Consider the following 55,652-nt stretch of genomic DNA (forward strand, 5'->3'; position numbering starts at 1 on the left):
TCCCGGTCGGCCGGGTCAGCCCGGCCAGCACCGCCAGCCCGGCCGCCCACATCCAGCGGCCGCGCAGCAGCGCGTACAGCGACCAGGCGGCGAAGGCCGTGAGCAGGGCCTCCGTGTAGCCGATGCCGAGGACCACCGCGTGCGGCAGCACCGCCCACAGCACCACCAGCAGCAGCCCGGTCCGGGCCCCGGCCACCAGCGCCCCGACCCGGTACACCCCGGCGGCCGCGGCCACGGCGGCCGTCCAGGCCACCAGCAGCCCGGCCCCGGCCGCACCGACCGGCAGCAGCTCCATCAGCAGCCGCATCAGCCCGGGGTGCAGCGGGAAGAACGCGAGATCGCTCTGCACCGAGTCGATCTCCACCCACACCTGGGTGCGGCCGTAGCCGTGCTCGGCGATGCCGATGTACCAGACCGAGTCCCAGGAGGCCCCGAGCACGGCCACCGGGTCCTTGCCGGACCACCAGGCGCCGACGGCCACGACCAGCGCCCCCAGCAGCCGCACGGCCGCGAACACCCCGACGGCCACCACCCCCGCCGGCAGCCCCAACAGCCTGCCGCCGCCGCCCGCCGGGGTACCGCCCCTCGTGCCGTCGGCCTCCGGCACCGTCCGGCCGTGCGCCACCCGCGCCGCGACCGGCGCCTCCCCCGTAGTCACTCCCCGTACCCCCCCTCAGCCCTTCGGCCGTCGGGGCCATTCAAGTCGATCGCGCTCCCGAAACGTGCGGAACCCCGCCGCCCGGACATCCGGATGGCGGGGTTCGTACGGTGTTCAGCGCCCGGTCACACCCCGGCGGCCCGGGCGTACCCGACCAGCCCGGCCCAGACCCCCGGCGCGAGCATGAGCACCGGACCGGACGGGTCCTTGCTGTCCCGGACCGGCACCACACCGTGCGCCCGGGCGTGGGAGGGGTTCCACTGGACGCACTGGCCTCCCTCCGGGCCGCTGTAGGACGAGGAGATCCATCCGGTGTCCGTCACATCGGGCAGTGCGTTCATGCTGCGAACTCCTTGTGTATGTCCTTCATATGGGCAACGGTCTCGTCGTGGGACAGCGCCAGCATCCGCAGCCGATGGTAGACCTGGGTGGCGTTCGCCACGGTCCTGGTTTCCTCGTAGGGACGGCCCCCCTGCGGGCCGTCGGAATGCAGCACGGAGGGGCCCTCGTCGAAGAGCAGCAGCGTGAACGGAGTGGCCGTTGCCGGGGCGCCCTTGGAGAAGGGGAGCAGCTGGAGGGTGATGTGCGGGCTGTCGGCCGCCTCGATCAGGTGCTCGATCTGGCGCCGCATGACCCCGGGGTCCCCGACCACGGTCCGTAAGCAGGTCTCGTGGATGACCACCCACAGATCGGGCGGGTTCGCGCCGCCCATGACCTCCTGGCGCCGTATCCGGGTGTGCGCCCGGTCCTCGATGGCCTCCGAGTGGTAGCGCGGGTTGCCCGCCCGCAGGGTGGCCCGGGCGTACTCCAGGGTCTGTAGCAGCCCCATGAAGAACATGGTGCTGTAGTCCCAGATCTCCGCCGCGCGCTTCTCCATCTCGATGTAGGGGATGAACCAGCTGGGGTGGTCCCCCTCCTTGTTCTGCCGCCATTTCCGCAGGAAGAGGGTCCCGGTTCCGAACGCGTGGTCGCATCCGCGGGCGAACTTCTCGCTGGGGACCATGGTCCCCTTCTCCACCTTGGACACATAGCCCTCGGAATATCCGGTGGCCAGTCCCAGGCCTTTCATGGTCATTTTCCGGGTCTGGCGCATCTGTTTGACGTCCAGGGCGTAGTTCAGTACCGGATTCAAGTTCTGTGGCGCTTCGCCTTCGGCCATCCTGCCTGACCTCCCACTTCGTGCGACGCGGCAACGGCCGCGACTCGGCAGGCACTTGCCGGTTTCCCCGCAAGCATCCCCAGCCTAGGCGGCGGCGTGGTCGTCTGGTGACGGAAAGTGAAATCACCTCCGGTGGAAAGGGATGCCGTGCAGCCCATGAACTCCTGGTCCCGGCAATTCAGTCCGAGCACGCGGGGAGCGCGTCTGGCCCGTCATCTGGCCGTCCTGGAATTGGCCGGCTGGGGATTTCCGCCGGGCGGGGACGAGTCAGAGGACGTGGCCCTGGTCGTCGCCGAACTCGCCTCCAACGCGGTCCGGCACGGGCGGGTGGCCGGCCGGCGTTTCGAACTGCGGCTGGTGGACGCCGGGCCGGTGCTGCGGGTGGAGGTCTCGGACGCCCGCAGGTCCCGGCGCCCCGCCGTGGTCCCGGCGGCCACCGCGCCGGGCGAGGGCGGCTACGGAATGCGCCTGGTCGACGCCCTCGCCACGGCCTGGGGCGTCCGCGACCGCGTCGTGGGCAAGACGGTCTGGGCCGACCTCCCCAAGCGGGCCCCGGCATCTGACCCGGCCTGATCCCCGTCGTATGGGGCGAAGCTGGCACTCAGATTGCAATCAGAGTACAGTCTGAGTATGAGCCTCGCATACCTGGGAGCCGAGCCCGAGTCGGTCACGTTCACGGACCTGTCGAGAAACCCGAAGGCCGTCGCCGTCAGGGCGGCTGCCCTGGGGGCCCTTCGTGTCACGCATCGGGACGCGCCCGACATGGTGCTGACGACTGCCGTGCACGCCGAGCGGACCGAGGAGAACCTCACGACGGCGTCCCGGCTCTTCCTGGCGCTCATGAAGCAGGACGACGGAGCCCGGTCGCTGCTGCTGGCGCTGCCGGAGGTCTTCCCGTGGGTGCGGCATCTGGACGCCGAAGAGGTGCGCGCGTTCACCGTGGAGCTTCTGGAGGCGCTTTCGGATGCGGCGGAGCTGGGTGCCCGGGAGGCCGTGCATCGTGCGCTCGTCTCCTGGAAGGCGACGGCTCGTATCAACGCCGATCCCGAGCAACTCGGCGAGGCTCTGCGTCCGCTTGACGGGGATGACCTGGGGCCGGTCGAGGTGGGTGGGTGAGCCCGAAGAAGGGTGGTGGAAGGGCTCGGCGCTGGAGCAACGGGAGTTCGAGGTGACCAGCGGCGGCCGCGTGCGCTACCTGGTCAGCCCCGAGACGTCGACCGTCGTCTTGGTCTACGCATCCACGCGGCACCCCAAGGACACCGAGTAGCTCGTGATTCCCGTGCGGCACGGGCTCCGGCCGAAAGGCCGGGCCCGGTACCCGCACGGCCGTCCGGCGCGGGTCAGGCGGTCAGCCGGGCCAGGCGGGAGACGGCTTCCTCCAGGACGTCCGTCCGCTTGCAGAAGGCCCAGCGGACCTGGGTGCGGCCCGCCTGCTGGTCGTCGTAGAAGACCGAGTTGGGGATGGCGACCACGCCGGCGCGTTCGGGGAGGGCGCGGCAGAAGGCGAGGGCGTCCTTCTCGCCGAGCGGGGAGATGTCGGTGGTGATGAAGTAGGTGCCCTGCGGGCGGTAGACCTCGAAGCCGGCCGCGCGCAGGCCGGCCGTGAGCAGGTCCCGCTTGGCGGCCAGGTCGGCGCGGAACTCCTCGTAGTAGGAGTCCGGGAGGGCCAGTGCCTCGGCGACGGCGTACTGGAAGGGGCCCGAGGAGACGTACGTCAGGAACTGTTTGGCCGAGCGGACCGCCGAGACCAGTTCCGGGGTGCCGGTCAGCCAGCCGACCTTCCAGCCGGTGAAGGAGAAGCTCTTGCCGGCGGAGGAGATGGTGACGGTCCGTTCGCGCATCCCGGGGAACCCGGCCAGTGGGGTGTGGGAGCCCTCGAAGACCAGGTGCTCGTACACCTCGTCGGTGACCACCAGCAGGTCGCGCTCCACGGCCAGGGCGGCGATGGCGGCGAGCTCCCCGGCGGAGAGCACCGTGCCGGTGGGGTTGTGCGGGGTGTTGAGCAGCAGCAGCCGGGTGCGGCCGGTGACCGCGGCGCGGAGCTCGTCCAGGTCGAGGGCGAACAGCCCGTCGGCGGAGGGGCGCAGGGTGACCGGGACCCGGGTGGCGCCGGCCATCGCGATGCAGGCCGCGTAGGAGTCGTAGAACGGTTCGAGGGCGATGACCTCGTCGCCGGGTTCCAGCAGGGCGAGCAGGGAGGCGGCGATGGCCTCGGTGGCCCCGGCGGTGACCAGCACCTCGGTGTCCGGGTCGTGGGACAGGCCGTAGAACCGCTGCTGGTGGGCGGCGATCGCGGTACGGAGCTCGGGGACCCCGGGGCCGGGCGGGTACTGGTTGCCGAGGCCGGAGCGGATGGCGCGGACGGCGGCCTCGGCGATCTCGGCGGGGCCGTCGGTGTCGGGGAAGCCCTGTCCCAGGTTGATCGAACCGGTCCGGTTCGCCAGCGCGGACATCTCCGCGAAGATCGTGGTGCCGAAGGCGGCCAGGCGGCGGTTGAGGAGGGGGCGGCTGCCGCCCGGAGAGGTGCTCATGCCCGCCATCCTGAGGTCAACCTCTGGACTTGCTCAAGTGTGCTTTGGGCCGGTGGGCGTGCGGGAATCCCCGATGCACGCGGGACAAGGGGATTCCCGCACCCCCGGGGGACCGGGGTGGGACGAGGGGGGCGATGACCATGGTCTCGGCTCTGGTGGTGATCGGATTCATCCTGTTGGTGATCGGCGCGATCGCGCTGGCCGTCGTCGCGAGTCTGCGGCGGTCGCGTCCCTGGGTGCGCCGGGGAACGGCCGGCAGCAGCGGCACCGCCAGCACGGGCTGGTGGCTGGGCGGCGGAGATTCGGGCTCGGGCGGCGGCTGCGGTTCCTCTTCCTCCTCGTGCGGGGGCGGTTCGTCCTCCTGCGGGGGCGGGGGAGGGGGCGGGGGAGGCTGCGGGGGCGGGAGCTGACGGACGCCCCGATCGGTGACCGGTGGGGCATATGACGCCTGGTGGGGGGCAACTTCCGGCAGGCGTCGTTTTGTTGGACCTTTTTGTTGAACACGTGAACTGGGTAGCCCCCGGAGGGATGTAAACCCCGTCAAGTTGGGTAAAAACGCTGTGAGTGCCGTGCCCTTCATGATTCCCTCGGTTGAGTAGACCAGTCCCCGGGCCTCCCGGGACTTCCTGTGGACCCGAGCCGTCGACCCGCACCCCCCACCCACGTGTTTCCGGCCGGGGCGGGCGCCGGCCCCTCTCCCTCGCGCGTTTGCGGAGCCGACTCATGCTCACGACCCTCCAGACCACCTACACCGACACGCGTGCCGCCGATCTCGCCTGGGCGCTGGGCCGTGAACCGCTGCCCGCCCTGGCCGTACTCAATCTCGAACTGGCGGGTGCAAAAGTGGAGTTGCGCCTGCTCGGGGCCTCCCACCAGGTCCTGTTGGAGGAGGGGGAGGTGTTCTGCTCCGAGACGGTCGCCTGTATCCCGGGCAGCAGCACCCCGCTGCCGCTCGGCGTCGCCAAGCGGCTCGGCGACTGGGAGTACGAGTTCGCCGCCCGGGTCGAGAACCTGTCCCGGGGCTCCTTCGCCGGACGGGCCCAGGAACTGCTCGCGCTGGTGGCCGATCACCCGAACGGGTTGGCGGGCACCTTTCCCGGCAGCCCGCACGCCTTCACCGCGATGCTCGCCCAGCGCCACGAGGGCCAGGTCCGCTGGCGGACCTGGCACGCCTATCCGCAGGAGGGGCAGCTGGTGGCCACCCGGACCCGGGTGGGCGTGCGGATGACGGCCGCCGCGGGCCACTGACCCCGGGTGCGCCCGGGGTGCGCCGGGGGTGCTCCCGGATGCCCGGGGGCACTCGGTGGTGCGGGGCGGACCCATGCGCTCCGGTTAGCGCGATCGTTTCTGCAGCATTACGCCAACTGCCCCAACGGGTGCCCCAGTTGCACCCATGTGGGTGACCGGATGGAGCCGGGCAGTGACGTACGGTTCGCTTCATGATCGACCGATCCGCCCCCGGCGGGGTGCTCCCGGCGGCACCGGAGCCGCAGGCGGCCCAGCCGGCCCAGCCGGACCCGGCGGACCGGACGGACCCGACGGACCCGTCCGAGCCGCCCGCCCTGCCCGTGCGGCCCCGGACCGGCCGACTGCTCGTGCTGGCCACCGTGTTCGTCTGCGCCGCCTGCGGCCTCGTATACGAGCTGGAGCTCCTCGCCCTCGCCTCGTACCTGATCGGTGACTCGGTCACCCAGGCCTCCGTGGTGCTCTCCGTCATGGTGTTCGCCATGGGGGTCGGCTCGCTGCTCGCCAAACGGCTGCGCGGCGCACCCGCGGCCGGATTCGGCGCCGTCGAGGCCGCCCTGGCGCTGGTCGGCGGGCTCTCCGCCACCGCCCTCTACGCCGGATTCGCCTGGCTGGGCGAGTCCCGGCCCGCCCTGGTGGCGTTCTCGCTGGTCATCGGCATCCTCATCGGCGCCGAGATCCCCCTGCTGATGACCCTCATCCAGCGGATCCGCAGACAGGACGCCGGCGGGGCCGTCGCCGACCTCTTCGCCGCCGACTACGTCGGCGCGCTGGTCGGCGGACTCGCCTTCCCCTTCCTGCTGCTGCCGCTGCTCGGCCAGCTCACCGGAGCCATGCTCACCGGCATGGTCAACACGGTGGCCGGCGGGGCCCTGGTGCTCGGCCTGTTCCGCTGCGACCTCACCCGGCGGGCCCGCTGGACCCTGCTGGCCGCCAACCTCACCGTGCTGGCCGTGCTGGCCGGCGCCGCCCTCCTCGCCGAGGACTTCGAACGCCTCGCCCGGAACGCCGTGTACGGCGGGGAGGTCCGGGTCGCGGTGCAGACCGGGGTGCAGGAACTGGTGGTCACCGGGCCGGCCGCCGGCTCCCCCCGCTCCCTCGACCTCTACCTCGACGGACGGCTGCGGGTCAGCGGCTACGACGAGTACCGCTACCACGAGGCCCTGGTGCAGCCTGCGATGTCCGGCCCGCACGCGCGGGTCCTGGTCCTCGGCGGCGGGGACGGGCTGGCCGCCCGGGAGGTGCTGCGCCATCCGGACGTGCAGTCGGTGACCGTGGTCGAACTCGACCCCGGGGTCGTCGAACTGGCCCGCACCGACCCCATGCTGTCCGCCCTCAACCAGCACGCCCTGGCCGACCCCAGGGTCACCGTGGTCACTGCCGACGCCTTCGACTGGCTCCGCGAACCGGCCGGCGCCCGGCGCTTCGACGTGATCGTCTCGGACCTCCCTGACCCCGGCATCACCCCCAGCACCAAGCTGTACTCCCAGGAGTTCTACGGACTGGCCGCGCGGGCCCTGCGGCCCGGCGGCCGGATCGCCGTGCACGCGGGAGCCCTCTCCACCCGGGCCCGCACCTACTGGACCGTGGAGTCCACCCTGCGCGCCGCGGGCCTGCGCACCGCCCCCTACGCGGCCGGCGGCCGGCTCTCCGGGTTCGCGGCCGGGCCGGACCGCACCCCCGGCAGCGTCCGCGGGACGGCCGCCTCCCCCTACGACTGGGGGTTCGTCCTGGCCGCCGCCGGAGCGGTCCCGGAGCTGCGGGTCGTACCGGAATCCGGGTCCCGGCACCTCGACACCAGCGGGCTGAGGGCCGCCGCCCGCGCCACCGAACGGCTGCGGATCCCCGGCCTGCCGCCCTCCACCCTCCCGCACCCCCGCTACGGTTCCGCCTCCTGACCCGACGGGACGGCCCACCGGGACGGGCCACCGGGCCGGCCCACCGGGACGGGCCGGGCGGACGGGCCCGGGCGGCCGGGCCGCGCGGACGGGGTACAAGCGGGCCGCGCCCCGCTAGGCTCGGCCCCATGGAGCATCAGGTGTTCGTTCCGGTACCGGCAGACGACCTCCGCAGCGTGCTGCGCGACCCCGCGCGGGTCGCCCGCTGCGTACCCGGACTCCAGCAGGACGCCGACGAGGCGTCCGGGCCGCTCGCCGGGCGGCTCAAACTGCGGGTCGGCGGCCACACCGTGACCTACCGGGGCGCGCTGGTCGTCAGCGAGGCCGGCCCCGACTCCTTCGGGGTGGCCGGCGAGGGCACCGAGGTCCGCGGCAGCGGCACGGTGAAGTTCACCCTCGCCCTCCGGCTGGAACCGGCCGAGGGCGGCACCCTGATCGGGTTCACCGCCGGGGCCACCGCCGACGGCCGGGCCGCCGGCTTCGCCCCGGAGGCCACCGCCACCGCCGTCCGCCGTCTGCTGGACCGGACCGCCGCCCAGCTCACCGGCGCCGCCGCCACCCCGGGCGAACCGGCGTCCGGGACCTTGCCCCCGCACATCGAGGACGGGCCGGAGGCCGCCGGGACGGTGTTCGGCGCCGAGGTGCCGCCGCCCTCCCTGGACCCCTCCCTGGACCCCTTCCTGGAGGACGAGTTCAGCAGCGAGTTCGGCGAGCCGGCCCGGCCGCCCGCCGAGGCCGCGCACGCCCGCCGCACGATGATCGGGCGCAGCGCCGAGGAGGTGGACCACGCGCCCCCGCGCGGCCGCTACGCTCCGGTGCCCGCCCCGGAGGCCGGCGGCGCCGGCGCCGGGCTGCGCTGGCTGGCCCCGGCGGCCGCACTGGCCGTGGCCGGGGCCGTGGTCGTCGGCCGCGCGCTCCGCCGCCGCCGATAGCGGGCGGGTAGCGGGCGGGAAACCCCTACCCTCGGATCATGACTACGCAACTGAGCGCCGGCGGCGCCGAGGTGACCGTCGACCGGGAGAACGGCTGCCGGATCGACAGCCTGCGCGTCGACGGCACGGAGCTGCTGCGCCAGGGCGAGCACTACGGCTGCTTCCCGATGGTCCCCTGGTGCGGCCGGATCGAGCTGGGGCAGTTCCGCAACGGCGGGATCCGGCACCAGATGCCGGTCAACTCCCCGCCGCACGCCATCCACGGCTTCGGCCGCGAGGCGGTCTGGAAGACCGCCCGCAGCACCGGGGACACGGCCTCCTTCGTCTACGACCTGGCCGAGCCGTGGCCCTACTCCGGCCGGGTCACCCAGACCGTGGAGCTCACCGCCGACGCGCTCACCCTGGGCCTGGGCATCGAGACGTACGGGGACTCCTTCCCGGCCCAGGCCGGCTGGCACCCCTGGTTCCGCCGCAACCTCGGGCACGGCGAGGATGTCCAGGTGTCCTTCGAGCCGGCCTGGCAGGAGGAGCGCGGGGCGGACCACCTGCCGACCGGCCGCCGGATCGACCCGCTGCCCGGCCCCTGGGACGACTGCTTCGGCATGCCCTACGGGGTGGACGTCACCCTCACCTGGCCCGGGGCCCTGGAGCTGAGGATCACCAGCCGCTCCGAATGGGTGGTGGTCTACGACGAGCAGGCCGAGGCGGTGTGTGTGGAACCCCAGACCGGCCCGCCGAACGGACTGAACACCCTGCCCCGGCTGGTCACCCCGGTCGACCCGCTGGAGACCGCGACCACCTGGACCTGGCGCCGCCTCTGAGCGCGGGGACACCCCCTAAGCTGGCGGTATGAGTGACGTGCGTGGTGAGCTGCTGCAGCAGATCAAGGACAAGGCCGTGGTCCACGGCAAGGTGATTCTCTCGTCGGGTCGTGAGGCCGACTACTACATCGACCTCCGCCGGATCACCCTCGACGGTGAGGCCGCCCCGCTGGTCGGCCAGGTCATGCTGGACCTGACCCGGGACCTGGACTTCGACTGCGTCGGCGGTCTGACCCTGGGCGCCGACCCGGTGGCGACCTCCATGCTGCACGCCTCCGCCGCCCGCGGCTCCCGGCTGGACGCCTTCGTGGTCCGCAAGGCGCAGAAGGCGCACGGGATGCAGCGCCGGATCGAGGGCACCGACGTGAAGGGCCGCCGCTGCCTGGTGGTGGAGGACACCTCCACCACCGGCGGATCCCCGCTGACCGCCGTCGAGGCGGTCCGCGAGGCCGGCGGCGAGGTCGTGGCCGTGGCCACCATCGTGGACCGGGGTGCGGCCGGTGCCATCGCCGAGGCGGGACTGGAGTACCTCACCGGTTACCGGCTGGAAGACCTCGGTCTGTCCTGACCTCGCTGGGCCCCCGGGGTGCCGGAGAACTGGTGACTTAGGTCCCCGGCATCCCCGGAACCTGCCGTGACCTGGTGTTTTGTCAGGGGGTGGCGAGTTTCCGGAGCGTTTCACGTGAAACGCTCCGTCGCCGTGGGGTGGAGTGTGCGCCGGAGTCTGGAAAGATGGGCCCGACGATGACGTCGCCCCCAGGTCAGGGCCAGTAATCAGCACACTCCCCGCACATCCAAGGAGCGGACAGATGCCCATCGCAACCCCCGAGGTCTACAACGAGATGCTCGACCGGGCGAAGGCAGGCAAGTTCGCCTACCCGGCCATCAATGTGACCTCGACCCAGACCCTGCACGCTGCACTGCGCGGCTTCGCGGAGGCCGAGAGCGACGGCATCATCCAGATCTCCACCGGTGGTGCGGAGTTCCTGGGTGGCCAGTACAACAAGGACATGGTCACCGGCGCGGTCGCCCTGGCGGAGTTCGCGCACATCGTGGCCGCCAAGTACGACATCACCGTCGCGCTGCACACGGACCACTGCCCGAAGGACAAGCTGGACGGCTACGTCCGTCCGCTGCTGGAGGTCTCCGCCGAGCGCGTGGCCCGTGGTCTGAACCCGCTGTTCCAGTCCCACATGTGGGACGGTTCCGCCGAGACCCTCGCGGACAACCTGGCCATCGGCCAGGAGCTGCTCGCCAAGGCCGCCGCCGCCAAGATCATCCTTGAGGTCGAGATCACCCCGACCGGTGGCGAGGAGGACGGCGTCACCCACGAGATCAACGACGAGCTGTACACCACCGTGGACGACGCGATCCGCACCGCCGAGGCCCTGGGCCTGGGCGAGAAGGGCCGCTACCTGCTCGCCGCCTCCTTCGGCAACGTGCACGGCGTCTACAAGCCCGGCAACGTGGTGCTCCGTCCCGAGCTGCTGAAGGACCTCCAGCAGGGCGTGGGCGAGAAGTACGGCAAGTCCTCCCCGTTCGACTTCGTCTTCCACGGCGGTTCCGGCTCCACCGAGCAGGAGATCGCCACCGCGCTGGAGAACGGCGTCGTGAAGATGAACCTCGACACCGACACCCAGTACGCCTTCACCCGGCCGGTCGCGGACCACATGTTCCGCAACTACGACGGTGTCCTGAAGGTCGACGGCGAGGTCGGCAAGAAGTCCACCTACGACCCGCGCACCTGGGGCAAGCTGGCCGAGGCGGGCATGGCCCACCGGGTCACCGAGGCCTGCGCCAACCTGCGTTCCACCGGCACCAAGCTGAAGTAGTCCCGCTCCGGCCGGACTTCGGCCGGCTGCCGCGGTCATGAGAGAGGGCCCTGGCCCGCCTGTCCCCCGACGGGCGGGGCAGGGCCCTTTCCGTAGTGAAACATACTTGCGGGTCCGGAACCACGCGGATCCGGGCCGCCCGCCGCCGCCCGGGGCCGGAACCCGCCCTGCGCGCAGCCGTTTTGGGCCCGGTTGCCCCGGGCCGACCCCCAGGATCGCGCCGTACCCGCTCGGCGACGACTGCCACGGCGTACCCGTGGGTACGTTTCCCGTCCGGGTGTGACCGGGCCACCCACCCCCGAGTGCGCGGGGTTCCGACGAGCGGCCCCGGGTCCGGCGCCGCCGCGCGGGTGTGAAATCGTACCCGCGGGTATGCGACCGGGGCTTCGAGAGGGACTTGGCGGCAGATGACGACAACGGAACGACCACAGGCCAAGCAGGACCGTGCCGTACGCACCCGGCAGGCGATCCTGGAGGCGGCGGCGGTGGTCTTCGAGGACTACGGCTACGAGGCGGCGAAGCTCTCGGACATCGTCCGGCTGGCGAAGGTCACCAAGGGCGCGCTGTACTTCCACTTCGACTCCAAGGAGGACCTGGCGCAGGCCGTGATCGAGGCGCAGGTGACCATGGCGCCCGTCTACCTGCCCCAGGAGTTCCGGGTCCAGGAGTTCGTGGACATCGGCATGATCTTCGCGCACCGGCTCCGGCACGACGTCCTGATCCGCGGCAGCGCCCGGCTCACCCTGGAGCACACCGGCCGCGGCCCGGACCGGGCGGCGCCGTACCAGGGCTGGATCGACCTGCACGCCGGACTGATGGCGGAGGCCAGGATCCGCGGGGAGCTGCTCGCGCATGTGGACCCGGCGGCCCCGGCCCGGCTGATCGTCGGCGCCTTCGCCGGACTCAACGCCATGTCGCAGGTGCTCGGGCTCGACCTCGACCGGGAGGTGTCGGCGCTCTACACGGGTCTGCTGCCCAGCCTGGTGGTGCCTGCCGTGGCGATCCGGCTGGACACCGAGCCGGGCCGGGGGGCCCGCGCCCTGCACGGCCGGGAGCGGAGCGGTCCCTGTGCCTGTGCCCGCCGGGGTCTGGGCGGGCCCGTCCCCCCGGTGTGAGACCGCCGTGTGACGGCTGTGACTTGGGGGTCCTTGGGTATGTTCCTTGAAAAAAGATAGCGGTATTATTTTTTGGGCAGGGGGGCGTGGCGCTCCGGCCGTGGTGTTCCGTCATGTTCCGGGGAGGGTCGAGGACGTGGATGAGCTCGGGGGGATCCATGCCGCGGCCCGGCGCCTGCGAGGCGCGCCGAGGCCGTGGAGGGGGCCGGCCTTCGACGGGCATCCGGCCGGCCCCCGGCCCGTCCGCCGGACCGCGGACGGGAGGGCCGGGGCGGCCTGACCCGCGGCCCCGGCCCGACGGAGGTGTCCGTCACAACAGTCCTGGCGGACAAGCCAGTTCGGCGGATACTTTTCTAGGCGAGATGAGGGGCGTGCGGTATGGCAAGCGTCGCGGGCGACTCGGGGTGGGGGGTCCATGGCCCCGTCCGCCGGGGCGAGGGATGGGACGAATGGCTAGAAAGACGCCTCTGATCGCGGTGGTGCACCGGGGCCCCCAGGGCCAGGCCTCCCCGCAGGCCTTCGCGGTCCGCGACGGCGTGGCCGAAACCGGTGTGCGCAGTGTGCTGATCGGCGCCGAGAACCCCGGCGAGATCCAGTGGGCCCTGCTGGCCACCGCCGGCGGCTACGTATGGGGGGCGCCGCTGCCCGAGGAGTCCGCCGGCCCGCGCGGCTGCTGGGCCGGGAAACCGGCCGGGGTGTTCGAGGACCGGCCGGCGCGGGCCGCGCTGATGACCTGCCCCGCCGAGGACCCGTACGACCGGCAGCGCCGGCTGGAGTCCTTCGTCCGCAGGCTGGGGATGCGCCGGATGGCGCCCGAGGTGCTGCCCCGCTGGTATTCGGTCTGCGACACCCAGTCCGCGCTGGACGCGGTGCGCCAGCTCGGTGCCCAGGTGGCCCGCGCCGTCTGGGCCGAAGCCGCCGAACCGGCCGGCTGCTGACGGGTGTCCGGGGGGCCCGCGGGCGGGCCGGAAGATCGCTTGACCGGGGCAGGACAGGACCCTAGGTTCGCACCGGGGGGAGCCGGGACCATGGAACGGGCGGGGTGCGGGAGCGCATGAGTACGTCGAGGGGGCCGGGGGGCCTCCCCTTACCGCCCGGACCCGATCTGTCCCGGGTGCTGCTCGCCGAGCGCGAGGCCACCCTGGCCGCGCTGGTCGACACCGTCCACGACCTGGTCACCCCCTGGGAGCCCGAACCGGACCGGCTGCTCCGGGGAACCGCCCGCCGGATCCGCCGACTGCTCGGCCTGGACCTGGTGCTGGTGGTCTGCGACCGCCCCGACGGCGGCGGCTGGATCCGCGCCGCCGACGGCGAGGCCGTCCCGCACCACCTCGGCCTGGAGCTCGGCCCCGCCCCGGCGGGCGGGCTCGGCGCCCTGGCACACCGGCGCGGCGGGCCCGTCTGGACCGCCGACCACACGGCGGAACCCTGCACCGCGCCACCGCGCACGCCCTCGGCCGCCGTCCCGCCGGGCGCCCGACCGGCCGCGCGGCCGGCCGCCCGGATCGACCAGGTGCTCCGGGCCGAGGCCGCGCACGCCGTGGTCGCCGCCCCGCTGCGCCACGGGGACACCGCCCTCGGCACCCTCTACGGAGCCGTCCGCACCGCCCGCCGCTTCAGCCCCGACGACCTCGCCGCGCTGCTGCCGCTCGCCGAGCTGACCGCCGTCGCCGTGGACCGCACCGACCGGCTGCGGCGCGGCCGGGAGGAGGCCGCCGAGCTGGCCCGCCTCGGGTCCGCCACCGCCGGGGCCCTCACCCGGGTCCGCGACCTGTGGGACTGCCACGCCCGGATGGCCCGGCTGGTCCTCGACGGAGCCGGGCTCGCGGCCGTCGCCCGCGCCGCCGGGGAGGCCCTGGACGGGATCGTGCAGGTCAGGGACCCGGGCGGCCGGCCGCTCACCGAACCCGACGGGCTGCCCGGGCTCGACGAGCAGGCGGTCGCCGCCGCCGCGCTCCGCGCGCACACCGGCGCCCGGCCGGTGGAACTGCCCGGGAACGTCTGGGTGGCGGCGCTGACGGCCGGCGCCGAGAACCTCGGGGTGCTGGTGCTGCGGGCCGCCGCACCGCTCACCGGGGAGGAGCTGCGGCTGCTGCGGATGGCCGCCGTGTCCCTGGCCTCGCTGACCCTGGTCCAGCGCGGCACGGCCGCGGCCGAGGGCGGCCCGGTCCGCGAGGAACTCCTCCAGGAACTCCTGGCGCCCTCCCCCTACGGCGGGCCCGCCGACCCGCGCATGCTGGACCGGATCCGCCGGCTCGGCGTCGACCCGGCCGCCCCGCACCTGGTCGTGGTGGCCCGCCCGGAAGGCGGCGAACTGGGCAAGGCGGCGGCCTGGGCCGCCTCCTACGCCTACCGCACCGGCGGCCTCCAGGCCGTCCGGCAGGGCCGGATCGTCCTGCTGCTGCCCGGCACGGACGCCTCGGCGGCCGCCCACGAGGTCTCCGAGGAACTGTCCCCGCTGCTCGGCCACCCGGTCTCCGCCGGAGCCGCCGGCCCGGCCCGCGGGGTCGCCGAGGTGGCCCGGGTGTACGAGGAGGCCGGACGCTGCCTGGACGCCGTGACCGCACTGGACGGGACGGGCGGCGCGGCCGCCCTCAGCGACCTCGGGTTCCTCGGGCTGCTGCTCTCCGCCGACCACGACGTGGACGCCTTCATCCGCTCGGCCATCGGGGCCGTACTGGACTACGACGAGACCCGGGCGACCGAGCTGGCCCGGACCCTGGAGGCCTACTTCCAGGCCGGCGGCAGCCCCATGCACTCCGCCGAGGCGCTGCACGTCCACGCCAACACGGTGTCCCGGCGACTGGAACGGATCACCGACCTGCTCGGCGACGGCTGGCAGAAGCCCGGCCGCGCCCTGGAGATCCGGATGGCCCTGCGGCTCCACCGCACCCGCGAGGTGCTCCGGCAGAGCCGCGGGGACCGGCCGGTCCGCTGAACGGGGGTCAGGCGCGCGACCGGGCGCAGGAGGACCCTGCCGGGGTCAGTGGAACGCGACCGGGGTCAGTGGAACTCGGCCAGGGTCAGTGCGGCGTGCGCCACCGAGGCCATCGTCACGTGCCGGTGCCAGCCGGGCAGCGAGCGGCCGGAGAAGTCCCGCAGCCCGACCTCCTGCACGGAGTGCCGGGAGGCCGCCGAGACCCGCCGGGCCTGCTTGGTCATCCGCAGCAGCACGGCCGGCGCGGGCCGCAGCAGATCGGTGATCCACAGCTCGGTGGGCGGGTGGTTCGGGTCGGTCCACTCGCCCACCAGCCGCAGGTGCCGCCGCCGCTCCGGCGAGGGGTCCGGCATCATCACCCGCACCGAGGACACCCAGGAGGTCCGCCGCACCCCCGGCCGGAGCGGGTCGGTCCACTCCACCGGGCTGCGCAGCGCCCGGACGTGCCGCAGCACGTCCTGCGCGGCCACCGTCACCGCACCCTGGCTGGGCAGCGCGGGATCGGTCACCAGCAGCCGGGTCGCGGGCGAGATCCGGGCCAGCACCGGCAGACCGACCTGGGCGAACCGGTGCATGGCGGGCCGGCTGGCGATCCCGCGGATGTCGAGCAGCACCGGGCGGGGCGACAGCCCCGTCTGGAGCACGTTCTCCAGCGCGGCCGTCACCGCGCACTCCTCGTAACTGCGGTCCGCGGCCAGCGGGTCGGGGCAACCGGGGGTCCCGGGCCGGCCGCCGCCCTCCCGCGGCAGGTACAGCCGCCAGGCCACCGGGGTGGCCAGCTCCACCGAGGAGAACCACACCCCGAAGGCCTGCTGGCCCCGGAACATCCGCCCGTGGTGCGGATCGAACCGGTGGCCCGCCCCCACCGACTGCTCCCCGCCCCGGGGGATGGACATCGGCTGCGCCACCCAGGTGGTGGCCGGGGAGAGCTGGTCGAGGTGGTGGGCCAGGGCGCTGCGGATCGGCTGCCACTCCCAGGTGGAGTCCGAGATGAAGTGGTGCAGGCTCTGCTCCGCGCCCACCCCGCCGGTCTGCGCCGCAATGTTGCGGATCGACTTCCGGCCGGGCGCGGCGAGCAGCCCGAACACGTACTGGCGGCCCTTCTCGCGCTGGTCGCGCCGTCTCAGTGAGCCGAAGACCGCGGAGCACAGCTCCTCGGCCACCTCGTGCACGGGATCTCGGCGCCCGGCCCGCGGCCGGTGTACCAGGACGTTCTCGGCGGTCAGCGTGCTCACGTGTCTCCCCCTTGTTCGACTGCCCTTCCACCGTGGTGGGGAGGGGTGGGGGGAGGGGAGGTGTGCCAGGCACACACCTGGCGGCCCCGGTGGTGGGGAACCCACACCTGGGATTGCCCGCCGATTCCGGCGGTACCGCCGTGACCAGCGGGTTTCCGGCCACCGGGGCGGGAACCGGAGGGGTGGGCGGACCCTGCCCGGCGGTGCTCCGACCGGTGGCCGGCCAACCGCCGGGCATGTCGCGGGCTCCGGCCGCCCCGTGGCGGGGCGGCGGCCCGGGGGCTCAGACGAGGGCCGCGTACGCCTCTTCGCTGCTGTCCTTGAGGAACTGGCCGCAGCGCTCGGCCTCCTCGGTCTCGCCGATCGCACCGGCCGCCCGGGCCAGCGCCGCCAGGCAGCGCAGGAAGCCGCGGTTCGCCTGGTGCTCCCACGGGATCGGGCCGTGGCCCTTCCAGCCGGCCCGGCGCAGGGCGTCCAGGCCGCGGTGGTAGCCGGTACGGGCGTAGGCGTAGGACTCCACGACGCGGCCGCCCTCGAAGGCCTCGTCGGCCAGCAGGGCCCAGGCGAGGGAGAAGGTGGGGAACGCGGCCGCGACCTCGGCCGGGCTCTTGGACTCCGTGTCGAGCAGCCGGACGGCGTCCTCGTTCTCCTGCAGATAGGTGGGGTTCGGACCGCCGAGAAGGTTCTGGTGAATGCTCATGCGCGAAGTCTGCCAGCAGTGCGCGGGCGGGGGCCGGGGCCGGGCCCGGCGGCGGTGGCGGTGCCGGCAGTGGCGGTGCTCACACCACCCGTGCTCCGGTGGCCGGGCTTATGATGCGGGCAGGGGACCGGGGCTCCACTTTTCCCAGCAGGAAGGAGCGGACCGCTACCCGGAAGTTCGTGTCGAGGAGACAGCGATGTCGCACACCCTTGATGCCTCCGGAGCGAGCGGTTCGGACACCCCGAACCTCGACTTCGCGGGCACCACCCCCTACGAGGACTATGTCCAGGCGGACGTCCTCACCCATCTCCAGCAGCTCCGGTCGGACGACCCGGGCGAGATGGTCTTCCTGGTCACGACCCAGGTCATGGAGCTGTGGTTCACCGTGATCGTCCACGAGTGGGAGACCGCGGCCCGCGCCCTGGGCGAGGACCGGATCGAGGTCGCGCTGGACGCGCTGAAACGATCCACCTATGAGCTGGAGTCGCTGAACGCCTCCTGGCGCCCGCTGGCCCAGCTCACCCCCGGACAGTTCAACGCCTACCGCGCCGCCCTGGGCGAGGGTTCCGGATTCCAGTCCGCGATGTACCGCCGCATGGAGTTCCTGCTCGGCGAGAAGTCCGCGTCCATGCTGGTGCCGCACCGCGGCGCCCCCCGGGTCCACGCGGAGCTGGAGAAGGCCCTCCAGGAACCCAGCCTCTACGACGAGGTGCTGCGCCTGCTGGCCCGCCGCGGCCACGCCGTCCCCGAGACGGTCCTGCACCGCGACCTGTCCCAGCGGTACGAGCCCTCGCCCGAGGTGGAGGCCGTCTGGACCGCCCTCTACGCGACCGACGACCGGCACGGCGACGAACTGGTCCGGCTCGGCGAGGCCCTCACCGACGTGGCCGAACTGGTCTGGCGCTGGCGCAACGACCACCTGGTCGCCACCCGCCGCGCGATGGGCGCCAAGACCGGCACCGGCGGCTCCGCCGGGGTGGCCTGGCTGGAGAAGCGCGCCACCAAGAACGTCTTCCCCGAGCTGTGGACGGCGCGCAGCCATGTCTGAGACCCCGCTGACGGCCGAGTCCGGGACCCCTCTGCCCGAGACCCCGCTCTCCATACGCGCCGCGTCCCTGGACGCCGAAGACGAACTGGCCAAGCACCGCGACCGGTTCACCCTCCCGCCCGGCCTGGTCTATCTGGACGGCAACTCCCTCGGCGCCCTCCCGGCGGCCGTCCCCGGCCGGGTCGCGGACGTGATCGCGCACGAATGGGGCGAGCTGCTGATCCGCTCCTGGGACGAGAGCGGCTGGTGGACCGCCCCCGAGCGGATCGGCGACCGGATCGCCCCGCTGGTCGGTGCCGCGCCGGGCCGGATCGTGGTCGGCGACTCGACCAGCGTCAACCTCTTCAAGGCGGTGGTGGCGGCCGCCCGGCTGACCGCCGGATCCACCACCGGCCGGGACGAACTCCTGGTCGACTCCACCACCTTCCCCTCCGACGGCTACATCGCCGCCTCGGCGGCGCGGATGACCGGGCTGAAGCTCGTCCCGGTGGAACCGGCGGCCGTGCCCGACGCGCTGAGCCCGCGCACCGCCGCCGTCCTCCTCAACCACGTGGACTACCGCACCGGCCGGCTGCACGACCTGCCCGGACTCACCTCGGCGATCCGCTCGGCGGGCGCGCTGTCCATCTGGGACCTCTGCCACAGCGCGGGCGCGCTGCCGGTGGACCTGGAGGCGAACGCGGTGGACCTGGCGGTCGGCTGCACCTACAAGTACCTGAACGGCGGCCCCGGTTCGCCCGCCTACCTGTACGTGGCCGAACGCCACCAGGCGGGCTTCGACTCCCCGCTGCCCGGCTGGACCTCGCACGCCGACCCGTTCGGCATGACCCCCGAGTACACCCCCGGGGACGGCCCCCGCCGGGGCCGGGTCGGCACCCCGGACATCCTGTCGATGCTGGCCCTGGAAGCCGCCCTGGACGTCTGGGCGGACGTCTCGGTGGAAGCGGTCCGGCGCAAGTCCCTGGCCCTGACCGACTTCTTCCTGGAGTGCGTCGCGGAGTACGTGCCGGCCGGCCGGGTCGAGTCCGCCACCCCGGCCGCCCACGCCGAGCGCGGCAGCCAGGTCTCGCTGCGCACCGAGAACGCGTCCGGGATCATGCGCGAACTGATCGCGCGCGGGGTGGTGGGGGACTTCCGGGCGCCGGACGTGCTCCGTTTCGGGTTCACCCCGCTCTACGTCGGATTCGCCGACGCGGAACGCGCGGCCCGCACCCTGGGTCACATCTACGGGTGATGATCGCGCCCGGCCCGGTCCGGGCCAGGCGGAACGTCACACCAAGGGCGCGGGAGGAGCTCCGGCTCCCCCGCGCCCGCGGCCTTCCGGCCCGCCCGGTGCCCGCGCCGCCCCGGCCGGAGCCGAAGGCCGGGCCGCGGACTGGTACCGTCCCGCTGCCCGGAACACCTGTCCCGGCGGTCCCGCCCGCCCCTGCTGTCCCCGCATACCGAGAGGTGTCGAGAGCCGATGACGGACCCCGCCCCGGAACGGGACGCCGCCGAGGAAGCTTCGGCCTTCTCCCACCCGGCGGTGGCCCCCGACGCGACCGCCCGCTACGGCGAACACCCCGACCAGATCGTCGACTTCTACGCCCCGCGCACCGGCACCGGCCCCGCGCCCCTGGTGGTCGCCCTGCACGGCGGGGCCTGGCGCGCCCCCTACGACCGCCGCCACCTCACCCCGTTCGCCGACTTCCTGGCCCGGCGGGGTTTCGCGGTGGCCAACGTGGAGTACCGGCGCGGTGCCGCCCTCCCGCACCAGGGCGGGTCCGGTCCGGTCGCCGGCCGCTGGCCGGACACCTTCGACGACGTGGCCGCCGCCCTCGACGCCCTGCCCCGGCTGGCGGCCGGGGCCTGCCCGCGGGCCGACCTGCGCCGCACGGTGTTGACCGGCCACTCGGCCGGCGGTCAGCTGGCCCTCTGGGCCGCCGCCCGGCACGTCCTGCCCGCGGACTCCCCGTGGCGGCTGCCCGCCCCGCCCGCGTTGCGCGGGGTGGTCGCCCTGGCCCCCATCGCGGACTTCGCGGCGGCCGAGCGGCTGGAGGTCTGCGGCGGCGCCTGCGGCCAGCTGCTCGGCGGCCCCGAGCACTTCGCGGACCGTCTGCCGCACGCCGACCCGGCGGCCCTGCTGCCCACCGGCATCGCCACGGCCGTGGTCCACGGCCGGGCCGACCTCGTCGTCCCGGCGGCCGTCGCCGAGGCCTATGTGGAGGCCGCCGCCGGGGCGGGCGAGACGGTCGGCCTCACCCTGCTGTCCGAGGTCGGCCACTTCCCGCTGATCGACCCGGCGGCGGACGCCTGCGCGGTGGTCGCCGAGGAGATCGCCCAGCTGGCCTGGTAGCGGCACGGCGGAGGGGCGGACCCGGCAACCGCGCCGGGCCCGCCCCTCCGAGCCGTACGTCCTACAGGAACGAGTTGATCTCGATGGTCTCGGTGCGGCCGGGGCCCACGCCGATGGCGGAGATCGGGGCGCCGGACATCTCCTCCAGCGCCTTCACGTACGCCTGCGCGTTCTTCGGCAGCTCCGCGAAGGTCTTGGCCTTGGTGATGTCCTCGGACCAGCCCGGCAGCATTTCGTAGATCGGCTTCGCGTGGTGGAAGTCGGACTGCGAGTAGGGCAGCTCCTCGACCCGCTTGCCGTCGATCTCGTACGCCACGCACACCGGGATCTGCTCCCAGCCGGTCAGCACGTCCAGCTTGGTGAGGAAGAAGTCGGTGAGGCCGTTGACGCGGGTGGCGTAGCGCGCGATCGGCGCGTCGAACCAGCCGCAGCGGCGGTCGCGGCCGGTGGTGACACCGCGCTCGCCGCCGATGCGGCGCAGGTCCTCGCCGTCCTTGTCGAACAGCTCGGTCGGGAACGGTCCCGCGCCCACCCGGGTGGTGTAGGCCTTCAGGATGCCGATCACCCGGCTGATCTTGGTCGGGCCGACGCCGGTACCGGTGCAGGCACCGCCCGCGGTCGGGTTCGACGAGGTCACGAAGGGGTACGTGCCGTGGTCCACGTCGAGCAGGGTGCCCTGGCCGCCCTCGAAGAGCACGACCTTGTCCTCGTCCAGCGCGTTGTTGAGGATCAGGGTGGTGTCCGCCACGTACGGCTTGATCTGCTCCGCGTACTGGAGCATCTCCTCCACGATCGCCGCCGACTCGATGGCGCGGCGGTTGTAGAGCTTGGCGAGCAGCTGGTTCTTGCCCTCCAGGGCCGCCTCGACCTTCTGGGTGAGGATCGACTCGTCGTAGAGGTCCTGGACCCGGATGCCCACGCGGTTGATCTTGTCCGCGTAGGTCGGGCCGATGCCGCGGCCGGTGGTGCCGATCTTCCGCTTGCCGAGGAAGCGCTCGCCGACCTTGTCCAGGGTGACGTTGTACGGCGTGATCAGGTGCGCGTTACCGCTGATGAGCAGCTTGGAGGTGTCGATCCCGCGCTCGTTGAGGCCGCGCAGCTCCGAGAGCAGGACGGCCGGGTCGACCACGACACCGTTGCCGATGACCGGGGTGCATCCGGGGGAGAGGATGCCGGAAGGGAGGAGGTGCAGTGCGTACTTCTGGTCGCCGACGACGACCGTGTGGCCGGCGTTGTTGCCACCCTGGTAGCGCACTACATAATCAACGGATCCACCGAGCAGGTCGGTGGCCTTTCCCTTGCCCTCGTCACCCCACTGAGCTCCGAGCAGCACAAGAGCGGGCACAGGCGTACACCTCTTCCGGATGGGGCATGTCCAAGGTCAGGGGGCGTACGACGATGTACACCGCAGGCTGAGCCGTCGGACCGGGTGCCCCGGAATAGACGAAGGCCCTGGCGCAATAGCGCAAGGGCCTCTTGCACAAAGATGCTACCCGAGGAAGGACCGAGGTGTCGGCTCCAGAGCCCACCATCAGCGAGACGGGCGCGCCGGCAGGCGCCCTGCTCGTGCTCGTAGACCCGGTCGCCCGCCGCCTCGACGGCGAGTCCGTGCGGATCGCGAAGGACGTGCTGAGCGCGGGAGCGGCGGCCAAGATCTGCCTTCCCGAGAGTTTCGAGGAGTTCGCCCGGGCCCTGGCCCGGCGCGGCCACCGGCGGCCGGTGGTCGTCGGGGACGACCGGGCGCTGGTCCGGACGGTGGCCCTGCTGCACCGGGAGCGGGCCCTCGCGGCGGCCGGGGCGCTGTCCCTGGTGCCGGTGGGTCCGGCGGCGGCCCATCCGCTGGCGCACGCGCTGGGCGTCCCCACGGACACGGTGGCCGCCGCGCGGGTGGCGTTGGACGGCGCGGTGCGCACGTACGACCTGCTGGTGGACGACAGCGACGGGGTGGTGCTGGGCGGGCTGCGGATCCCGCCGGTGCGGCCGGTGGCCGCCCGCTCGGTGTGGAGCGCCTGCCGGTCCCTGGTGCGCACGCTGGGCCGGCCGGGGGCCGAGACCGGCCCGGCCGCCGGGTCCGGGCCGGGGACCGGTCCGCTGGTGGTGGCCGGGGTGCCCTACCGGCTGCGGGTGGAGGCGGACGGAGAGCTGCTGACGGACGTGGACCGGCCGGTGCGGGACCTGAGCCTGGCCGCGGTGAGGGGTCCCGCCGTGGACGGTCCGGACGGGACGGTGGAGGTCAGCGTGCTGCTGGACGACGAGGAGGGGCCGGTGACCGCGTTCGCCCGCTCGGTGACGGTCTCGGGGGCGGACTTCCGCTACCGGGCCGACCACGCGGTGACCGGGCCGGTGCGCCGCCGGACCTGGACCGTGCGGCCGGCGGCCTGGGGACTGACGGTGCCCCGAGACCCCTCCTGACCCCGGCCTCCTGCCCGACCGCGCCCGACCGACCGCGCCCGACCGACCCCGCCCGACCGACCCCGCCCGGTCAGCAGGCGACCCGCAGCTCCCGCAGGCCCCGGATCACGTACCCGTCCTGCCAGCGCGGCTCTTCCAGCAGCCGCAGCGGCGGGGTGCCCGGGTCGAGGAAGGCCCCGAAGGAGGCCGTCAGCTCCAGCCGGGCCAGCGGGGCGCCCAGGCAGTAGTGGATGCCGGCGCCGAAGGACAGGTGCGGGTTGTCCCGCCGGGAGAGGTCCAGGGCGTCGGGGTCCTCGAAGCGGGCCGGGTCCCGGTTGGCGGACCCGAAGAGCAGGGCCACCTCGGCGCCGCGCGGGATGACGGTGTCACCGACGGTGACCTCGTCGAGCACCCAGCGTTCGAACATCTGGAGCGGAGTGTCGTAGCGCATCAGTTCGTCCACAGCTGTGGACAGCGTCCCGGCCGGCCGCTCCCGCAGGGCCCGCAGCTGCTCCGGGTTCCGGAACAGCGCCCACCAGCCGTTCACCGTGGTGTTCACGGTGGCCTCGTGTCCGGCGTTCAGCAGCAGCACGCAGGTGGACACCATCTCCTGCTCGCTGAGCCGGCCCTCCTCGTCATGGGCGGCGATCAGCGCCGACACCAGGTCCTCGCCGGGCCGCCCCCGCCGTTCGGCGATCAGCGCGCGCAGATAGCCGCCGAACTCCTCGCAGGCGGTGACCGCCCGCCGGGCCGTCTCCTCGTCCGGCCGCAGCTCGAACATCCCGCAGATCGCCGCCGACCAGGGCCTCAGCAGACCCCGGTCCGCCTCCGGCACCCCGAGCAGCTCGGCGATCACCGCCACCGGCAGCGGTTCGGCGACCTCCGTCAGCAGGTCCCCGCCGCCGGCCGCGGTGAAGGCGGAGACCAGCTCGCGGGCCAGCCGGTGCACGGTGGGGGCCAGCCGCTCCACCGTCCTCGGGGTGAACGCCTTGGACACCAGCCGCCTGACCCGCGCGTGCGCGGGGTCCTCCAGGTCCAGCAGCCCGTTCCCGTTCATCACGTGGAAGGGCTCGTGCCCGGCCGGCGGCGGGGTCCGCCCGAACTCCTCGTGGGTGAAGCGGTGCAGATAGGTCCGGCCGAGCCGGCGGTCCCGCAGCAGCGCGCTCACATCGGCGTGGTGCGGCACCAGCCACTGCCCGGTCGGCTCCCACCACAGGGCCCTGCCGCGGGTCCGCAGCTCCCGGTAGGCCGGATACGGATCGGCGACGAAGCCGGGGTCCCACGGATCGAAGTCCATCCCCGCAGGGTAGGGGGTCGCCGTTGCCCGCCGGGGGCGGCTCAGGCGGGGGTGACCAGCCGTGCCTCGTACGCGAACACGGCGGCCTGGGTGCGGTCCCGCAGGCCCAGCTTCACCAGGACCCTGCTGACGTGCGTCTTGATGGTGGACTCGGCGACCACCAGCCGGTCGGCGATCTCCGCGTTCGACAGGCCCTGCGCGATCAGCACCAGCACCTCCGTCTCCCGCTCGGTCAGCTCGCCGACCAGGGCCCCGGTCGGCCGCCCGGGGAGCCGGGGCGCCTCCGAGAGCCGGGAGAACTCCGACAGCAGCCGCCGGGTCACCGAGGGCGCCAGCAGGGCCTCGCCGGCCGCGACCACCCGCACCCCGTCGGCGAGCTGCCGGGCCGAGGCGTCCTTCAGCAGGAACCCGGAGGCCCCGGCCCGCAGCGCCTGGTACACGTACTCGTCGAGGTCGAAGGTGGTCAGCACCAGCACCTTCGCGCCGGCGTCCGCCGCCACGATCTCCCGGGTGGCTTCCAGCCCGTTCATCACCGGCATCCGGATGTCCATCAGGACCACGTCCGGGCGGAGCTCCGCCACCTTGGCGACGGCCTCCCGCCCGTCGACGGCCTCACCGGCCACCTCGATGCCGTCCATGGCGTTCAGCAGGACCGAGAAGCCCTCCCGCACCATCATCTGGTCGTCCACGATCAGCACCCTGATGGTCATGCCGCCGCCTCCGCGGCCGGAAGCCGCACCGGGACGAAGGCGGCCACCTCGTACCCGCCGTCGGCGGTCCGGCCGGCGGTCATCTCCCCCTCCAGCATGGCCACCCGCTCCCGCATCCCGGTGATCCCGTGCCCGGCGCCCGGCGAGGGCCGCACGGCCGACGGATCGGACCCGGGACCGTTGACCACCCGCAGACCGAGTCCGCCCAGCACATAGCTGACCTCCACCGAGGCCCGCGCGCCCGGCGCGTGCCGCAGGGTGTTGCTCAGGGCCTCCTGGATGATCCGGTAGGCCGACAGCTCCACGCCCTGCGGCAGCTCCCGCACCGATCCGGTGATCGTCTTCTCGACCTCCAGCCCGGCGGCCCGCACGTTGTCCAGCAGCCCGTCGAGGACGGCCAGGGTGGGCTGCGGGGCGTCCGGGGCCTCGTAGTCCGCGGACCGTACGACACCGAGCACCCGGCGCAGCTCGGTCAGCGCCGCCACCGCGTTCTCCCGGATGGTGGCGAACGCGGCCTCCAGCTCCGGCGGCGGGTTCTTCACCCGGTACGGAGCCGCCTCGGCCTGGATGGCGACCACCGACATGTGGTGGGCGACCACGTCGTGGAGCTCCCGGGCGATGGTGGTGCGCTCTTCGAGCAGGGTCCGCCGGTCCCGCTCCACCGCGGTGACCTCCTGCTGCGCGGTGACCTGCTCCACGGCGGACACCCGGACGTGCCGGACGGCGACGACCAGCAGGGCCAGCGCCGAGGTGAAGGCCATCGGCCCGAGGTTCAGGGGCTGACCGGAGCCGAACAGGCCGATCATCGAGAAGCCCAGGAACACCGTCACCAGCCACATCCAGGCGGCGACCCGGGGGCCGGTCCGGGCGGCCACCACCACCAGCACCGCCAGATAGGCGGCGAAGGAGCTCGGCGACCAGGGCCAGGTCATCCCCCAGGGGTCCAGCACGGCCAGCACACCGGTGGTCAGCACCGCGGTCCAGAACGCCCCGACCGGCCGCACCAGGGTCATCAGCACCGGGGCGGCCGCGATCAGGCCGATGATCAGGGACTTGTTGAGGGGGCCGTAGCTCCGGTTGGTGCCCAGTGCGAGCAGCAGCACGAACGCGGCCGTCCCCACCACCAGCGCGTGCGGGGCGTAGGCCAACCGGCCCCGGAACCGCTCGGGCAGTCGGCCCAGCAGCGGTCCCCGAGCCTGTATGGGGGGCAGCGGGCGGTAGTCGAAGGCGCCGGTGAACAGGTCACGGCGGAGTTGCCGGAACAGGCCGGTGGCCAGGTCGAACTCGGGGGTCCGGGGCTTCTCCCCGGTCGCGGTCTCGGTCACGTCCCCGACGGTATGCGGTGCGCGGGGTGCCGTGCGTCGCCGCTGATGGGGATCTTTCCGGGTCCGTCTCAAGGAGGACGGGCACCCCGGAACGGGGACCCGGCGGAGTCGGCGGCGGTGCGTCGGCGGTGGTGGGTCAGCGGTGGTAGGTGAGCGGTGCCGTCTGGCCGCCGACGAGTTCGCGGACCAGGGTGCCGTCCCCGGGGACGGTGATCCGGCTCCACCGGCCGGCGTCGCAGGAGGCGGTGGGACCGTACGAGACGGTGGACGGGCTGAGTTCCAGCGGCGGGCCGGCCGACTGGAGGGTGGCGGTCCAGCCGCACTCGTAGGCGGGGGCGCGGACGGTCAGGGTCATCACCGGGTCGCCGACACCGCCCTGGGCGAGGGTGAGCCGCCAGGTCTGGTCCCCGGAGCGGGCGGTCCAGACGCCGAGGTGGTCGGCGGGGACCGCGTCGGCGCCGGTGGTTCCGGTGGTTCCGGTTGTCGTTCCGGTGCCGCCGTTCGCCCCGTCGTCGGGGGTCCTGGAGGCGGGCGCGGAGAGGCTGGTGGAGGGGGACGGGGAGGCGCCGGAGCGGCCGTCCTCGCCGCTGCTCATCACGGCGTAGACGGTGGCGCCCGCGGAGACGGCCACGACGGTGGCCACCGCGACCAGGAACACGGTGGAGGCGGTGCGCGGCCGCCGCGGGGGCTCCGGCGCGGGCGGCGGCGGGGCGTGGTACGGGGGCGCCGGCGGGGCGTAGCCGGGGGCCGGGCCGTAGACCGGGGCCGGTACCGGGGCATGGGCCGGGGGCGGGACGTGGCCCGCGGGCGGTCCGTACGCGGGGTGCGCCGGGTAGCCGGGGTGCGCGGGGGGCAGGTGCGGTGGCGGGGCGACGACGGTGGGGGCGGCCAGGGTCCGGGGGTCCCGATCCGGCCGGACCTGACCGTCCGTCCGGAGCGGGTGGTCCGCCCCGTCCGTCCGGTCCGTCTGCTCCGGGGCGTGGTCGTCCTCGCGGTCCAGCAGCTGGACGGCGTGCCGGCCCAGCTGGGCGACCAGCGCGGCGGGCAGCCACGGCTCCAGGGCCCGGCCGTCGGCCACGGTGTCCTCGGCGCCCACCTCGACCAGCAGTTCGGCGGGGGTGGGCCGGGCGGCGGGGTCCTTGTCGAGGCAGCCGGCGATCAGCGGGCGCAGTTCGGCGGGGACGGCCGAGAGGTCCGGTTCGGACCCGGTGATCCGCAGCAGCAGCGGGGCCAGCCCGCCGGCGGACTCCGGGTCCCCGAAGGGCAGGGCGCCGGTGGCGGCGTACATCAGGACCGCGCCGAGACAGAACACGTCGCAGGGCGGTCCGACCTGCTCGCCGCGGACCTGCTCGGGGGCCATGAAGCCGGGGGAGCCGACGAGCTCCCCGGTCCGGGTGAGGGCCGGGGCCTCGGTCTCGCTCTGGTCCAGGGCGCGGGCGATGCCGAAGTCGATGACCCGGGGGCCGTCGATGGTCAGCAGCACGTTCGACGGCTTCAGATCGCGGTGGATCAGTCCGGCCCGGTGGATGTCCCGGAGGGCGTGGGCCAGGCCTGCGGCGAGGATCCGTACCGAACGGGTGGGCAGCGGGCCGAAGTCGCGGGCCACCACCTGGCGGAGGCTGGGGCCCGCCACATAGCCGGTGGCCAGCCAGGGGGTCTCCGCCTCGGTGTCGGCGTCGAGGACCGGGGCGGTCCATTCGCCGCCGACCCGGCGGGCGGCGGACACCTCGTGGCGGAACCGGGTGCGGAACTCCTCGCGGCGGGCCAGCTCGTGGTGGACCAGCTTCACCGCCACGGTCCGGCCGCGGTCGGACCGGGCCAGGTACACCCGGCCCATGCCGCCGGACCCGAGCCGGGACAGCAGCCGGTAGGGGCCGATGCGCTGCGGATCCCCCGGACGCAGTTGTTCCATGGCCATGTGGTCCCTCCCCCTGGGCCGTTCGACTGGCCGAGGATAGTCGGCGCTCCGGGCGCCCGCAGGGTGGGGGACGATGACGATCCTGTTCCGGTTGCCCGCGGCCCTCGTCCGAACGCGGATGCGGGCGCCGGGCCGTCGGCTGCCGGGTCAGCGGCTGCCGGGGGAGGCGGCGGGTTCCGGGGTCAGCGGCTGCCGGGGGAGGCGGCCGGGGCGCCGAGCGAGTCCATGGCGGCGGACAGGAGTTCCAGGGCGCGGACGGTCTCCTCGAAGGCGGCCGGGCCGAGTTCCCGGGCGAGCCGGTCGGCCAGCTCGGCGTGGCCCGGTCCGATCCGGTCGATGGCGGCCCGCCCGTCCGCCGTGGGGCGGAGCAGCTTCGCCCGGCGGTGCGCGGGGTTGGGGAGGTACTCGGCGAGACCGCCGTCGACCAGCAGGTCGGCCACCCGCTGCACGCTCTGCCGGGTGATGCCCATGGCGCGGGCGATCCCGGCCACCGGCAGCGGCTCGCCGAGGACCGCGCCGAGCACCTGCCAGTGCGCGGCGCTCAGCCCGGCGGGCCGGGCCAGTTCCTCGGACACCGCGAGGAACTGGCCGTTCAGCCGGAACACCCCGAGCGCCGTCCGGCTCAGCAGCTCTCCGGCGGGGCTAGGCATCGCCGGTTTCCGAGGCGGCCATCAGCACCGGGTAGGCGCTCGGGTCGGAGTCGTGGAAGAGGCGGTACCAGGCGTCCAGGACCTCCGGGCCGTAGACCCCGAGCCGGGCGAAGACCTCGCGGGCGAAGGCGACGGGCTCGGTGGGGCCCGCGGTGATCAGGTCGCCGTCGGTGACGGCGTCGGCCTCCACGTACCGGTCGGCGCCGGCGTAGCCCGTGCCGGCCAGGTAGAAGGAGATCGCGCTGGTGTGGGCGCGGGTGTCCAGCAGTCCTTCGCGGGCCAGTCCGGCGGTGGCCCCGCAGATGGCGGCGACCGGGACGCCGGCTTCGAGGAACGCGCGGGCCTTGGCGGCGAACGGGGCCAGCGAGTCGCCGGTGTCCCACAGGCTCGCGCCGGTGAGGATCAGCAGCGAGGAGTCGGCCGGGTCCAGGTCCGCCAGCTCGCCGTCGGGCTGGACGCGGATTCCGCCCATGGTGGTGACCGGCTTGTCGGCGGCCAGTGCGACCGTGCGGATCTGGTAGCCGCGCTGGGCGAGGTGGGCGGTGGTGTGCCCGGTCTCCCAGTCCGCGTACGTGTCGTACACCGCGAGGTGGACCGGCTTGTGCGAGGGGCGGTGCGAGGGGCTGCTCATGGTGCTCTCCTCCGTCGTCTGTGACAGCAGACTGTCATGATGACAGCTTACTGTCAATGGCTGCCGGCGCTCCTCGGCGGACAGACTGCCGAGGCCGGGCCGCCACCCTCATACAAGGCGCCGATATCCCCTCCCACCTGCGCACTTCTAGCCTGACCGCATGACCCCTCAGCCGCAGCCCGCCCCCGCGACCGGCGCCGCAGTCAAAGCCGCCGACCGCGCCCACGTCTTCCACTCCTGGTCCGCGCAGGAGCTCATCGATCCGCTCGCCGTCGCCGGGGCCGAGGGGTCGTACTTCTGGGACTACGAGGGCAACCGGTACCTCGACTTCTCCTCCCAGCTGGTCAACACCAACATCGGACACCAGCACCCCAAGGTGGTCGCCGCCATCCAGGAGCAGGCCGGCCGGCTCTGCACCCTGGCCCCCGGCTTCGCCGTGGACGTACGCTCCGAGGCCGCACGCCTCATCGCCGAGCGCACCCCCGGCGACCTCGACAAGATCTTCTTCACCAACGGCGGCGCCGAGGCCGTGGAGAACGCCGTCCGGATGGCCCGGCTGCACACCGGCCGCCAGAAGGTCCTGAGCACCTACCGCTCCTACCACGGCGCCACCGCCGCGGCGATCAACCTCACCGGCGACCCCCGCCGCTGGCCCTCCGACACCGCATCGGCCGGAGTGGTCCACTTCTGGGGACCCTTCCTCTACCGCTCCCCCTTCCACGCGACCACCGAGGCCGAGGAGTGCGCACGCGCCCTCGCCCACCTCGCCGACACCATCGCCTTCGAGGGCCCGCAGTCCATCGCCGCGATCATCCTGGAGACCGTCCCCGGCACCGCCGGGATCATGGTCCCGCCGGCCGGCTACCTCGCCGGGGTCCGCGAACTCTGCGACCGCCACGGCATCGTGTTCATCCTCGACGAGGTGATGGCCGGCTTCGGCCGCACCGGGCGCTGGTTCGCCGCCGAGCACTGGGACGTCACCCCCGACCTGCTGACCTTCGCCAAGGGCGTCAACAGCGGATACGTCCCGCTGGGCGGGGTCGCCATCTCCGCCGAGATCGCCGCCACCTTCGCCCGCCGCCCCTACCCCGGCGGCCTCACCTACTCCGGCCACCCCCTGGCCTGCGCCGCCGCGGTCGCCACCATCACCACCATGGAGGAGGAGGGCATCGTCGAGCACGCCGCCCACCTCTCCGAGCAGGTCATCGGCCCGGCCCTCGCCGAGATCGCCGAACGCCACCCGTCCGTCGGCGAGGTCCGCGGGCTGGGCACCTTCTGGGCGCTGGAACTGGTCCGGGACAAGGAGACCCGGGAGCCGCTCGTCCCCTACAACGCGGCGGGCCCCGACAACGCGCCGATGGCCGAGTTCGCGGCCGCCTGCAAGAAGTCCGGACTGTGGCCGTTCGTGAACATGAACCGCACCCATGTCGTCCCGGCCTGCAACATCGGCGAGACCGAGGCCAAGGAGGGACTCGCCCTGCTCGACGAGGCGCTGACCGTCGCGGACCGTCACACGACCTCCGCGTAGCGGCCGCCCTTCCGCTCCGCTGCCTGGCCTAAGGTGTCCGAAGCCCTACAAAGGAGACGGACCCCATGCCAGGCAGCGGAGCTGTCACCCGGAACACCCTCCGCCAGCAGATCGCGGACGCCCTGCGCGACGAGGTGCTCGCGTGCCGCCTGCCCCCGGGCAAGGAGTTCACGGTCAAGCAGATCGCCGAGCAGTACGAGGTCTCGGCGACCCCGGTCCGCGAGGCCCTGGTGGACCTCTCGGCGCAGGGGCTGCTGGAATCCGTCCAGCACCGCGGCTTCCGGGTCCGGGTGTTCACCGTCGACGACTTCCGCGGCATGGTCGAGGCCCGCACCCTGATCGTGGACGGGATCTTCCGGCGGCTGGTGGAGCGCGGCACCGCGCCCGGCGCCGGGGAACAGCTGGTCTCCGTGCGCCGCCGCGCCGAGGAGGCCCAGCGGGCCGCCGAGAGCGGCTCCCTGGAGGTGCTGATCGGCTACGACCTGCGGTTCTGGCGGGAACTGGGCGGGCTGGTCGGCAACGTGTACATCTCCGAGTTCCTGCACCGGCTCCGGGTGCAGTGCTGGGTCTTCGCCGTGCCCTATCTGAAGAGCGAGCCGCAGCTGCGGACCCTGCTGTGGCGCGGCCACACGGAACTGCTGGACGCCGTCACCCGGGCCGACGCCGACGAGGTGCGGCGGCTGGTCCACTCCTACAACCAGCACGGGCTGGACTGGGCGGCCGACCTGAAGGCGGCCGGCCAGTGACCGACACCGACACCGGTACCGAGACGGAGACCGGGACAGGGACCGGGGCCGGGACGGGCCCCGGGGCGGCGGCACCAGACCTGCCCCGGACCGCCCCCCAGCGCTGGCTGGGCGAGGTCGGGCTCAGCGTGGTGGTCCCCGCCTACCGGGAGGAGGAGCGGCTCGGCGCCACCCTGGAGGCCCTGCGCGGCTTCCTGGACGAGCACTGCGGCCGCCGGCCCGGCGACTGGGAGGTGCTGGTCGTCGACGACGGCTCCACCGACGGCACCGCGGCCCTCGCCGAGGCGGCCGCCGCCCTGGAACCCCGGATCCATGTGATCCGCTCCGAACACAACCGTGGCAAGGGCGCCGCCCTGCGGATGGGCGTGCTGGCCTCCGCGGGCCGGCGGGTGCTGCTCACCGACGCCGACCTCGCCACCCCCGTGGAGGAGCTCGTCCACCTGGAACGCGCCCTGGCCGGGAGTCCGGACACGCTGGCCGCGATCGGTTCCCGGGCGCGGCCCGGCTCCGCCGTGGAGCGCCGCCAGAGCCGTGGCCGGGAGCTCCTCGGCCGGGCCGGGAACCGGCTGATCCGGGCGGTGGCGGTGCCCGGGATCCGGGACACCCAGTGCGGTTTCAAGCTGTTCGACGGGGACCGGGTGCGGGCCGCGTTCGCGGCCTCCCGGCTGGACGGCTGGGGGGTGGACGTGGAGATCCTCCGCTACTTCCACCGCCGGGGCTGGGCCGTGGCGGAGGTCCCGGTGCGCTGGTCGCACCAGGACGGATCCAAGGTGCGGCCGCTGGACTACCTCCGGGTGCTCGGCGAGCTGGCCCGGCTGAACGCGGGCAACCTGGCCGTCGCCGCCCTCTTCCTGCTGGTCTCGGTGCTGCTCTACCGGCACCGCTGGGCCGACCCGCTCGGCACCTATCTGGCCGACTCCGGCCAGGACCAGAACCAGTGGGAGTGGTTCTTCTCGGTCACCGCCGACAACCTCCTGCACGGGCGGAACCCGCTGTTCACCACCTTCCAGGGGATGCCCGAGGGGGTGAACCTGATGGGCAACACGGTGATGCTCGGCCTGTCCGTGCCGCTGGCCCCGCTGACCCTGACGGCCGGCCCCGAGATCACCCTGCTGCTGGTCTTCACCCTGGGCCTGGCCGGCACCGCCTGGGCCTGGTACCGGCTGATCCGCCGCTGGCTGGTGGGCTCCCGCTGGGCGGCGGCGGCCGGCGGCGCCCTCGCGGCCTTCGCGCCGCCGATGGTCTCGCACGCCAACGCGCACCCCAACTTCGTGGTGCTGTTCATGCTCCCGGTGATCGTCGACCGGGCGCTGCGGCTCTGCACCGGCCGCCGGGTGGTCCGCGACGGGGTGCTGCTGGGCCTGTTCTCCGCCTACCAGGTGTTCCTCGGCGAGGAGCCCTTCCTGCTGGCGGCCATGGGCATGCTGCTGTTCGCCGGGGCGTACGCGGCCATGGACCGGGAGCGGGCCCGGGCCGCCTGGAGACCGCTGGCCAAGGGGCTGGGGATCGCCGCGGCCGTGTCCGTACCGCTGGTGGCGTTCCCGCTGTACTGGCAGTTCTTCGGCCCGCAGAGCTACCACTCGGTGCTGCACGGGGACAACGCCGGGAACAGCCCCCGGGCCCTGGTGGAGTACGCCTCCCGGTCCCTCTTCGGGAACCGGCCGACGGCCGAGGCGCTGTCGCTGAACCCCACCGAGCAGAACGCCTTCTTCGGCTGGCCGCTGCTCGCCCTGGCCGTCGCGGTCGCGGTCTGGCTGTGGCGGGCCACCGTGGTGCGCGCGCTGGCGGTCACCGCGCTGGCCGCCGCGCTGCTGTCGCTGGGCCCCCGGGTCCGGATCCCGCACACCGACCTGGTGCTGCCCGGCCCCTGGCGGCTGCTCGCCCACCAGCCGTTGTTCGAGTCGGTGATCGAGGGGCGGGTGGCGATGGTGTGCGCCCCCGTGCTGGGCATGCTGCTGGCCCTGGGACTGGACCGGATCCGGCGGCTGCGGGTCCGCGAGCAACGGGTGCTGGGCGGGCTGGCGGTGGCCGCGGCGCTGCTGCCGATCCTGCCGCTGCCGCTGGAGGTCCGGGACCGCGCGCCGGTGCCCGCCTTCTTCGCGGAGGGGCTCTGGAAGCCGTACGTCAAGCCGGGCGAGGCACTCGTTCCGGTACCGCTGCCGGACCCGGCGGCGGCCGACGCGCTGCACTGGCAGGTGTCCTCGGGCTTCGGGTTCCGGCTGGCCGGCGGCTACTTCAACGGCCCGTGGGGACCGGAGCGGATCGGGATCTACGGGGCCGCCCCCCGGCACCTGTCGAACCTGCTGCGGGACGTCCACTACGGCGCCGAGCCCCCCGAGATCACCCCGGAATGGCGGGCCCAGGCCCGGGCCGACCTGGAGTACTGGAAGGCCGGCGCGGTGGTGCTGACCCGGCAGGACCGGGCCCTGGTGCTCCGGGACCTGCTCACCGACCTGCTGGGACGGCCGCCGGTGAAGGAGGCCGACGCCTGGGTGTGGCGGGTGGGCTCCCGGTAGCCCCCCGGTAGCCGCTTTCCGGCCGTCCGCATGCCGACGACCCCTTCGCTGAGCGTGTCCGGCGCACTACGCTGGCCCGATCGGCGGACAACGGCTGACTCGACGACCGATCGGAGCCCGCGTGGCCTGTGACCTGTGGCTGGTCCCCCTTGTCGACGTGCTGTGCCACAGCCCCGACAACCCCTTCGCGGAGGAGATCGCCGCGTACGACAAGGCGCTCGGCGCGGCCGGGCTGCCGTCCGTGCCCGTCTTCGCCTACATGCCGGGCCTGTCGGGGGACGTGGCCCCGGTGGCCGGCTTCGACTACGACGCCCTGCACTTCCTGCGGCGGGCGTACCTGCTCCAGATCTGCGGGCTGCCGGTGACCCCGGTGGACGAGCTGGGCGGGGACTACGAGCAGCTGCTGGAGATGTTCGAGTCCACGGCCCAGGAATCGCACCTGGTGTGGCACTACGACCATGCCGGCGCCTATGTGCCGGTGGACTTCCCGGCCCCGCTGGCCAACGAGGAGCTGCTGGCCGGCGGGGGCCCGCTGGGCTCGGCGCAGGGGCTGCTGCGGGAGCTCGTCGTGGTCGCCCCGGCGATCGGGATCGACCCGGGGAACCCGCCGGCGGCCCCTGCGGCACCGGGCCGGCCGACCTCGCTGGAGGAGCCGGCGGGTCCGATCCCGCCGGACGACAGTCCCTTCGCCCGCGAGCGGCACGTGTGGCTGGGGCTGCACGCGGCGGCCACCCGGAGCCTGGGCCAGGGCTCGATGATCATCTTCAGCTGACCGTGATTCCGAGCGTGATCACGACCGTGGCCGTGAGCTCAGCGCGGCTGTTCCGGGGGCCGCTGTCTGGGCATGTTGGGCCGGGTGCCCGGGGGCAGCGGGAAGCGGCCCGGGTGGGCGCCCGGCTCCGGCCCGCGGCCCGCCCCGGCGGCCGGCGACTGCATGACCAGCGGGGCCGGCCCGGCCCGGAACTCCACCATCCAGTCGGCGGTCTCGGAGCGCACCAGCTCGGTGATGTCCTCGGAGAACCGGCGCAGCACGGTGAGGCACCGTTCCGCCGCCTCGCCGGCGGTGCCCTCGGTGGGGCCCAGGACCTCCCGGACGTTCTCCGAGGCCCAGTCGAACTGGAGGGTCTGGAGCCGGCGCTGCACGGCCTGCGCGGTGGCCACGTCCCGCATCCACCCGGAGGTCAGCCCGAAGAACCGGTCGCAGCCCAGGCAGGCCGCGCCCAGCAGCAGCGAGAGGTATCCGTAGACCGAGGCGCCGGGCGCCGACCCGGTCAGTTCCAGCAGCGGCATGGCGGCCCCGGTGACCGCCCCGAGGGCGGCCCCGGCCCGCAGCAGCCGGGCACCGCGGCGCTTCCAGGCGCGGTCGGAGAGGTACCACTCGGCGGTGCGCAGCGCGTCGGCCTCGACCCGCCGGTAGAGCTCGTCGAGGCGCTCGGCGGGCTCGCCCCAGTCCCCCAGGGGGAACGGCCGGCCGGTGAGGTCGCCCGCCGCCCTCGCCCCGCTGCCGATCTCGTCCCGGGGGTCCCGGGGATCGCGGGGTGGCCCCTCGGGCTGCATCTCCGGCTGGCTCACCCGGCACTCCCTCTGCCTGCGCTGACTGTGGTGGTGCGCGTGTGCGCAATGGTGCGCATGCTCGTCGGTGCCCTTCCTACCCCCGAATGGCGGCCCATGGGCGTGGAATCCCGGGTTTTCCGCCCGCAAGGAGGTCTTGATCAGGTACATGCGTGCCGCGGTTCTCACTCGAAAGAGTTGGTCCCCACGGCGTAGGGCGCGGGCGCCGGTGAACCCGTAGGCTCGGTTTGACCGACCCGTAGCGAGACCCGCAGTGAAACAGGAGTGAACCGTGATCCCCGGTGGTGGCCAGCCCAACATGCAGCAGCTCCTCCAGCAGGCCCAGAAGATGCAGCAGGACCTCGCCGCGGCCCAGGAGGCCCTGGCGGCGGCCGAGGTGGAGGGGCAGGCCGGCGGCGGTCTGGTCCGGGCGACCGTGACCGGCTCCGGTGAGCTGCGGGCGCTGGTGATCGACCCGAAGGCCGTGGACCCGGAGGACACGGAGACCTTGGCCGACCTGGTGGTGGCGGCGGTGCAGGCGGCCAACGAGAATGCCCAGCAGCTCCAGCAGCAGAAGCTGGGTCCGCTGGCCCAGGGGCTGGGCGGCGGGTCGGGCATCCCCGGCCTCCCGTTCTGACCCCGGCACCACAGGGCACCAGCCCGCGGCACCCCGTGTGACCCCGCACCACCAAGGCGAAGCAGGAAGAAGGCAGTCCGTTGTACGAAGGCGTGGTTCAGGACCTGATCGACGAACTGGGCAGGCTGCCCGGCGTCGGGCCCAAGAGCGCGCAGCGGATCGCCTTCCACATCCTGCAGGCCGAGCCCACCGACGTGCGCCGGCTGGCGCACGCCCTGCTGGAGGTCAAGGAGAAGGTCCGGTTCTGCGCGGTCTGCGGGAACGTCGCGCAGGAGGAGCGGTGCGGGGTCTGCCGTGATCCGCGCCGGGACCCCTCGGTGATCTGTGTGGTGGAGGAGCCCAAGGACGTGGTCGCGGTCGAGCGGACCCGCGAGTTCCGGGGGCAGTACCACGTCCTCGGCGGCGCGATCAGCCCGATCGAGGGGGTCGGCCCCGACGACCTGCGGATCCGTGAGCTGCTGGCGCGGCTCGCGGACGGCACGGTCACCGAGCTGATCCTCGCCACCGACCCGAACCTGGAGGGCGAGGCGACCGCCACCTACCTCGCCCGGATGATCAAGCCCATGGGCCTGAAGGTCACCCGCCTGGCCAGCGGGCTCCCCGTCGGGGGAGATCTGGAGTACGCGGACGAGGTCACGCTCGGGCGGGCCTTTGAAGGAAGGCGACTTCTCGATGTCTGACGCAACGCTGCACGCCCTGGCCCAGGATCCGGACGATTTCGCGGCCTCGATCGCGGACCAGATCGGGTCCTTCATCGTCGCGGTCACCGAGGTGGCCAAGGGCGAGGACCCGGACAGCGCGGTGCCCTTCCTGCTGCTGGAGGTCTCGCAGCTGCTGCTGGCCGGCGGCCGGCTGGGCGCGTACCAGGACGTGCTGCCCGAGGAGCGGTACGAGCCGGACCTCGGCCCGGAGCCGGACGTGGACGAGCTGCGCGAACGGTTCGCGATCATGCTGGAGCCGGTGGACGTCTACTCGGAGGTCTTCGACCCCTACGAGCCGCGCAAGGCCCCGGTGCCGCACCGGATCTCCGACGACCTGGCCGATGTGGTCGCCGACCTGCGGCACGGGCTGATCCACCACGAGGAGGGTCGGATCACCGAGGCGCTGTGGTGGTGGCAGTTCTCCTACTTCACCAACTGGGGCCCGACCGCCTCGGCCACCCTGCGGGCGCTCCAGTCGCTGATCGCGCACGTCCGGCTGGACCAGCCGCTGGCGGCCCTGGACGGTCTGGACACGGACGAGGACCTGGCCGAGGAGGAGCTCGCCGAGCAGGCCGGCCGGGTGATGGCGGAGGAACTGGGCGGTCTCGGCCGCGCATGAATCCGCCCGGCGCGGGAACCCGAAGCTTGATCTTTTCATCTCATGATGTGGTACGAAGCGGTCGGATCCCGGCCGCTCGTTAGACTGCACCAGCAATGAGACGGACCGAGCGAGGAGCGCACGTGGGCCTTGTCGTGCAGAAGTACGGAGGCTCCTCCGTAGCCGATGCCGAGGGCATCAAGCGTGTCGCCAAGCGGATCGTGGACGCCAAGAAGAACGGCCACCAGGTGGTCGTCGTGGTTTCCGCGATGGGCGACACGACGGACGAGCTGATCGATCTCGCGGAGCAGGTGTCCCCGATGCCCGCCGGGCGGGAATTCGACATGCTGCTGACCGCCGGAGAGCGGATCTCCATGGCGCTGCTGGCCATGGCGATCAAAAACCTGGGCCACGAGGCCCAGTCGTTCACGGGCAGCCAGGCGGGTGTGATCACCGACTCCGTCCACAACAAAGCGCGCATCATCGACGTGACGCCGGGCCGCATCCGCACCGCGCTGGACGAGGGCAACATCGCCATCGTCGCCGGTTTCCAGGGTGTCTCGGCGGACAGCAAGGACATCACCACCCTCGGGCGCGGTGGCTCCGACACCACCGCGGTCGCGCTGGCCGCCGCGCTGGACGCCGAGGTGTGCGAGATCTACACCGACGTGGACGGGGTGTTCACCGCCGACCCGCGCGTGGTGAAGAAGGCCCGGAAGATCGACTGGATCTCCTCCGAGGACATGCTGGAGCTCGCCGCCTCCGGTTCCAAGGTGCTGCTGCACCGCTGCGTGGAGTACGCGCGCCGTTACAACATCCCGATCCACGTCCGGTCGTCCTTCTCGGGACTGCCGGGCACCTGGGTCAGCAATGAGAAGCCCGAGTCGCAAGGGGACGAGCAGGTGGAGCACGCCATCATCTCCGGAGTCGCCCACGACGTCTCCGAAGCCAAGATCACCGTCGTCGGGGTCCCGGACAAGCCGGGCGAGGCCGCGGCGATCTTCCGGGCGATCGCGGACGCCGAGATCAACATCGACATGATCGTGCAGAACGTGTCGGCGGCCTCCACGGGCCTCACCGACATCTCCTTCACCCTCCCCAAGGCCGAGGGCCACAAGGCCATCGAGGCGCTGGAGAAGGCGAAGACCGCGATCGGCTTCGAGTCGCTGCGCTACGACGACCAGATCGGCAAGATCTCCCTGGTCGGCGCGGGCATGAAGACCAACCCCGGGGTCACCGCCTCCTTCTTCCAGGCACTGTCCGACGCGGGCGTCAACATCGAGCTGATCTCCACCTCGGAGATCCGCATCTCGGTGGTCACCCGCCAGGACGACGTCAACGAGGCCGTCCGCGCCGTGCACACGGCCTTCGGCCTGGACTCCGACAGCGACGAGGCCGTGGTCTACGGAGGCACCGGACGATGACCGCCGGCCGGTCGCCCGCCCCGGCGCTCGCCGTGGTCGGGGCGACCGGGGCGGTCGGCTCCACCCTGCTCCGGATCCTGCCCACCCGGGCCGAGGTCTGGGGCGACATCCGCCTGATCGCCTCCTCCCGCTCGGCCGGCCGCCGGCTGGCCGTGCGCGGGGAGGAGACCGAGGTGCTCGCCCTGACCGAGGACGCCTTCGACGGCCTCGGTCCGGGCGACGTGGTGCTCTTCCTCACCCCCGGCGAGGTCTCGGCGCGCTGGGCCCCGGTGGTCACCGCGCGCGGAGCGGTGGTGGTCGACACCTCCGACGCCTTCCGCCAGGACCCCGAAGTGCCCCTGGTGGTGCCCGAGGTCAACGGGCACGCGGCCCGGATCCGGCCGCGCGGGATCGTGGCCGGGCCGGACTGCGTCACGGCCGCGATGATCGCCGCCGTGGGCGCGCTGCACGCCGAGTACTCCCTGACCGAGCTGGTGCTCTCCTCGTACGAGGCGGCGGGCGGCTCCGGCCGGGCCGGCGCCGAGACCCTGCGCCGCCAGCTGTCGCTGGTCGCGGGCACCTCGCTGGGCGAGGCCCCCGGGGACGTCCGGCGGGCCGTGGGCGAGGACACCGGCCCCTTCGCGGCCCCGCTGGCCCTCAACGTGGTGCCCTGGTCCGGCGAGCTGCGCGAGGACGGCTGGTCCTCGCAGGAGCTGGCGGTCCGGGCCGAGACCCGGCGGATCCTGGACCTGCCGGCCCTCAAGGTGTCCGTGACCTGTGTGCGGGTGCCGGTGGTCACCGGCCACTCGCTGACCGTCCGGGCCCGTTTCGAGCGCCCGGTGGCCGGGCCGGCCGCCCGGGAGATCCTGGAGACCGCGCCCGGCGTGGTGCTGGTCGACGATCCCGCGGCGGGCGAGTTCCCGACCCCGGCGGACGCCGCGGGCACCGATCCGGCCTGGGTGGGCCGGGTCCGGGTCTCCCTGGACGATCCCCGCGCCCTGGAGTTCTTCGTGTGCGCCGACAACCTCCGCAAGGGGGCCGCCCTGAACGCGGCCCAGATCGCGGAGCTGATCCTGGGTGAATTTCCGGAAACCGCTTTGTAGGATCATCCTCGAACCCTTGATCAAGGTGATGGCCCGACTGCCGCCTGGACGCATGGGGCAAACGGGGAAAAGCAGGTATCACATGCGGGCGTCAGCTGGAATCTTGATCGGCATGCCTCGCGCGTACAACCCTGACGGGGGGACGCGTGTCCAACAGGCGTGGCAGAGGCACTTCTCGACTTCGCCGTTGTACCGGTGCGCACCGGATTCGCTCCACCGCGCCGGCGCTCACGCACACCCGGGGGTTTCCCCGTGATCGTGCCCGAGACGACGGCCGGCACCCCGACGACCCAGGGCGGCCGGGTTCCGGCACCGCGCGACAGCGCCGACCGGCCCCTGACCCGGCCCTCGGGCGCCGGACCCGCGGCGGCGGCGCCCGCCGCCGACGGGGCGGTGGTCGCGGGCACCACCGTCGACCACCTCACCGAGACCTACCGCACCCACTACCGCTCCCTGCTCGGCCTGGCGGCCCTGCTGCTGGACGACACGGCCTCCTGCGAGGACGTGGTCCAGGAGGCCTTCATCCGGGTCCACTCGGCCCGCAGCCGGGTGCGCGACCGGGAGAAGACCCTGGCGTACCTCCGCCAGACCGTGGTCAACCTGTCCCGCTCCGCGCTGCGCCGCCGCATCCTCGGCCTCAAGCTGCTCTCCAAGCCGATGCCGAACATGGCGAGCGCGGAGGAGGGTGCGTACGACCAGCTGGAGCGGGAAGACCTGATCAGGGCCATGAAGGGGATCCAGCGGCGGCAGCGCGAGGTGCTCGTCCTGCGGTACTTCGCGGACATGACGGAGGCTCAGGTCGCCGAGACGCTCGGCATATCCCTGGGCTCGGTGAAGGCGTACGGATCGCGGGGCATTGCCGCGCTGCGGGTGGCGATGGAGGCCCAGTCATGACGGAACGGCAGAACCGGCCCGGAACCCCCGAAGAACCGGATGCGAAGAACGTGGCGGACAGGGCGGACATGGCGGACGCGACCGATGTGACCGACCTGTTCCGGAAGGCGGCCGCCGACGCCGCCGGCGCCCAGGCCGAGGAACAGGCCCTGCGCTCCCTGCTCCACGGGGCCGTCGGAGACCTCCAGCCCGCCGACGGGGCGCTGGAGCGCCTGCGGTACGCGGTCCCCAGGCGCCGGGCCCGCAAACGGCGGGCCCTGGTCGGAGCGGCCGCCGTGGCCGTCCTGGCCGGCGCCGGGATCCCGGCCCTGATGTTCGCCTCCACCGGCCAGGACGGCGACACCGTCGCGGTCGCCGGGCACGGTCTGCACGGCACCCAGGAGACCGGGGGCATCAGCTTCGACCCGAACCGGGCCCGCCCGGGCGGCGCCAAGGACAGGGACCAGGACAAGGGCAAGGACCGGGGCAAGGACAAGGGCGAGAGCGAGCACGACGGACCGGACCGGAAGGGCGGCGACCGGGACCCGGAGGGCCGCGGCGGTTCGGACGGCGGCTCGGACGGCTCCGGCGGCTCCGGCGCCGGCCGCGGCACCGACGGCGGCGGCTCGGGCGGCTCCCGGGGCACCGGCGGCACCGGGGGCGCGGACGGCACCGGCGGCTCCGGCGGCAAGTCGGGCGGTACCGGCGGCAAGCCCGTCGGCCCGCTGCCCCCCGAGGCCACCCCCGGAACCCCCGCCTGCCACGCCGACCAGCTCGGCGCCGTCGCCGACACCCGCGCGGAGCCGGACGGCAAGGTGTACGGCACCTTCCGCGTCACCAACGTCTCCCAGCAGGGCTGTGTGGTCACCGCGGCCGCCAGCGGTCTGACGGCCCTCCCGGCATCCGGCGACGGCCAGGCCGTGCCCGTGGTGGAGCACACCGGGAGCGACCCGGCCATCGGTCTGCCGCCGGCCTCCGCCTCGGCCCCCTCGCTGATGCTCCAGCCCAACACCGCGTACGAGGTCCAGTTCGCCTGGGTGCCGCTCGCCGAGACCTGCCCGGCCGGCACCCCGACGGCCAGCCCGCAGGGCGACGCCGGCCCGGCCGGCCAGGACACCGCCTCCGGCACCGTCGAGGGCGCCACCGGCCCCACCCCCGACCCGCAGGAGGGCGAACCGGCGGCCGGCTCCGGCGGCCTGGAGGTCACCCATGTGGTGGACCCCGGGGACGCGGTGGTCCAGACGACCATCCCGTCCGCCTGCGGCGGCGGGACGGTCTACCGGACGGGCGTCATTCCGGTCGCCCCGTGACCGAAGCCTCCACCGGAGCCGGGGCCGCGACCCCGGCCCCGGCGGGGGAGTCCTCCGCCGGAGCCAGCCCGGCCTCCGCGTCGCGGATCGCCTCGACCTCGCGCCGGTACAGCCGGAACCACATGAACAGCACGAACGCGGCGAAGACGAACCACTCGCCGGTGTAGCCCAGGTTCTGGAAGGCCTTCAGGTCCAGGCCGGTGTTGGCGGGCGCGACCGCCGGGACCGGGGTCATCCCGTCCGCGGGCGTCTGCACGGTGATCCAGGCGTCGTACAGGTCGTACGGCACCAGGTTCACCAGCGAGGCCGCCCCGATCACCCCGAGCTGCCCGGCCGGCAGCCCGCCGGTGGAGTGCACCCCCTTGGTACCGGAGTTCTCCGCGGCCTGAAGGGCCCCGGACACGTCCACCCGGCCGGCCGGCGGGGCCGGCGCGGCCTTGGCGGGGCCCGGGAGCCAGCCGCGGACCACCGGCAGGGCCTTGCCGCCGTCGGTCTTCAGCAGGGTCAGCACGTAGTGGCCGGACCGCCCCTCCAGCCGGCGCTCCGGCACCAGGAACTGCTCCGCGTAGGTGCCGGAGACGGTGGCGGTCCGGCCGGAGGTCTCCTTGTCGACCGGCAGCAGCGAGTCCAGCGGCGCCGCCGCCGCCTCGCCGGGCCGGGCCGAGGTCGCCTCCCGGTGCGTGTCGACGCGGTCCTCGAACCGGCCGAGCTGCCACGACCCCATGAACAGACAGACGGGGACGGCCAGCACGACGAAGACGTTGATCCCCCACCACCGCGGGGTCAGCAGAAACCGGTGCACCCCACCACCGTACGGGCCTGCCGGCCCGGTCAGGACGGCAGGTGCCCGATCGCGAAGTCCAGCTCCATCCGGACCTGCTTGATGCGCTCCTCCACCACCAGCGAACCGTGGCCCGCGTCATAGCGGTACACCTGGTGGACGGCGCCGCGGGCGGCCAGCCGGTCCACGTAGTTGTCGATCTGCCGGATCGGGCAGCGCGGGTCGTTCACCCCGGCGGCGATGTACACCGGGGCCCGCACCGCGTCCACGTAGCTGAGCGGCGAGGAGGCCGCGAACCGTTCGGGCACCTCCTCCGGGGTGCCGCCGAACAGGGTCCGGTCCAGGGCCTTCAGGGCCTCCATCTCGTCGTGGTAGGCCGTGACGTAGTCGGCGACCGGCACCGCGGCCAGCCCGACCGCCCAGGAGTCCGGCTGGGTGCCCAGCCCCAGCAGGGTCAGATAGCCGCCCCAGGAACCCCCGGAGAGGACCAGCCGGTCGGGGTCGGCGAGCCCGGACTCCACCGCCCAGGCCCGGACCGCCGCGATGTCCTCCAGCTCGATCAGCCCCACCCGGTGCTTGAGGGCGTCGGTCCACTCCCGGCCGTAGCCGGTGGACCCCCGGTAGTTGACCCGCACCACGGCGAACCCGTGGTCCAGCCAGGCCGCCGGACCCGCCGTGAAGGCGTCGCTGTCGTGCCAGGTGGGACCGCCGTGGATCTCGAAGACGGTGGGGAACGGCCCGTCCCCGCGGCCCGCCGGCCGCTGCGCCAGGGCGTGGATCCGCCCGCCGGGCCCCTCCACCCACACGTCCTCCACCGGCACCGAGCCGGGCGCGGTCATCCCGGGCGCGTCCAGGACGGTCCCGCCGGCCGTGGAGCGCACGGAGGAGGGCTCGGCGGCCGAGGACCACAGGTACTCCACGGTCCCGTCCGGGCGGGCGGTGGCCCCCGAGACGGTGCCGGGCGGGGTGTCCACCCGGTGCAGCCCGGCGTCGGCCAAGTCGTAGCGCCACAGCTCGCTGCGCGCCTCGTACTCGTGCGAGACCAGCAGGGCGCCGCCGTCCGGATACCACTCGGCACCCACGTCCCCCGGCAGGTCCAGGACCAGATCGGTCTCGGTGCCGGTGGCCACGTCCCAGATCATCGGCTCCCACCGGCCGCGCCGCTGGTGGCCGACGAGCAGCCGGGTGTCACCGTCCACCGGGGCGAAACCGAGGACCTCCAGACCCAGCTCGGCGGTGCCGCCCTGGGTGTCGTCGAGCTCGGCGACCGTGCTCCCGTCCGGGGCCAGCACCCGGAGCGAGGCGTGCATGGCGTCCCCGTGCTCGGTGTGCTCGACGGCGATCAGGGTGCCGTCGCGGCTGAGGTCGCCGACGCCCGCGGACTCCCGGTGCCGGTAGATCTCCACCGGCTCCGAGCCGTCCGGCCGGCTGAGGTGGATGGTGGTGCCGTCCTCGTCGGTGGACCGGCCGACCACGGCGGTGCCGTCCCGGCCGATGGCCAGTCCGGCCGGGTAGGAGGGGGCCAGCCCCGGGGTCGCCGGCCGGTCCTCGCCGCCCCCGAAGGGCTGCCGGACCCAGGTGCCGAACTCGTCCCCGTCGGTGTCGGAGAACCACCAGATCCACTCGCCGTCCGGGGACAGGGTGCCGTCCGTGGTGCCGTTCGGGCGGTCGGTGGCCTGCCGGCGGGTGCCGGTCTTCCGGTCCCAGGCGTACAGCTCGTAGGTGCCGGTGGCGTTGGAGACGAACAGCGAGCGGTCCGGGGCGTCCTCCGCCCATTCGGGCAGCCCCACGCGCGGGGCCCGGAACCGCTTCTCCCAGTCGGGCATCGCGGGGTCGGCGGTCGCGGGTTCGGTCATCTCGTCGGAGGTCATGGCCCCATTCTGTCCGGACTGCCGCTGTCCGGACCCCGGGATGCCGACGGGGCCGAACGGGGGCAGAGTGGAGGACGTACGCCCGTCCAGTGCTCCGAGGAGGACCGGTCATGGCCAAGAAGGCTCGCAGCGGGAAGTCCGTGCACCAGGACTCCGAGCGCGCGATGGCGAAGAACACGGCGGCCGAGGCGCGCGCCAAGGCCGCGGTCCGGGACATCCAGTCGGTCGCCGCGAAGACCCGCGGCATGCAGCAGAAGGCCCAGGCCAAGCGCGGCTGAACTGGACGGCTGACGGCACGGCTGACCGGCGCGGTGGACGGCACGGCCGACCGGCGCGGCTGACGGCACGGCCGGGCCCCGCCGGACCCGCGGCCGTATCGTGGGCCCATGCTGATGATCGTCCGGGGTGCGCGGCTGTACACGGGGGACGGCCGGGTCGCGCCCGGCCCGGTGGACGTGGAGGTCGGCGAGGACGGCCGGATCTCGCGCATCGTCCCGTACGACGACCAGCGCGAACCGCCCGCCACAGGGAGGCTGGTCGAGGCGCACGGACAACTGCTCTCCGCCCCCTTCGTGGAACCCCACATCCACCTGGACACCGCCCTCACGGCCGGCGAGCCCCGCCCCAACGCCTCCGGCACCCTGTGGGAGGGCATCGCCCGCTGGAGCGAACGCAAACGCACCCTGACCCGCGAGGACGTGGTCGGGCGGGCCACCGAGGTGCTGCGCTGGCAGGCCGCCCACGGAGTGCTGCACGTCCGCACCCACTGCGACGTCACCGACGAACGGCTGACCGCACTGGACGCCCTCGCCGAGGTCCGCGACCGGGTCCGGGACGTCATGACCCTGCAGATCGTCGCCTTCCCGCAGGAGGGCATCGTCTCCTACCCCGGAGGCCAACGGCTGCTGCGCGAGGCGGTGGCCCGGGGCGCCGACGTGGTCGGGGCCATCCCGCACTTCGAGGACACCCGGGAGGACGGGATCGCCTCGCTGCACCTGGCCTTCGAACTGGCCGAGCGGCACGGCCTCCGGGTGGACGCGCACTGCGACGAGATCGACGACGAACAGTCCCGCTTCGTGGAGGTGCTGGCCGCGCTGGCCCTGCGCTCGGGCCTGCGCGACCGGGCCACCGCCTCGCACACCACCGCCATGGGCTCGTACAACGGGGCCTACGCCTACAAGCTCCAGCGGCTGCTGGCCCGCTCGGGCATCAACCTGGTGGCCAACCCGTTCGCCAACCTCAACCTCCAGGGCCGGTTCGACGGCTACCCCAAGCGGCGCGGCCTCACCCAGGTCAAGGAGATGCTCGCGGCGGGCGTGAACGTGGCGTTCGGCCACGACGACGTGATGGACCCCTGGAACGCCCTCGGCACCGGCAACCCCCTCCAGACCGCCCTGGTCGGCCTGTACGCCGCCCAGCTGACCGGCGCCGACGAGATCCCGACCGCCTTCGCGATGGTCACCGACCGGGCGGCCGCCGTCCTGGGCATCACCGAGGACTACGGCCTCCGCCCCGGCGGCCCGGCCGACTTCGTCCTGCTGCCCGCCACCTCCCCGACCGACGCCCTCCGCCGCCAGGTCCACCCCCGCCACGTGGTCTCACGCGGCCGCGTCATCGCCGAGACCCCACCCGCCCCCACCCACCTGACCTGGCCGCACGAACCCCCGACGGACGTGGACTTCACCCGCATCCCCTGAGGTCTTCCGGCGCGCCTAGCGGCCCGGGAGGGGGCGGTCCAGCAGGCCCTGCTCCAGGGCGACCACCACCGCGCGGGTGCGGTCGCTGACGTCCAGCTTCGCGAAGACCCGCAGCAGATGGGTCTTCACGGTGGCCTCCCCGATGACCAGCCGGCGGCCGATGTCCGCGTTGGACAGCCCGTCCGCGACCGCGTCCAGCACCTCCTTCTCACGGGCCGTCAGCACCACCGGCGCCGGCCGCCGCATCCGGGCCACCAGCCGCTCGGCCACCCGCGGGGCCAGCACGGTCTCCCCCCGGGCGGCCGAGCGGATCGCGTCGACGAGCTGCTCCCGGGTGGTGTCCTTCAGCAGATAGCCGACCGCCCCGGCCTCCACCGCCCGCTCGATCTCGGCGTCGGTGTCGTACGTGGTCAGGATCAGCACCCGGGAGCGCCCGACGGGACCGGCCGGGCCGGCGGGGTCGGGTGTCGCCGTCCGGCCGGCTGTACCGCCCGTACCGCCCGTACCCGCCGCACCGGCCGTGATCTCGGCGGTGGCCGCGACCCCGTCCAGGACCGGCATCCGCAGGTCCATCAGGACCACGTCGGGGCGCAGCCCGGCCACCATCGCGACCGCCTCGCGCCCGTCACCGGCCTCGCCGACCACCGTGATGGAGGGCTCGGCGGCGAGCAGCGCGACCACCCCGGCCCGCATCACGGTGTGGTCGTCCACGACCACCACCCGCAGCGGGCGGTCGGCGGCACCGGGGTTGCCGAGGCTCATGTCATATCCCTTTCGGCTGCGTGGGGTTGGGGTCCTCATGCGCTGGTCCGGAGGGTGGCCAGGATCCGGGTGCCGTCCCCGAGGGAGCTGGTGACGGTGAGCTCGCCGCCCAGTTCGGCCAGCCGCCGGCGCATCCCGTCCAGGCCGAAGCCGGTCGCCTCGCCGACCGCGAACCCGCGCCCGTCGTCGGTGATCTCCAGCTCCAGGGCGTGCGCGGACTGGGTCAGGACCACCCCGACCGTCCCGGCGTCGGCGTGCTTGCGGATGTTCGCCAGGGATTCCTGGGTGCAGCGCAGCAGGGCGATCCGGGTCTGCTGGTCGCAGTCCACGTCCGGCGGCAGCTCGGCGTCCACGGTGAGTCCGGTGTCCTGCGCGAAACGCTCCAGGGTGCGGCGCAGGGTGTCGACCACCGGCCCGGGGGTCAGCCCGCTCCGCGGGGCGGCACCGACCAGCACCCGGGCCTCGGCGAAGTTCTCCCGGGCCGTCCGCTCGATGGACCGCAGCTGCTGGGCGGCCCGCTCCGGGCCGCCCGCCGGATCGCCCGCCGGATCGCTCGCCAGGGCCGAACGCGCCGCCTCCGCCAGCACGATGATCGAGGCGAACCCCTGCGCCAGGGTGTCGTGGATCTCCCGTGCCATCCGCTCCCGCTCCTCCACCGCGCCCTGTTGCCGGTGCGCCTCGGCCAACCTGGCCCGTGCGCCTTCCAGTTCGGCGCCGAGTCGGCCCGCGCGCTCCTCGCCGTCCTCCCGCACCCGGTGCACCAGCAGTCCCAGCAGCACCCCGGCGAGGAAACCCGCCACCGTGAACACCGTGTTCCCGGTGGGGGAGTCCACCGGATGCAGCAGGGTCCCGGCCACGGTGGCCGCGGCGGCCGCCCCGCTGAGCCCGATCGCGGCCCGCGGGGACCGGGCGTGGATCCAGAACTGCGGGAGCGAGACGATGAACAGGGCCGCCCCGCCGCCGGGCAGCCCCGCCATCACCCCCACCCCGACGGCCAGCAGCACCAGCCAGGCCAGGGGCGGCAGCACCGGCTCGGCGAGCCGGAGCCGGACCGCCGCGTAGCCGGCGGCCAGTACGGCCAGCACGGCCGTCGAGGCGTACAGTCCGCCCCCGTGATCGTTGCGGAGGCTGAAGGCCGAGGGCGCGAGACCGAGCAGCACCCAGAGCGCCGAGTAGCAGAGGTGGACCGTACGGACGGTCAATCGCGCGTTCCTGTACGGCCCTTGATCCATACGATCACCCTACGTTCGAGGCCGCTCGCGCGTCCGCGGCGACGGACCCCCGGAGGTCGGACCCCCGGAGGTCGGACCCCCGGAGGTCGGCCCGCCGCACCCCCCGGGAGGGCCACCAGTTGGCCTCGCCCAGCAGCAGCATCAGCGCCGGCAGGATCAGGATCCGGATCACGAAGGCGTCCAGCAGCACCGCCACCGCCAGACTGAAACCGATCTGCTTCATCTCGATCAGATGCAGCGCGGCGAAGCTGGCGAACACCGTCACCATCACCACCGCGGCACTGGTGACCACCCCGGCCGAGCCCCGGATCCCGTCGAGGACCGCCTGCCGGGTCGGCACCCCGCTCAGCGCCGCCTCCCGGATCCGGCTGATCACGAACACCTGGTAGTCCATCGACAGCCCGAAGAGGATCACGAACAGGAACAGCGGGACCCGCGACCCGATGGACCCGGTGGACTCGAAGCCCAGCAGCCCCTCCGCCCACTCGTACTGGAACACCATCACCAGCACCCCGAGCGAGGCCGCCGCCGAGAGCAGGTTCAGGGCGATGCCGACCAGACCGAGGACCACCGACCGGAAGGCCCACACGGTCATCACGAAGGTGACCAGCAGCAGCGCCCCGATCACCAGCGGCAGCTTCCGCTTCTGGTGCGCCGGATAGTCGGTGTAACGGGCGACCTCCCCGGTCACGGCGGTCTCCGCGCCGGCCAGCGCGCCGACGGTGGCCGGCACCAGCTCCTCCCGGAGGTTCCGCAGCGAGTCCTCGGCGAGATCACTGGAGACCGAATGCGCCACTGGCAGCTCCAGCAGGCTCACCCGCAGGTCGGCGGAGGTGCGCACGACACCGGGACCCCCGACGGCCGGATCCTCCGCGGCCCGCCCGGCGAGCTCGCGGAGCGCCCCGGCGACCTGCCCGGAGTGCGCGGCATCGGACCGTACGACGACCTGGTGCGAGGCCCTGAGCTCCGGATAGGCGGCCATCAGCCCGTCGTAGACCCGCATGGCGGGGATGGCCCGGGAGTGGGTCTCCCGGCTCATCTCGGTCAGGTTCAGCTGGAACAGCGGCAGGGCCAGGGCCAGCATCGCCAGGGTGGCCACGGCCAGGGTCGCGGCCGGCCGCCGCCGCGTCGGCCGCAGCACCGCCTTGGTGAACCGCCCGGCCCGGCCCCCGGCCCGTACCCCGGCACCGGCGGTCCGGCCCCCGGCCCGCTTCCGTGCCGTACGCCGCTCGGCGCGCTCCCCGAGCTTGGCCAGCAGGGCCGGGAGCACCGTGAGCGAGCTGAGCACCGCCACCAGGGTGACCACCACCGCGCCGGTGGCGATGGAGGAGAAGATCACGTCGTCGGCCAGGTACAGGGTGGCGCTGGAGACGGCGACGGCCACCCCGGAGAGCACCACGGCCCGCCCGGAGGTGGCGGCGGCGATCTCGACGACGGCCCTCGACCCGAGCCGGCCGCCCGTCCGCGCCCGCTCCTCACGGTCCCGCTTCAGATAGAAGAGCGTGTAGTCGACCCCGACGGCCAGCCCGATCAGCAGGATGATGTTCGTCCCGACCCCCGCGTCGGGGAAGACGTGCGAGGCGAGCATGGACAGTCCGACGGCGGCCACGATCGAGGACAGCGCCAGCACCAGCGGCACCACCGCCATCGCGATGGACCCGAACACCAGCAGCAGGGTGACCAGGGTGACCGGCAGGGCGATCATCTCGGTCCGGGCGAGATCGTCCCCGCGCAGCTTGTCGACCCCCTTGCCGATCGAGGCACCGCCCACCTGCTCCACCCGCACCCCCGGATGCGCCGCCCGCACCGCGACGGTCTGGGCGAGCAGCGGATCCACATGCTTCTTGCCCTCCAGCTCGGGCCCCCGCATGGTCACGTCCACCCGGACCGCCGACCCGTCCGCGGCCCGCACGGGCCCGCCCACCGACAACACCTCGGGCAGCGCCCGCATCCGCCGGACGGCATCCTCCGCGGCCGCCCCCGCGGCGACCCCGTCCAGCGCCCGGCCCCCGTCCGCCGCCCGGATCAACACCCGCTCCACCGGCCGCTGCTGAAGCCCCCCGTCGGCCGCCATGGCCTCGGCCCGCCCGGCCTCCCCGATCCGGAAGTCCTCGGTGGTCGCCGGATTCCCCCCGACCGCGACGGCACCCCCCAGACAGAGCGCCACGAACACCAGCCACCCGACCATGGCCCGCCAGGGCCGCTCCGCACTCCAACGCGCCGTCCGCACCACGAGTCTCGTCATGCCGACCATGCTGTTCCCGAGCCCACCCCCACCAACACCCTCACCCGACGTAACCCGGGGTCCACCACCCGGTGGACCCCGAACCACACCGCTCACGCCACCTACGGCGCCTGAGTGACGACCACGGGCGTGGGCCCATCAGCCCCGGAAACCGCACCGCCGCCCGTGAGATCGACGCCAGGATAAACAGTCGCAGGCCCTGCCGGAACAGAGGTCCGCCAGTCCATCGTGAATTGCTGGGCTGACCCCGTACAGGGCCGATAGAAATCGTAGTTCCCCGTGGTAGTCGAGTACGCGGGTGCGTCTACCTGAATATCGATGACGTACTGCGGGTTTCCGTTCCGGTCAGTGGTGTTGCACGTGACCTGAACGGTGATCTGCTCGGTGGTCGCACCGGACACCGAGATGGAGTCCAGCACCCGGCTCCCGAGGACCGGCGCCAAGGTGTGGCCGGCCCCGGCCACGTGCCCGCTGCCCACCAGGCTGTCCCGGCCGGCCGCACTGTTGCCGTCCCCGACGGCCGTCACGTTCCCGTCACCGTTGTTGAACACCACGGTATTCGGCCCGGTCCTGTAATCGTCCGCCGCGGCGGCCGGAGAAAAGCACACCGCACCGGCAAGAAAAACGAAAGAAGCCGCCACGGCACGAACTCCACGCATATTCCACTCCTACGATGTGCGGAAATCCCGCGTGGATCCTAGCCAGCCCCCAGGAACTTGCTGGCGATCCGGATCCCCCGACATCAAGGACAACCGGGATGGAGCCAATCAACAGCTCTTCACAAGAGGAGACCTCCCCACCCACCCCGTCGCCGCCGGTCGGCTCCTCCGGCCCCGCGGGTACACACCCCCCGATCAGCCGCCCCCCGGCGAGCTGAAGGCGCAGCCCAAAACAGGTCAGCCACCTACTCGATGAGTAGGTGGCTGACCTGGTCTTACTCTGTCGGGGTGGCGGGATTTGAACCCACGACCTCTTCGTCCCGAACGAAGCGCGCTGCCAAGCTGCGCTACACCCCGATTGTTGCCCTGGCGGCTGTGCTGCCCTGGCGACATCGATTACTTTAGCGGACCGGCGGCCGGAGACGAAATCCGGTTTTCGCGGGGCTCGCCGGGGGGTGGGGCCGGGTCAGTGGGGGCGGGGGGTCAGGGTCAGCAGGGTGGCTTCGGGGGGGCAGGCGAAGCGGACCGGGGTGTAGCGGTTGGTGCCGCAGCCGGCCGAGACGTGCAGGTAGGAGCGGTGGCCGCCGGTCTCGTGGGTGGAGAGGCCCTTGACCCGGTCGGTGTCCAGGTCGCAGTTGGTGACCAGGGCGCCGTAGAAGGGGACGCACAGCTGGCCGCCGTGGGTGTGCCCGGCGAGGATCAGCGGGTAGCCGTCCGCGGTGAAGGACTCCAGGGTCCGCAGGTACGGGGCGTGGACCACGGCCATCGTGAAGTCGGCGGCCTGGTCGGGGCCGCCGGCGACCTGTTCGTAGCGGTCGCGCTTGATGTGCGGGTCGTCCAGGCCGGTGAAGGCGAGGTCGAGGTCGTGGAGCTTGAGGCGGGCCCGGGTGTTGGTGAGGTTCAGCCAGCCGGCGGAGTCGAAGGCGTCCCGGATCTCCTCCCACCGGTTGTGGACGGCGCCGACCACCGGCTTGTTGCCGTTCAGCCCGTGCCGGCCCTGTGCCTTCTCCAGGAGGTAGCGGCCGGGGTTGCGGAGCCGGGGGCCGTAGTAGTCGTTCGACCCGAAGACGTACACCCCGGGGAACTCCATCAGCGGGCCGAGGGAGTCCAGCAGCTCGGGGATGCCCTCGGTGTCCGACAGGTTGTCGCCGGTGTTGACCACGAAGTCGGGGCGCAGGCCGGCCAGGGACTGGAGCCAGGCCCGCTTCTTGTGCTGGCCGCTCACCATGTGGATGTCCGAGACCTGCAGGACCCGCAGCGGGCGCATCCCGGGCGGGAGGACCGGTACGGTCACCCGGCGCAGTCGGAACGACCGGGCCTCGAAACCGGCGGCATAGGCCACTCCGGCAGCCCCGGCCGCGGCGATGCCGGCGGCGATTTTCAGGGGTACTCCGTAACGCGCGCGCATGGACACATCGTCGCAGACGGCGGGGAACCGGAAAACGAGTGGGCGCCATCGGGGGGCCACCTGGCAGACTCGAAGCATGACCACGCTCAAGGCCAAGCTGCAGGACGACCTCACCACCGCCATCAAGACGCGTGACGAGCTGCGCTCGTCCACCCTCCGGCTGACCCTCTCCGCGATCACCAAGGAGGAGGTCGCGGGCAAGACCGCCCGTGAGCTCTCCGACGCGGAGGTGCTCCAGGTGATCGCCAAGGAGGCGAAGAAGCGCCGGGAGGCCGCGGAGGCCTTCGCGCAGGGCGGTCGGGCCGAGCAGTCGGAGCGGGAGATCGCCGAGGGCAGGGTGCTGGACGAGTACCTGCCGAAGCAGCTGACCGACGAGGAGCTGCGGGAGATCGTGGGCCAGGCCGTCGAGGAGGCCCGGGCGGCGGGTGCCGAGGGGCCGCGGGCCATGGGCGCCGTGATGAAGATCGTGAACCCGAAGGTGGCCGGGCTGGCCGAGGGCGGGCGGGTCGCCGCCGTCGTCAAGCAGCTCCTGGCCTGACCCCGGACGGACAGCGGAGGAGGGGCCCCGGCCGACCGGCCGGGGCCCCTCCTCTCTTCTGCTGTGTTCGGTCCGGGTGGGTCAGCGGCCGCCGCCGATGACCCCCGGGTCCAGGGTGATGCCGGGGAACGGGTCGATCTGGCCGCCGCCGTTGCCGCCCCCGCCGTTGCCCCCGTTGTTCCCGCCGCCGTTGCCGCCGCCACCCGGTCGGCCGCCGCCGCCGTTGCCGCCGTTCCCGCCGCCGTCGGTGGTGCCGCCGGGCCGGTTGTCACCCGGCTTGTTGTTGTCGTTCGGCTTGCCCGGACGGTTCGGCTTGCCGCGGCCGCCGGGAGCCGGCGGGGTGGACTCCGGTACGTGCACGGTGACGAAGTTCTTCACCTCGCGGCCGGACAGCGCGCCGCCCACGGCCTGCTTCCAGATCGGGCCGGGCAGACCGCCGCCGAAGACCTTGTCGTAGTACTCGCCGCCGATGGTGATGTTCTCCATCGAGACCTGCCGGGAGCCGCCGGACCCGACCCAGGTGGCCCCGGACATGTTCGGGGTGTAGCCGACGAACCAGGCGTTGTAGCGCTCGTCGGTGGTACCGGTCTTGCCCGCGCTCTGCCGGTCGGTCAGGCCCGACTGCCGACCGGTGCCGGAGTCGACCACGCCGAGCAGCAGGGTGTTGATGGTGTCGGCGGTGTTCTCCGACATCACCCGCTGGCACTTGCTCTTCGGCACCGCCAGCGCCTTGTTGTGCGAGTCGGTGATCGACTCGATGGCGATCGGGGTGCAGTAGGTGCCGCGGTTGGCGAAGGCCGCGTAGGCGTTGGCCATGGTCAGCGGGGACATGCCCTCGGTGCCCAGGGAGATGGCCGGGACCTGCTTCAGCTTGGTGCCGTCGGCCGGGATCACGCCGAGCTTGGTGGTCATCTCGGCGAGCGGGCAGAGGCCCATGTCGCTGATCATCTCGACGAAGTAGGTGTTGACCGACATCGCCATGGCCTCCCGCATGGCGTACGGGCCGACCTCGGACTCCTTCTCGTTCTCCACCGTGTCGCCGGAGTTGTTGACCCACATCTTGTCGCTGCAGGTCTGGACCGGGCTCGGGTACTCCATCTCGTACGGCGAGGCGTACGTCTTGGTCGGCGGGAGCCCGCGCTCGATGGCGGCCGCGGCCACGAACGGCTTGAAGGTGGAGCCGGTGGGGAAGCCGAAGTTGGAGCCGCCCATCCGCTTGTCCACGGAGAAGTTGATCTGGGTCTCGTTCTTGCCGAAGCCGTAGGGCTTCGACTGGCCCATGGCCATCACCTTGCCGGTGCCCGGCTGGACCAGGGTGACGGCGGTGGCCACCTTGTCGTCCTGGTCGACATGGTCCTTGATCGACTCGTTCACCGAGTCCTGGGACTGCGGGTCCAGGGTGGTGCGGACGGTCAGACCGCCCTGGTTCCAGATCTTGGCGCGCTCCTCGCGGGTGTTGCCGAAGACCGGGTCGGAGAGGAAGGTCGCGCGGACGTAGTCGCAGAAGAAGCCGGCGCCCTTGACCGCGGTGATGCAGCCGTTGCGCGGCTTGGTGACCTTCAGCTTGACCGGCTTGGCCTTCGCCGCGTCGGCCTGCGCCTGGGAGATGTCCTTGACGTCGGCCATCCGCTGGAGGACCACGTTCCGGCGGTTCATGGCCTCGGTGGAGTCGTTCACCGGGTCGTACCGGCTGGGCGACTGCACCAGGCCGGCCAGCAGGGCCGCCTGCTCCAGGGACAGGTCCTTGGCGGGCTTGCTGAAGTAGCGGCGGGCCGCGGACTCGATGCCGTACGCCTGCTGGCCGAAGTAGGTGATGTTGAGGTAGTTCTCAAGGATCTTGTTCTTGCCGAGCTCCTCCTCGACCTGGATCGAGTACTTCAGCTCGCGGATCTTGCGGCCCAGGCTCTTCTGCTGGGCCTCGCGGACCTTGCCGGGGTCGTCGCCGGCCTCTTCCACGAAGACGTTCTTCACGTACTGCTGGGTGAGGGTGGACGCGCCCTGGGCCGCGCCGCCCTCCTGCGCGTTGCGGTTGACCGCGCGCAGGATGCCCTTGAGGTCGATCGCGCCGTGCTCGTAGAACCGGGAGTCCTCGATGGCGACGATGGCCTTCTGCATGTACGGGGA

General features: G+C 73.3%; 52 protein-coding genes and 1 tRNA gene (2 of these 53 running past the window's edge). 30 read left to right on the top strand and 23 right to left on the bottom strand.

The genetic code is table 11. The annotated features are described in order from the left end of the window. The 3 genes from ACZ50K_RS17450 to ACZ50K_RS17460 all read right to left on the bottom strand — a co-directional run. On the bottom strand, window positions 1-658 hold the 5' portion of the coding sequence (locus ACZ50K_RS17450; protein ID WP_468903559.1) for a hypothetical protein. It extends 566 nt beyond the left edge of the window; only the first 658 of its 1,224 coding nucleotides appear in the window; it begins with the start codon at window positions 656-658; its stop codon lies beyond the left edge, outside the window. A 125-nt stretch (window positions 659-783) separates the two neighbouring features. Beyond that, window positions 784-999, bottom strand: a complete 216-nt coding sequence (locus ACZ50K_RS17455; RefSeq protein ID WP_468903561.1) for a DUF397 domain-containing protein — start codon at window positions 997-999, stop codon at window positions 784-786. After that, window positions 996-1,790, bottom strand: a complete 795-nt coding sequence (locus tag ACZ50K_RS17460) for a helix-turn-helix domain-containing protein (RefSeq protein WP_468903563.1) — start codon at window positions 1,788-1,790, stop codon at window positions 996-998. The genes ACZ50K_RS17455 and ACZ50K_RS17460 overlap by 4 nt, the downstream gene beginning before the upstream one ends. Before the next feature lie 183 nt (window positions 1,791-1,973). Here ACZ50K_RS17460 and ACZ50K_RS17465 point away from each other — a divergent pair, with 183 nt between their 5' ends. Genes ACZ50K_RS17465 through ACZ50K_RS17475 form a run of 3 tightly spaced genes read left to right on the top strand, consistent with a single transcriptional unit; the run spans window position 1,974 to window position 3,084 of the window. Further along, window positions 1,974-2,390 (top strand): ATP-binding protein, encoded by a 417-nt coding sequence (locus tag ACZ50K_RS17465; protein WP_468903565.1) that lies wholly within the window; start codon window positions 1,974-1,976, stop codon window positions 2,388-2,390. A gap of 57 nt (window positions 2,391-2,447) precedes the next feature. Beyond that, window positions 2,448-2,933, top strand: a complete 486-nt coding sequence (locus tag ACZ50K_RS17470; RefSeq protein ID WP_468903567.1) for a prevent-host-death family protein — start codon at window positions 2,448-2,450, stop codon at window positions 2,931-2,933. Next, window positions 2,926-3,084: a hypothetical protein gene (locus ACZ50K_RS17475; RefSeq protein WP_468903569.1), complete on the top strand. Its 159-nt coding sequence runs from the start codon at window positions 2,926-2,928 to the stop codon at window positions 3,082-3,084. Before ACZ50K_RS17470 ends, ACZ50K_RS17475 begins: the two co-directional genes overlap by 8 nt. A 73-nt stretch (window positions 3,085-3,157) precedes the next feature. Here the strand turns inward: ACZ50K_RS17475 and ACZ50K_RS17480 are convergent, their stop codons facing one another. Next, on the bottom strand, window positions 3,158-4,357 hold the full coding sequence (locus tag ACZ50K_RS17480; RefSeq protein WP_468903571.1) for a pyridoxal phosphate-dependent aminotransferase: 1,200 nt from the start codon (window positions 4,355-4,357) through the stop codon (window positions 3,158-3,160). A gap of 714 nt (window positions 4,358-5,071) precedes the next feature. Here ACZ50K_RS17480 and ACZ50K_RS17485 point away from each other — a divergent pair. The 9 genes from ACZ50K_RS17485 to ACZ50K_RS17525 all read left to right on the top strand — a co-directional run bounded on the left by ACZ50K_RS17485 (window position 5,072) and on the right by ACZ50K_RS17525 (window position 15,129). Then, window positions 5,072-5,596, top strand: a complete 525-nt coding sequence (locus tag ACZ50K_RS17485; protein WP_468903573.1) for a DUF2617 family protein — start codon at window positions 5,072-5,074, stop codon at window positions 5,594-5,596. 191 nt (window positions 5,597-5,787) lie between these two features. Further along, complete coding sequence (locus tag ACZ50K_RS17490; RefSeq protein WP_468903575.1) at window positions 5,788-7,491, top strand: polyamine aminopropyltransferase; 1,704 nt, start codon at window positions 5,788-5,790, stop codon at window positions 7,489-7,491. Between the two features lie 128 nt (window positions 7,492-7,619). Continuing rightward, on the top strand, window positions 7,620-8,423 hold the full coding sequence (locus tag ACZ50K_RS17495; protein ID WP_468903577.1) for an SRPBCC domain-containing protein: 804 nt from the start codon (window positions 7,620-7,622) through the stop codon (window positions 8,421-8,423). A gap of 38 nt (window positions 8,424-8,461) precedes the next feature. Next, a complete protein-coding gene (locus ACZ50K_RS17500; RefSeq protein WP_468903579.1) occupies window positions 8,462-9,244 on the top strand; it encodes an aldose epimerase family protein in 783 nt (260 codons plus the stop codon). A gap of 28 nt (window positions 9,245-9,272) precedes the next feature. Further along, window positions 9,273-9,812 carry an orotate phosphoribosyltransferase gene (gene pyrE / locus ACZ50K_RS17505; protein ID WP_468903582.1) on the top strand — a complete coding sequence of 180 codons (540 nt, stop codon included), beginning with the start codon at window positions 9,273-9,275 and terminating at the stop codon, window positions 9,810-9,812. Between the two features lie 241 nt (window positions 9,813-10,053). Continuing rightward, window positions 10,054-11,076, top strand: a complete 1,023-nt coding sequence (fbaA, locus tag ACZ50K_RS17510) for a class II fructose-bisphosphate aldolase (RefSeq protein WP_468903584.1) — start codon at window positions 10,054-10,056, stop codon at window positions 11,074-11,076. Between the two features lie 407 nt (window positions 11,077-11,483). After that, a complete protein-coding gene (locus ACZ50K_RS17515; RefSeq protein WP_468903587.1) occupies window positions 11,484-12,191 on the top strand; it encodes a ScbR family autoregulator-binding transcription factor in 708 nt (235 codons plus the stop codon). Window positions 12,192-12,640: 449 nt separating this feature from the next. Further along, on the top strand, window positions 12,641-13,129 hold the full coding sequence (locus tag ACZ50K_RS17520; protein ID WP_468903589.1) for a hypothetical protein: 489 nt from the start codon (window positions 12,641-12,643) through the stop codon (window positions 13,127-13,129). Window positions 13,130-13,245: 116 nt separating this feature from the next. Continuing rightward, complete coding sequence (locus ACZ50K_RS17525) at window positions 13,246-15,129, top strand: PucR family transcriptional regulator (protein ID WP_468903591.1); 1,884 nt, start codon at window positions 13,246-13,248, stop codon at window positions 15,127-15,129. A 65-nt stretch (window positions 15,130-15,194) separates the two neighbouring features. On the opposite strand, the gene ACZ50K_RS17530 is transcribed toward ACZ50K_RS17525, so the two are convergent. Both ACZ50K_RS17530 and ACZ50K_RS17535 read right to left on the bottom strand, forming a co-directional pair. After that, window positions 15,195-16,355: an IS701 family transposase gene (locus tag ACZ50K_RS17530; RefSeq protein ID WP_468903992.1), complete on the bottom strand. Its 1,161-nt coding sequence runs from the start codon at window positions 16,353-16,355 to the stop codon at window positions 15,195-15,197. A 292-nt stretch (window positions 16,356-16,647) separates the two neighbouring features. Continuing rightward, a complete protein-coding gene (locus ACZ50K_RS17535) occupies window positions 16,648-17,064 on the bottom strand; it encodes a DUF3151 domain-containing protein (protein WP_468903594.1) in 417 nt (138 codons plus the stop codon). 196 nt (window positions 17,065-17,260) lie between these two features. Between ACZ50K_RS17535 and ACZ50K_RS17540 the strand changes: the two genes are divergently transcribed. The 3 genes from ACZ50K_RS17540 (at window position 17,261) to ACZ50K_RS17550 (ending at window position 20,447) form a co-directional block, all read left to right on the top strand. Next, window positions 17,261-18,112: a tryptophan 2,3-dioxygenase family protein gene (locus ACZ50K_RS17540; protein WP_468903596.1), complete on the top strand. Its 852-nt coding sequence runs from the start codon at window positions 17,261-17,263 to the stop codon at window positions 18,110-18,112. Further along, window positions 18,105-19,346, top strand: a complete 1,242-nt coding sequence (gene kynU / locus ACZ50K_RS17545) for a kynureninase (protein ID WP_468903598.1) — start codon at window positions 18,105-18,107, stop codon at window positions 19,344-19,346. The genes ACZ50K_RS17540 and kynU overlap by 8 nt, the downstream gene beginning before the upstream one ends. Before the next feature lie 228 nt (window positions 19,347-19,574). Continuing rightward, entirely contained in the window at window positions 19,575-20,447 is an 873-nt protein-coding gene (locus ACZ50K_RS17550) for an alpha/beta hydrolase family protein (RefSeq protein ID WP_468903600.1), read from the top strand. A 61-nt stretch (window positions 20,448-20,508) separates the two neighbouring features. On the opposite strand, the gene ACZ50K_RS17555 is transcribed toward ACZ50K_RS17550, so the two are convergent. After that, a complete protein-coding gene (locus ACZ50K_RS17555; RefSeq protein ID WP_468903602.1) occupies window positions 20,509-21,792 on the bottom strand; it encodes an adenylosuccinate synthase in 1,284 nt (427 codons plus the stop codon). A 164-nt stretch (window positions 21,793-21,956) separates the two neighbouring features. Here ACZ50K_RS17555 and ACZ50K_RS17560 point away from each other — a divergent pair, with 164 nt between their 5' ends. Beyond that, window positions 21,957-22,859, top strand: a complete 903-nt coding sequence (locus ACZ50K_RS17560; RefSeq protein WP_468903604.1) for a diacylglycerol kinase — start codon at window positions 21,957-21,959, stop codon at window positions 22,857-22,859. A 70-nt stretch (window positions 22,860-22,929) separates the two neighbouring features. Here ACZ50K_RS17560 and ACZ50K_RS17565 read toward each other — a convergent pair whose 3' ends face one another. The 6 genes from ACZ50K_RS17565 to ACZ50K_RS17590 form a co-directional block, all read right to left on the bottom strand. Next, entirely contained in the window at window positions 22,930-24,135 is a 1,206-nt protein-coding gene (locus ACZ50K_RS17565) for a cytochrome P450 (RefSeq protein WP_468903606.1), read from the bottom strand. Window positions 24,136-24,176: 41 nt separating this feature from the next. After that, a complete protein-coding gene (locus ACZ50K_RS17570; RefSeq protein WP_468903608.1) occupies window positions 24,177-24,845 on the bottom strand; it encodes a response regulator in 669 nt (222 codons plus the stop codon). Further along, window positions 24,842-26,170, bottom strand: coding sequence for a sensor histidine kinase (locus ACZ50K_RS17575; RefSeq protein WP_468903610.1), 1,329 nt, complete (start codon window positions 26,168-26,170; stop codon window positions 24,842-24,844). Before ACZ50K_RS17575 ends, ACZ50K_RS17570 begins: the two co-directional genes overlap by 4 nt. A 136-nt stretch (window positions 26,171-26,306) precedes the next feature. Then, window positions 26,307-28,088: a serine/threonine-protein kinase gene (locus tag ACZ50K_RS17580; protein WP_468903613.1), complete on the bottom strand. Its 1,782-nt coding sequence runs from the start codon at window positions 28,086-28,088 to the stop codon at window positions 26,307-26,309. A 182-nt stretch (window positions 28,089-28,270) separates the two neighbouring features. Next, window positions 28,271-28,738, bottom strand: coding sequence for a MarR family winged helix-turn-helix transcriptional regulator (locus tag ACZ50K_RS17585; protein WP_468903615.1), 468 nt, complete (start codon window positions 28,736-28,738; stop codon window positions 28,271-28,273). Beyond that, window positions 28,731-29,369, bottom strand: coding sequence for a DJ-1/PfpI family protein (locus ACZ50K_RS17590; protein WP_468903617.1), 639 nt, complete (start codon window positions 29,367-29,369; stop codon window positions 28,731-28,733). The genes ACZ50K_RS17585 and ACZ50K_RS17590 overlap by 8 nt, the downstream gene beginning before the upstream one ends. Window positions 29,370-29,529: 160 nt before the next feature. On the opposite strand from ACZ50K_RS17590, the gene ACZ50K_RS17595 reads away from it, so the two are divergent. The 4 genes from ACZ50K_RS17595 (at window position 29,530) to ACZ50K_RS17610 (ending at window position 34,931) form a co-directional block, all read left to right on the top strand. Beyond that, entirely contained in the window at window positions 29,530-30,897 is a 1,368-nt protein-coding gene (locus ACZ50K_RS17595) for an aminotransferase class III-fold pyridoxal phosphate-dependent enzyme (protein WP_468903619.1), read from the top strand. A 65-nt stretch (window positions 30,898-30,962) separates the two neighbouring features. Further along, on the top strand, window positions 30,963-31,643 hold the full coding sequence (locus ACZ50K_RS17600; protein WP_468903621.1) for a GntR family transcriptional regulator: 681 nt from the start codon (window positions 30,963-30,965) through the stop codon (window positions 31,641-31,643). An 80-nt stretch (window positions 31,644-31,723) separates the two neighbouring features. Further along, window positions 31,724-34,159 carry a dolichyl-phosphate beta-glucosyltransferase gene (locus ACZ50K_RS17605; protein WP_468903995.1) on the top strand — a complete coding sequence of 812 codons (2,436 nt, stop codon included), beginning with the start codon at window positions 31,724-31,726 and terminating at the stop codon, window positions 34,157-34,159. A gap of 121 nt (window positions 34,160-34,280) precedes the next feature. Continuing rightward, window positions 34,281-34,931, top strand: a complete 651-nt coding sequence (locus tag ACZ50K_RS17610; RefSeq protein ID WP_468903623.1) for a hypothetical protein — start codon at window positions 34,281-34,283, stop codon at window positions 34,929-34,931. A 38-nt stretch (window positions 34,932-34,969) separates the two neighbouring features. Here ACZ50K_RS17610 and ACZ50K_RS17615 read toward each other — a convergent pair whose 3' ends face one another. Further along, entirely contained in the window at window positions 34,970-35,731 is a 762-nt protein-coding gene (locus ACZ50K_RS17615; protein ID WP_468903625.1) for an SLATT domain-containing protein, read from the bottom strand. A 271-nt stretch (window positions 35,732-36,002) separates the two neighbouring features. Here ACZ50K_RS17615 and ACZ50K_RS17620 point away from each other — a divergent pair, with 271 nt between their 5' ends. The 7 genes from ACZ50K_RS17620 (at window position 36,003) to ACZ50K_RS17650 (ending at window position 42,335) form a co-directional block, all read left to right on the top strand. Beyond that, window positions 36,003-36,347 carry a YbaB/EbfC family nucleoid-associated protein gene (locus ACZ50K_RS17620; protein ID WP_468903627.1) on the top strand — a complete coding sequence of 115 codons (345 nt, stop codon included), beginning with the start codon at window positions 36,003-36,005 and terminating at the stop codon, window positions 36,345-36,347. Between the two features lie 80 nt (window positions 36,348-36,427). After that, window positions 36,428-37,027, top strand: coding sequence for a recombination mediator RecR (gene recR / locus ACZ50K_RS17625; RefSeq protein ID WP_468903629.1), 600 nt, complete (start codon window positions 36,428-36,430; stop codon window positions 37,025-37,027). Beyond that, the gene (locus ACZ50K_RS17630; RefSeq protein WP_468903631.1) at window positions 37,020-37,667 is read left to right on the top strand and encodes a DUF5063 domain-containing protein; all 648 of its coding nucleotides are present in this window, start codon (window positions 37,020-37,022) and stop codon (window positions 37,665-37,667) included. The genes recR and ACZ50K_RS17630 overlap by 8 nt, the downstream gene beginning before the upstream one ends. Before the next feature lie 122 nt (window positions 37,668-37,789). Next, window positions 37,790-39,070: an aspartate kinase gene (locus tag ACZ50K_RS17635; protein ID WP_468903633.1), complete on the top strand. Its 1,281-nt coding sequence runs from the start codon at window positions 37,790-37,792 to the stop codon at window positions 39,068-39,070. After that, complete coding sequence (locus ACZ50K_RS17640; protein ID WP_468903635.1) at window positions 39,067-40,152, top strand: aspartate-semialdehyde dehydrogenase; 1,086 nt, start codon at window positions 39,067-39,069, stop codon at window positions 40,150-40,152. The genes ACZ50K_RS17635 and ACZ50K_RS17640 overlap by 4 nt, the downstream gene beginning before the upstream one ends. Before the next feature lie 195 nt (window positions 40,153-40,347). Further along, window positions 40,348-41,046: a SigE family RNA polymerase sigma factor gene (locus ACZ50K_RS17645; RefSeq protein ID WP_468903997.1), complete on the top strand. Its 699-nt coding sequence runs from the start codon at window positions 40,348-40,350 to the stop codon at window positions 41,044-41,046. Then, entirely contained in the window at window positions 41,043-42,335 is a 1,293-nt protein-coding gene (locus ACZ50K_RS17650) for a hypothetical protein (RefSeq protein WP_468903638.1), read from the top strand. The genes ACZ50K_RS17645 and ACZ50K_RS17650 overlap by 4 nt, the downstream gene beginning before the upstream one ends. On the opposite strand, the gene ACZ50K_RS17655 is transcribed toward ACZ50K_RS17650, so the two are convergent. Together ACZ50K_RS17655 and ACZ50K_RS17660 are read right to left on the bottom strand one after the other, a co-directional pair. After that, window positions 42,316-43,137 carry an SURF1 family protein gene (locus tag ACZ50K_RS17655; protein ID WP_468903640.1) on the bottom strand — a complete coding sequence of 274 codons (822 nt, stop codon included), beginning with the start codon at window positions 43,135-43,137 and terminating at the stop codon, window positions 42,316-42,318. The two genes, ACZ50K_RS17650 and ACZ50K_RS17655, sit on opposite strands and share 20 nt — an antisense overlap. A gap of 29 nt (window positions 43,138-43,166) precedes the next feature. Continuing rightward, window positions 43,167-44,987 carry a S9 family peptidase gene (locus tag ACZ50K_RS17660; RefSeq protein ID WP_468903642.1) on the bottom strand — a complete coding sequence of 607 codons (1,821 nt, stop codon included), beginning with the start codon at window positions 44,985-44,987 and terminating at the stop codon, window positions 43,167-43,169. Between the two features lie 110 nt (window positions 44,988-45,097). Between ACZ50K_RS17660 and ACZ50K_RS17665 the strand changes: the two genes are divergently transcribed. Both ACZ50K_RS17665 and codA read left to right on the top strand, forming a co-directional pair. Next, entirely contained in the window at window positions 45,098-45,265 is a 168-nt protein-coding gene (locus ACZ50K_RS17665; protein WP_468903643.1) for a hypothetical protein, read from the top strand. Between the two features lie 108 nt (window positions 45,266-45,373). Beyond that, window positions 45,374-46,684, top strand: coding sequence for a cytosine deaminase (gene codA / locus ACZ50K_RS17670; RefSeq protein WP_468903645.1), 1,311 nt, complete (start codon window positions 45,374-45,376; stop codon window positions 46,682-46,684). A 15-nt stretch (window positions 46,685-46,699) separates the two neighbouring features. On the opposite strand, the gene ACZ50K_RS17675 is transcribed toward codA, so the two are convergent. The 6 genes from ACZ50K_RS17675 to ACZ50K_RS17700 form a co-directional block, all read right to left on the bottom strand. Then, window positions 46,700-47,446 carry a response regulator gene (locus ACZ50K_RS17675; RefSeq protein WP_468903647.1) on the bottom strand — a complete coding sequence of 249 codons (747 nt, stop codon included), beginning with the start codon at window positions 47,444-47,446 and terminating at the stop codon, window positions 46,700-46,702. A gap of 35 nt (window positions 47,447-47,481) precedes the next feature. After that, a complete protein-coding gene (locus tag ACZ50K_RS17680; protein WP_468903649.1) occupies window positions 47,482-48,678 on the bottom strand; it encodes a sensor histidine kinase in 1,197 nt (398 codons plus the stop codon). A gap of 4 nt (window positions 48,679-48,682) precedes the next feature. Continuing rightward, window positions 48,683-50,923, bottom strand: coding sequence for an MMPL family transporter (locus ACZ50K_RS17685; protein WP_468903651.1), 2,241 nt, complete (start codon window positions 50,921-50,923; stop codon window positions 48,683-48,685). Between the two features lie 101 nt (window positions 50,924-51,024). Further along, window positions 51,025-51,564 (bottom strand): hypothetical protein, encoded by a 540-nt coding sequence (locus ACZ50K_RS17690; protein ID WP_468903654.1) that lies wholly within the window; start codon window positions 51,562-51,564, stop codon window positions 51,025-51,027. Window positions 51,565-51,865: 301 nt separating this feature from the next. After that, window positions 51,866-51,939, bottom strand: a tRNA-Pro gene (locus ACZ50K_RS17695). 109 nt (window positions 51,940-52,048) lie between these two features. Further along, on the bottom strand, window positions 52,049-52,990 hold the full coding sequence (locus ACZ50K_RS17700) for a metallophosphoesterase (protein WP_468903656.1): 942 nt from the start codon (window positions 52,988-52,990) through the stop codon (window positions 52,049-52,051). Between the two features lie 76 nt (window positions 52,991-53,066). Here ACZ50K_RS17700 and ACZ50K_RS17705 point away from each other — a divergent pair, with 76 nt between their 5' ends. Further along, window positions 53,067-53,528, top strand: a complete 462-nt coding sequence (locus ACZ50K_RS17705; protein WP_468903658.1) for a GatB/YqeY domain-containing protein — start codon at window positions 53,067-53,069, stop codon at window positions 53,526-53,528. An 81-nt stretch (window positions 53,529-53,609) separates the two neighbouring features. Here the strand turns inward: ACZ50K_RS17705 and ACZ50K_RS17710 are convergent, their stop codons facing one another. Beyond that, window positions 53,610-55,652: the 3' portion of a transglycosylase domain-containing protein gene (locus ACZ50K_RS17710; protein ID WP_468903660.1), read on the bottom strand. Its footprint extends 282 nt past the window's final position; 2,043 of the gene's 2,325 nt are visible here — the last part of the coding sequence; the start codon falls outside the window, past its right edge; its stop codon occupies window positions 53,610-53,612.

It is taken from the genome of Streptomyces sp. NPDC033845 (assembly GCF_055576225.1).

What these genes read in the sequence shown, in the direction of transcription:
- ACZ50K_RS17455 (WP_468903561.1), bottom strand. Translation starts at nt 999, where the DNA reads ATGAACGCACTGCCCGATGTGACGGACACCGGATGGATCTCCTCGTCC.
- ACZ50K_RS17465 (WP_468903565.1), top strand. Translation starts at nt 1,974, where the DNA reads ATGAACTCCTGGTCCCGGCAATTCAGTCCGAGCACGCGGGGAGCGCGT.
- ACZ50K_RS17470 (WP_468903567.1), top strand. Translation starts at nt 2,448, where the DNA reads ATGAGCCTCGCATACCTGGGAGCCGAGCCCGAGTCGGTCACGTTCACG.
- ACZ50K_RS17480 (WP_468903571.1), bottom strand. Translation starts at nt 4,357, where the DNA reads ATGGCGGGCATGAGCACCTCTCCGGGCGGCAGCCGCCCCCTCCTCAAC.
- ACZ50K_RS17485 (WP_468903573.1), top strand. Translation starts at nt 5,072, where the DNA reads ATGCTCACGACCCTCCAGACCACCTACACCGACACGCGTGCCGCCGAT.
- ACZ50K_RS17490 (WP_468903575.1), top strand. Translation starts at nt 5,788, where the DNA reads ATGATCGACCGATCCGCCCCCGGCGGGGTGCTCCCGGCGGCACCGGAG.
- ACZ50K_RS17495 (WP_468903577.1), top strand. Translation starts at nt 7,620, where the DNA reads ATGGAGCATCAGGTGTTCGTTCCGGTACCGGCAGACGACCTCCGCAGC.
- ACZ50K_RS17500 (WP_468903579.1), top strand. Translation starts at nt 8,462, where the DNA reads ATGACTACGCAACTGAGCGCCGGCGGCGCCGAGGTGACCGTCGACCGG.
- pyrE (WP_468903582.1), top strand. Translation starts at nt 9,273, where the DNA reads ATGAGTGACGTGCGTGGTGAGCTGCTGCAGCAGATCAAGGACAAGGCC.
- fbaA (WP_468903584.1), top strand. Translation starts at nt 10,054, where the DNA reads ATGCCCATCGCAACCCCCGAGGTCTACAACGAGATGCTCGACCGGGCG.
- ACZ50K_RS17515 (WP_468903587.1), top strand. Translation starts at nt 11,484, where the DNA reads ATGACGACAACGGAACGACCACAGGCCAAGCAGGACCGTGCCGTACGC.
- ACZ50K_RS17520 (WP_468903589.1), top strand. Translation starts at nt 12,641, where the DNA reads ATGGCTAGAAAGACGCCTCTGATCGCGGTGGTGCACCGGGGCCCCCAG.
- ACZ50K_RS17525 (WP_468903591.1), top strand. Translation starts at nt 13,246, where the DNA reads ATGAGTACGTCGAGGGGGCCGGGGGGCCTCCCCTTACCGCCCGGACCC.
- ACZ50K_RS17535 (WP_468903594.1), bottom strand. Translation starts at nt 17,064, where the DNA reads ATGAGCATTCACCAGAACCTTCTCGGCGGTCCGAACCCCACCTATCTG.
- ACZ50K_RS17540 (WP_468903596.1), top strand. Translation starts at nt 17,261, where the DNA reads ATGTCGCACACCCTTGATGCCTCCGGAGCGAGCGGTTCGGACACCCCG.
- kynU (WP_468903598.1), top strand. Translation starts at nt 18,105, where the DNA reads ATGTCTGAGACCCCGCTGACGGCCGAGTCCGGGACCCCTCTGCCCGAG.
- ACZ50K_RS17550 (WP_468903600.1), top strand. Translation starts at nt 19,575, where the DNA reads ATGACGGACCCCGCCCCGGAACGGGACGCCGCCGAGGAAGCTTCGGCC.
- ACZ50K_RS17565 (WP_468903606.1), bottom strand. Translation starts at nt 24,135, where the DNA reads ATGGACTTCGATCCGTGGGACCCCGGCTTCGTCGCCGATCCGTATCCG.
- ACZ50K_RS17570 (WP_468903608.1), bottom strand. Translation starts at nt 24,845, where the DNA reads ATGACCATCAGGGTGCTGATCGTGGACGACCAGATGATGGTGCGGGAG.
- ACZ50K_RS17580 (WP_468903613.1), bottom strand. Translation starts at nt 28,088, where the DNA reads ATGGCCATGGAACAACTGCGTCCGGGGGATCCGCAGCGCATCGGCCCC.
- ACZ50K_RS17585 (WP_468903615.1), bottom strand. Translation starts at nt 28,738, where the DNA reads ATGCCTAGCCCCGCCGGAGAGCTGCTGAGCCGGACGGCGCTCGGGGTG.
- ACZ50K_RS17590 (WP_468903617.1), bottom strand. Translation starts at nt 29,369, where the DNA reads ATGAGCAGCCCCTCGCACCGCCCCTCGCACAAGCCGGTCCACCTCGCG.
- ACZ50K_RS17595 (WP_468903619.1), top strand. Translation starts at nt 29,530, where the DNA reads ATGACCCCTCAGCCGCAGCCCGCCCCCGCGACCGGCGCCGCAGTCAAA.
- ACZ50K_RS17600 (WP_468903621.1), top strand. Translation starts at nt 30,963, where the DNA reads ATGCCAGGCAGCGGAGCTGTCACCCGGAACACCCTCCGCCAGCAGATC.
- ACZ50K_RS17630 (WP_468903631.1), top strand. Translation starts at nt 37,020, where the DNA reads ATGTCTGACGCAACGCTGCACGCCCTGGCCCAGGATCCGGACGATTTC.
- ACZ50K_RS17640 (WP_468903635.1), top strand. Translation starts at nt 39,067, where the DNA reads ATGACCGCCGGCCGGTCGCCCGCCCCGGCGCTCGCCGTGGTCGGGGCG.
- ACZ50K_RS17650 (WP_468903638.1), top strand. Translation starts at nt 41,043, where the DNA reads ATGACGGAACGGCAGAACCGGCCCGGAACCCCCGAAGAACCGGATGCG.
- ACZ50K_RS17660 (WP_468903642.1), bottom strand. Translation starts at nt 44,987, where the DNA reads ATGACCTCCGACGAGATGACCGAACCCGCGACCGCCGACCCCGCGATG.
- ACZ50K_RS17665 (WP_468903643.1), top strand. Translation starts at nt 45,098, where the DNA reads ATGGCCAAGAAGGCTCGCAGCGGGAAGTCCGTGCACCAGGACTCCGAG.
- codA (WP_468903645.1), top strand. Translation starts at nt 45,374, where the DNA reads ATGCTGATGATCGTCCGGGGTGCGCGGCTGTACACGGGGGACGGCCGG.
- ACZ50K_RS17675 (WP_468903647.1), bottom strand. Translation starts at nt 47,446, where the DNA reads ATGAGCCTCGGCAACCCCGGTGCCGCCGACCGCCCGCTGCGGGTGGTG.
- ACZ50K_RS17680 (WP_468903649.1), bottom strand. Translation starts at nt 48,678, where the DNA reads ATGGATCAAGGGCCGTACAGGAACGCGCGATTGACCGTCCGTACGGTC.
- ACZ50K_RS17685 (WP_468903651.1), bottom strand. Translation starts at nt 50,923, where the DNA reads ATGACGAGACTCGTGGTGCGGACGGCGCGTTGGAGTGCGGAGCGGCCC.
- ACZ50K_RS17700 (WP_468903656.1), bottom strand. Translation starts at nt 52,990, where the DNA reads ATGCGCGCGCGTTACGGAGTACCCCTGAAAATCGCCGCCGGCATCGCC.
- ACZ50K_RS17705 (WP_468903658.1), top strand. Translation starts at nt 53,067, where the DNA reads ATGACCACGCTCAAGGCCAAGCTGCAGGACGACCTCACCACCGCCATC.